This window comes from Lachnospira eligens, assembly GCF_009680455.1.
GTDB lineage: Bacteria > Bacillota > Clostridia > Lachnospirales > Lachnospiraceae > Lachnospira > Lachnospira eligens_A.
Genome location: NZ_WKRD01000007.1, coordinates 169,590 through 216,814, shown reverse-complemented (window position 1 = coordinate 216,814; position 47,225 = coordinate 169,590). Strand labels below are relative to the sequence as shown.

General features: G+C 37.2%; 45 protein-coding genes and 1 other RNA gene (1 of these 46 only partly in view). 6 read left to right on the top strand and 40 right to left on the bottom strand.

Annotation, left to right across the window (positions count from 1 at the left end):
- Positions 1-155 precede the first annotated feature (155 nt).
- From rlmD to GKE48_RS10645, 4 genes are all read right to left on the bottom strand, one after another.
- Positions 156-1,637 carry a 23S rRNA (uracil(1939)-C(5))-methyltransferase RlmD gene (gene rlmD, locus GKE48_RS10660; protein WP_154301048.1) on the bottom strand — a complete coding sequence of 494 codons (1,482 nt, stop codon included), beginning with the start codon at positions 1,635-1,637 and terminating at the stop codon, positions 156-158.
- Between the two features lie 204 nt (positions 1,638-1,841).
- Positions 1,842-2,222, bottom strand: a complete 381-nt coding sequence (rpoZ, locus tag GKE48_RS10655; RefSeq protein ID WP_055285689.1) for a DNA-directed RNA polymerase subunit omega — start codon at positions 2,220-2,222, stop codon at positions 1,842-1,844.
- Between the two features lie 4 nt (positions 2,223-2,226).
- Positions 2,227-2,856, bottom strand: a complete 630-nt coding sequence (gene gmk, locus GKE48_RS10650; protein ID WP_012739363.1) for a guanylate kinase — start codon at positions 2,854-2,856, stop codon at positions 2,227-2,229.
- A gap of 104 nt (positions 2,857-2,960) precedes the next feature.
- The gene (locus tag GKE48_RS10645; RefSeq protein ID WP_012739364.1) at positions 2,961-3,839 is read right to left on the bottom strand and encodes a YicC/YloC family endoribonuclease; all 879 of its coding nucleotides are present in this window, start codon (positions 3,837-3,839) and stop codon (positions 2,961-2,963) included.
- A 133-nt stretch (positions 3,840-3,972) separates the two neighbouring features.
- Here GKE48_RS10645 and GKE48_RS10640 point away from each other — a divergent pair, with 133 nt between their 5' ends.
- Positions 3,973-5,700, top strand: a complete 1,728-nt coding sequence (locus GKE48_RS10640; protein WP_154301047.1) for an Rqc2 family fibronectin-binding protein — start codon at positions 3,973-3,975, stop codon at positions 5,698-5,700.
- Between the two features lie 55 nt (positions 5,701-5,755).
- On the opposite strand, the gene GKE48_RS10635 is transcribed toward GKE48_RS10640, so the two are convergent.
- The 4 genes from GKE48_RS10635 to GKE48_RS10620 form a co-directional block, all read right to left on the bottom strand.
- Positions 5,756-6,946 carry a hypothetical protein gene (locus GKE48_RS10635; protein ID WP_154301046.1) on the bottom strand — a complete coding sequence of 397 codons (1,191 nt, stop codon included), beginning with the start codon at positions 6,944-6,946 and terminating at the stop codon, positions 5,756-5,758.
- A 24-nt stretch (positions 6,947-6,970) separates the two neighbouring features.
- The gene (tyrS, locus tag GKE48_RS10630) at positions 6,971-8,194 is read right to left on the bottom strand and encodes a tyrosine--tRNA ligase (protein ID WP_022097528.1); all 1,224 of its coding nucleotides are present in this window, start codon (positions 8,192-8,194) and stop codon (positions 6,971-6,973) included.
- Between the two features lie 551 nt (positions 8,195-8,745).
- Positions 8,746-10,173: a pyruvate kinase gene (gene pyk, locus GKE48_RS10625; protein ID WP_022097529.1), complete on the bottom strand. Its 1,428-nt coding sequence runs from the start codon at positions 10,171-10,173 to the stop codon at positions 8,746-8,748.
- Between the two features lie 103 nt (positions 10,174-10,276).
- Entirely contained in the window at positions 10,277-11,293 is a 1,017-nt protein-coding gene (locus tag GKE48_RS10620) for a rhomboid family intramembrane serine protease (RefSeq protein ID WP_022097530.1), read from the bottom strand.
- 315 nt (positions 11,294-11,608) lie between these two features.
- Here GKE48_RS10620 and GKE48_RS10615 point away from each other — a divergent pair, with 315 nt between their 5' ends.
- Positions 11,609-15,859, top strand: coding sequence for a 2-hydroxyacyl-CoA dehydratase (locus tag GKE48_RS10615; protein ID WP_022097531.1), 4,251 nt, complete (start codon positions 11,609-11,611; stop codon positions 15,857-15,859).
- Between the two features lie 68 nt (positions 15,860-15,927).
- Positions 15,928-16,050, top strand: coding sequence for a hypothetical protein (locus GKE48_RS14960; protein ID WP_022097532.1), 123 nt, complete (start codon positions 15,928-15,930; stop codon positions 16,048-16,050).
- Between the two features lie 55 nt (positions 16,051-16,105).
- On the opposite strand, the gene GKE48_RS10610 is transcribed toward GKE48_RS14960, so the two are convergent.
- The 19 genes from GKE48_RS10610 to GKE48_RS10520 all read right to left on the bottom strand — a co-directional run bounded on the left by GKE48_RS10610 (position 16,106) and on the right by GKE48_RS10520 (position 32,327).
- Positions 16,106-16,747: an ATP-binding cassette domain-containing protein gene (locus tag GKE48_RS10610; RefSeq protein WP_022097533.1), complete on the bottom strand. Its 642-nt coding sequence runs from the start codon at positions 16,745-16,747 to the stop codon at positions 16,106-16,108.
- A gap of 11 nt (positions 16,748-16,758) precedes the next feature.
- Positions 16,759-17,586: a hypothetical protein gene (locus GKE48_RS10605; RefSeq protein ID WP_022097534.1), complete on the bottom strand. Its 828-nt coding sequence runs from the start codon at positions 17,584-17,586 to the stop codon at positions 16,759-16,761.
- Positions 17,586-18,344, bottom strand: a complete 759-nt coding sequence (locus GKE48_RS10600; protein WP_022097535.1) for a hypothetical protein — start codon at positions 18,342-18,344, stop codon at positions 17,586-17,588. Before GKE48_RS10600 ends, GKE48_RS10605 begins: the two co-directional genes overlap by 1 nt.
- A 34-nt stretch (positions 18,345-18,378) precedes the next feature.
- Positions 18,379-18,918 carry a hypothetical protein gene (locus GKE48_RS10595; protein ID WP_022097536.1) on the bottom strand — a complete coding sequence of 180 codons (540 nt, stop codon included), beginning with the start codon at positions 18,916-18,918 and terminating at the stop codon, positions 18,379-18,381.
- The gene (locus GKE48_RS10590) at positions 18,905-19,675 is read right to left on the bottom strand and encodes a hypothetical protein (RefSeq protein WP_173016920.1); all 771 of its coding nucleotides are present in this window, start codon (positions 19,673-19,675) and stop codon (positions 18,905-18,907) included. Before GKE48_RS10590 ends, GKE48_RS10595 begins: the two co-directional genes overlap by 14 nt.
- A gap of 80 nt (positions 19,676-19,755) precedes the next feature.
- Entirely contained in the window at positions 19,756-20,532 is a 777-nt protein-coding gene (locus GKE48_RS10585; RefSeq protein ID WP_022097538.1) for a DUF4352 domain-containing protein, read from the bottom strand.
- A gap of 44 nt (positions 20,533-20,576) precedes the next feature.
- Positions 20,577-21,023: a hypothetical protein gene (locus GKE48_RS10580; protein WP_154301044.1), complete on the bottom strand. Its 447-nt coding sequence runs from the start codon at positions 21,021-21,023 to the stop codon at positions 20,577-20,579.
- A gap of 182 nt (positions 21,024-21,205) precedes the next feature.
- Positions 21,206-22,330: a sensor histidine kinase gene (locus GKE48_RS10575; RefSeq protein WP_022097411.1), complete on the bottom strand. Its 1,125-nt coding sequence runs from the start codon at positions 22,328-22,330 to the stop codon at positions 21,206-21,208.
- A complete protein-coding gene (locus GKE48_RS10570) occupies positions 22,323-23,054 on the bottom strand; it encodes a LytR/AlgR family response regulator transcription factor (RefSeq protein WP_022097412.1) in 732 nt (243 codons plus the stop codon). Before GKE48_RS10570 ends, GKE48_RS10575 begins: the two co-directional genes overlap by 8 nt.
- A gap of 22 nt (positions 23,055-23,076) precedes the next feature.
- Entirely contained in the window at positions 23,077-24,606 is a 1,530-nt protein-coding gene (locus tag GKE48_RS10565) for a sodium/proline symporter (protein WP_118370380.1), read from the bottom strand.
- A 110-nt stretch (positions 24,607-24,716) separates the two neighbouring features.
- The gene (locus tag GKE48_RS10560; protein ID WP_022097414.1) at positions 24,717-25,646 is read right to left on the bottom strand and encodes a L,D-transpeptidase; all 930 of its coding nucleotides are present in this window, start codon (positions 25,644-25,646) and stop codon (positions 24,717-24,719) included.
- A 32-nt stretch (positions 25,647-25,678) separates the two neighbouring features.
- Complete coding sequence (locus tag GKE48_RS10555; protein ID WP_012739382.1) at positions 25,679-26,317, bottom strand: cytidylate kinase-like family protein; 639 nt, start codon at positions 26,315-26,317, stop codon at positions 25,679-25,681.
- Positions 26,318-26,432: 115 nt separating this feature from the next.
- The gene (locus GKE48_RS10550) at positions 26,433-26,975 is read right to left on the bottom strand and encodes a DUF8052 family protein (protein ID WP_022097415.1); all 543 of its coding nucleotides are present in this window, start codon (positions 26,973-26,975) and stop codon (positions 26,433-26,435) included.
- Positions 26,972-27,904 (bottom strand): RluA family pseudouridine synthase, encoded by a 933-nt coding sequence (locus GKE48_RS10545; RefSeq protein WP_022097416.1) that lies wholly within the window; start codon positions 27,902-27,904, stop codon positions 26,972-26,974. The genes GKE48_RS10550 and GKE48_RS10545 overlap by 4 nt, the downstream gene beginning before the upstream one ends.
- Complete coding sequence (gene lspA, locus GKE48_RS10540) at positions 27,897-28,424, bottom strand: signal peptidase II (protein ID WP_022097417.1); 528 nt, start codon at positions 28,422-28,424, stop codon at positions 27,897-27,899. Before lspA ends, GKE48_RS10545 begins: the two co-directional genes overlap by 8 nt.
- A gap of 23 nt (positions 28,425-28,447) precedes the next feature.
- A complete protein-coding gene (aroB, locus tag GKE48_RS10535; protein ID WP_022097418.1) occupies positions 28,448-29,533 on the bottom strand; it encodes a 3-dehydroquinate synthase in 1,086 nt (361 codons plus the stop codon).
- Between the two features lie 65 nt (positions 29,534-29,598).
- Positions 29,599-30,150, bottom strand: coding sequence for a cell division protein SepF (locus GKE48_RS10530; protein WP_022097419.1), 552 nt, complete (start codon positions 30,148-30,150; stop codon positions 29,599-29,601).
- 56 nt (positions 30,151-30,206) lie between these two features.
- Positions 30,207-30,899, bottom strand: a complete 693-nt coding sequence (locus tag GKE48_RS10525; RefSeq protein ID WP_022097420.1) for a YggS family pyridoxal phosphate-dependent enzyme — start codon at positions 30,897-30,899, stop codon at positions 30,207-30,209.
- Positions 30,900-30,938: 39 nt separating this feature from the next.
- Positions 30,939-32,327: a biotin/lipoyl attachment domain-containing protein gene (locus GKE48_RS10520; RefSeq protein WP_022097421.1), complete on the bottom strand. Its 1,389-nt coding sequence runs from the start codon at positions 32,325-32,327 to the stop codon at positions 30,939-30,941.
- A gap of 201 nt (positions 32,328-32,528) precedes the next feature.
- On the opposite strand from GKE48_RS10520, the gene GKE48_RS10515 reads away from it, so the two are divergent.
- Positions 32,529-32,741 (top strand): DUF378 domain-containing protein, encoded by a 213-nt coding sequence (locus tag GKE48_RS10515; protein ID WP_022097422.1) that lies wholly within the window; start codon positions 32,529-32,531, stop codon positions 32,739-32,741.
- A 48-nt stretch (positions 32,742-32,789) separates the two neighbouring features.
- Here the strand turns inward: GKE48_RS10515 and coaBC are convergent, their stop codons facing one another.
- Genes coaBC through mtaB form a run of 3 tightly spaced genes read right to left on the bottom strand, consistent with a single transcriptional unit; the run spans position 32,790 to position 36,145 of the window.
- A complete protein-coding gene (coaBC, locus tag GKE48_RS10510) occupies positions 32,790-33,980 on the bottom strand; it encodes a bifunctional phosphopantothenoylcysteine decarboxylase/phosphopantothenate--cysteine ligase CoaBC (protein WP_154301043.1) in 1,191 nt (396 codons plus the stop codon).
- Positions 33,981-34,010: 30 nt separating this feature from the next.
- Positions 34,011-34,817, bottom strand: coding sequence for a type III pantothenate kinase (locus GKE48_RS10505; RefSeq protein ID WP_022097424.1), 807 nt, complete (start codon positions 34,815-34,817; stop codon positions 34,011-34,013).
- Complete coding sequence (gene mtaB / locus GKE48_RS10500) at positions 34,817-36,145, bottom strand: tRNA (N(6)-L-threonylcarbamoyladenosine(37)-C(2))-methylthiotransferase MtaB (protein ID WP_022097425.1); 1,329 nt, start codon at positions 36,143-36,145, stop codon at positions 34,817-34,819. The genes GKE48_RS10505 and mtaB overlap by 1 nt, the downstream gene beginning before the upstream one ends.
- Before the next feature lie 103 nt (positions 36,146-36,248).
- Between mtaB and GKE48_RS10495 the strand changes: the two genes are divergently transcribed.
- The gene (locus GKE48_RS10495; protein WP_012739394.1) at positions 36,249-36,482 is read left to right on the top strand and encodes an HPr family phosphocarrier protein; all 234 of its coding nucleotides are present in this window, start codon (positions 36,249-36,251) and stop codon (positions 36,480-36,482) included.
- 55 nt (positions 36,483-36,537) lie between these two features.
- Here the strand turns inward: GKE48_RS10495 and thiI are convergent, their stop codons facing one another.
- The 7 genes from thiI to GKE48_RS10460 form a co-directional block, all read right to left on the bottom strand.
- Positions 36,538-37,719, bottom strand: coding sequence for a tRNA uracil 4-sulfurtransferase ThiI (gene thiI, locus GKE48_RS10490; protein WP_022097426.1), 1,182 nt, complete (start codon positions 37,717-37,719; stop codon positions 36,538-36,540).
- Positions 37,720-37,796: 77 nt separating this feature from the next.
- Entirely contained in the window at positions 37,797-38,954 is a 1,158-nt protein-coding gene (locus tag GKE48_RS10485) for a cysteine desulfurase family protein (protein ID WP_012739396.1), read from the bottom strand.
- 16 nt (positions 38,955-38,970) lie between these two features.
- Entirely contained in the window at positions 38,971-39,708 is a 738-nt protein-coding gene (locus GKE48_RS10480) for a 16S rRNA (uracil(1498)-N(3))-methyltransferase (RefSeq protein WP_012739397.1), read from the bottom strand.
- Positions 39,709-39,711: 3 nt separating this feature from the next.
- On the bottom strand, positions 39,712-40,668 hold the full coding sequence (gene prmA / locus GKE48_RS10475; protein WP_154301041.1) for a 50S ribosomal protein L11 methyltransferase: 957 nt from the start codon (positions 40,666-40,668) through the stop codon (positions 39,712-39,714).
- Between the two features lie 29 nt (positions 40,669-40,697).
- Complete coding sequence (locus tag GKE48_RS10470; RefSeq protein WP_154301040.1) at positions 40,698-42,101, bottom strand: aminopeptidase; 1,404 nt, start codon at positions 42,099-42,101, stop codon at positions 40,698-40,700.
- Between the two features lie 16 nt (positions 42,102-42,117).
- Positions 42,118-42,735: an SMC-Scp complex subunit ScpB gene (scpB, locus tag GKE48_RS10465; protein ID WP_012739400.1), complete on the bottom strand. Its 618-nt coding sequence runs from the start codon at positions 42,733-42,735 to the stop codon at positions 42,118-42,120.
- Between the two features lies 1 nt (position 42,736).
- Positions 42,737-43,513: a segregation and condensation protein A gene (locus GKE48_RS10460; protein ID WP_022097431.1), complete on the bottom strand. Its 777-nt coding sequence runs from the start codon at positions 43,511-43,513 to the stop codon at positions 42,737-42,739.
- A gap of 141 nt (positions 43,514-43,654) precedes the next feature.
- Here GKE48_RS10460 and GKE48_RS10455 point away from each other — a divergent pair, with 141 nt between their 5' ends.
- A complete protein-coding gene (locus tag GKE48_RS10455; protein ID WP_154301039.1) occupies positions 43,655-44,509 on the top strand; it encodes a YihY/virulence factor BrkB family protein in 855 nt (284 codons plus the stop codon).
- Here the strand turns inward: GKE48_RS10455 and GKE48_RS10450 are convergent.
- The 3 genes from GKE48_RS10450 to pckA form a co-directional block, all read right to left on the bottom strand.
- Complete coding sequence (locus GKE48_RS10450; protein ID WP_022097433.1) at positions 44,478-46,208, bottom strand: SpoIID/LytB domain-containing protein; 1,731 nt, start codon at positions 46,206-46,208, stop codon at positions 44,478-44,480. The two genes, GKE48_RS10455 and GKE48_RS10450, sit on opposite strands and share 32 nt — an antisense overlap.
- A gap of 140 nt (positions 46,209-46,348) precedes the next feature.
- Positions 46,349-46,528, bottom strand: a non-coding RNA gene (gene ssrS / locus GKE48_RS10445) — 6S RNA.
- A gap of 156 nt (positions 46,529-46,684) precedes the next feature.
- On the bottom strand, positions 46,685-47,225 hold the 3' end of the coding sequence (pckA, locus tag GKE48_RS10440) for a phosphoenolpyruvate carboxykinase (ATP) (RefSeq protein WP_022097434.1). The gene runs 1,064 nt beyond the window's last position; only the last 541 of its 1,605 coding nucleotides appear in the window; its start codon lies off the right edge, out of view — the gene reads right to left on this strand; the stop codon is at positions 46,685-46,687.

The window sequence follows — 47,225 nt, the reverse complement described above, 5'->3', positions numbered from 1 at the left end:
ATTCTGAAATAAATCTAAAATATCTCGCTTTGTTATTTCTGTAATACGGTTCACTCCATTTTCCTCCTTTCAAGCATGTTCAACACTTATATATTGCTTCCCAAATATTTTAAAGAAAAAGCGTACCACTATTTTTAATGATACGCTCATCATTATTAAATCACTTCAAAATACTTCAATGCATCCTTTATCGCTTCCACTTTCTCCGCTGTCGGATGCTTCCTCGGCTGTTTCAATTCTTCTACCGCATTAGGAGCATCATACATTGGTAAGCCTAAATCTCTCTTTACCTCTGCGATATATGCGATATGTACCTTGAAGCCGTATTTTGCTTCTATGTACTCCTTTATCATTTTGTAGGTCACTCGTTCCCTGGGCTTGTATTCTTCGGCTCTTTTAGCGATATTATCAAGCGGTACTTTTCCCTCACCTTCGCCAAACTCAACTTTTACGTTGATATGTCCGTTTGGCTTTTTGTAGGAAAGCAGTACCACCGTCTCCACATGCTCCGTATGCGGGAACAAATCAAATGGCTGACATGCCGTAACCTTATATCCACCCTTAACCAGCACCTTAATATCCCTTGCCTGTGTATCAGGTCCGCATGAAATGTACACAATCCTGTCTGGCTTAATCTTAAGAAGAGAATTAAGAAATTCCGGTGTGCTTCCACTTCTTGGCGGATCCATGATAACAACATCTGCCTTTGCATTTTTCGCATACTCAACAAGGAAATCTCCTGCGTCAGCATTAACAAATGTGACATTCTTTATATTGTTAATTGAAGCATTTATCTTAGCATCTGATACAGCTTCTGAATTAAGCTCAACTCCTATAACTTTGCCAGCCTTTTTTGATGCGACTATTCCAATAGTACCAATTCCGCAATATGCATCAATTACAGTGTCATTTTTTGATATATCAGCAAGCTGTATTGCCTTTTTGTACAGCTTTTCAGTCTGCTGGTGGTTAATCTGATAAAATGATGTCGGGCTTATTCTGAATCTGCAGCCACACAACACATCCTCGATATAACCTTTTCCCTTAAGAACAATATTTCTCTTTCCAAGCACCATGCTTGTGCGCCTGTCATTAATATTCTGCACAATTGTAGTAATTTCCGGATGCTTCTCACATAATGCCTTAAGAAAATTGTTCTTTGATGGAAATGCGACTCCTGCTGTAACAATAACAAGCATAATCTCCTTTGTCGAAAATCCTTTTCTTAAAAGAATGTGTCGAATCATTCCCTTTCCCGCATCTTCATCATATGGCTGATATTTAAATGAAACTATTAGTTCTTTAATATCCTTAATAATGTCTGTACACTGTGAATCTTCAATCATACAGTCCGATGTATCAACTATTCTGTGGCTGTTTTCCTCGTAGGTTCCTGCTATTACATTTCTGGACTCATCAAGTCCCACAACTGCATGAACTTTATTGCGGTAATATATTGGTCTGTACATTCCAACAATATCATCAACTTTTACATATTCGCCAAAAAGTTCTTCAATGTACTTCTGCTTAACTGCAAGTTCATTGTCATATTTCATCCCGGCATAATCACAGCCACCGCATTTTTCTGAAAATGCACAGTGAATCCGTCTTTCTTTCTCATCATATCTATTCGTCATAAAATTTCAAACTCCTCATTTTTTCTCGTAGCTCATACTCCAGAACTTCGTTCTGTCGTTGTCGCGGTGCTCCTCGAATGCAAGCGATAATCACACAATACATGCAAGCATGATTGTGTGATTCCCGCTTGTATTCTCATCACTACTCGCACAAAAGGGCAACCGCCCATACAAGCAGTTGCCCTTAACATCAGTCTTTGTTAATTATAATGAAGTATTCTCGTCTGTACTTCCAAGAATCTTAACCTTACCTTCGTAGAATTCTTTAACTGCGATTGATAATGGCTTGTCTTTCTCTGAACATCTTACAAGAGGAGTTCCAACCTGAAGCTTTCTCTCATCTTCCTTAGAGATTCTCTTCTCCTCAATCTTATCCTTGTCCTTTTCTTTCTCTTTTTCCTTGTTGCTTGCTTCAATTCTTGCCTTGGCAATCTTCTCCTCAACGCTTCTTGCATCGATGATTTCCTTAGCTCTGTTAGCAGTTGCCTTAACAATTGAATATCTGCTCTGTACTAAAGGCTGCTCGCCCTCTTCAACCTCACTGTTAATTACAGCCATTAATTCAGTATACGATGGATGTATCATTATATTATTCTCCTTTCGAATAAACCTTTAATTCTTCTTTAATATTATTAATCAGTCCAAGATTATACTTAGCTTTCATCTTCTCAGATAACACAATATCATGAATACGGCCGACACATAAATCGACTTCATCATTGATAACTATGTAATCATAATCCTCAACACCTTCTGCTTCCTCTGCTGCTCTTGAAAGACGGGCTTTAATTGTCGCCTCATCTTCTGTTCCTCTGCCACGGAGTCTCTTTTCAAGTTCTGCTGCTGACGGTGGTGTTATAAACATAAGCACTGCATCCGGGAACATTCTCTTGATATTCATGGCACCCTGTATCTCAATCTCAAGAATAACATTGTTGCCCTTATCAAGCTGTTCTTCAACATATGCCTTAGGTGTTCCGTAATAATTGCCAACATACTGTGCATGCTCTATTAAAGCATCTTCAGCAATCATCTTCTCGAATTCTTCTACAGTCTTAAAGAAATATTCTCTTCCATCAGCTTCGCCTTCTCTTGGCTTTCTTGTTGTAGCTGATATAGAAAGTGAATACTCATCATGAAGCTCTAAAAGTCGCTTCATAACAGTTCCTTTTCCTGCACCAGAAAATCCTGAAATAACTAATAATAGTCCTTTGCTCATATAATTACCTCATTCTGCACATAAAGTGCACAAGTTATTATACCTAACAAGCCCGAAACAATCAAGTAAATTTAATCAAAACCAATTAAAAATATATTGAAAGCCTACTCAATGTTCTGAATCTGCTCTCTTACCTTCTCAATCTCAGTCTTTAAGTCAATAGCTGCATTAGATATCTCAATGTCATTAGCCTTAGATAGAGTTGTGTTAGCCTCTCTGTTCATCTCCTGTGCAATGAAATCCATCTTTCTTCCAATGCCGCCATCCTCGTTAAGACATTTTCTTGCATGCTCGATATGGCTTCTTAATCTTACAGTTTCTTCGTCAACACATATCTTGTCTGCGTATATAATAACCTCTGTTGCGATTCTGCTCTCATCAATAGTTGTATCGCCAAGAAGTTCTTTAACCTTACTCTCTAACTTGCTGCGGTATTCCTTCATAATTTCAGGACTTCTCTTTTCAACAAATGCAACAAGCTCCTCCATGTGGTCTAACTTTCCTAAAAGATCTTTCTTAAGATTCTCACCTTCAAGAATTCTTGTATTAACAAACTGTTCTAAGGCTGCCTTCATGGCTTCCTCTATAAAATGCCACAGCTCCTCTTCGTCTTCCTGCACTTCATCCATTGTGATAACCTCTGGAAATCTGGCAAGACCTCCAACAGTCATATCATTTTTAAGATTGTATTTTTCGGACATATTATTAAATATAGCCATATATTCATCAGCTATATTCTGGTTGAACTTAAGATTAACCTGACTTTCTGAATCATCCTCATAATTAATAAATATATCAATCTTGCCTCTTGTTGCATACTTCTTAAGTAAGTCTCTCATTCTGCTCTCGAATACATTAAGCTTCTTAGGCATCTTGATACCTGCTTCAAGATATCTGTGATTAACTGACTTAATCTCAACTGAAATTTTTCTGTTACCTTTAACTATTTCACTCCGGCCAAAGCCTGTCATACTTTTAATCATTGTTTCTATCCTTCCATTCGCATATAATGCTTAGGAAAGTATACCAATTTTTATGAAAGATAACAAGACTTACAACAATAAGTATGTTAATATAATGCAATAAGAATGAATATTATTAACTAAAGGAGACATTATGGCATTCGATGGAATTACAATATCCAGTATTGTTAATGAATTAAACAACACAATTAACGGCGGAAGACTTTACAAGATATCACAGCCTGAAGCCGATGAAATAATGCTTACAATAAAGACACAATCTGGTCAGTACAGACTTGTTTTATCTGCAAATGCATCGCTTCCTCTTGCATATCTTACAGACGATAACAAGCCATCCCCTGCTACTGCACCGAATTTCTGCATGCTTCTTAGAAAACATTTGAACAACGGAAGAATAATATCTATAACACAGCCAAAATTTGAGCGTGTAATTGATATTGAGGCAGAACATTTAAACGAACTCGGTGACCTGTGCAGAAAGCACATAATCGCAGAATTCATGGGCAAGCACAGCAATATAATATTATGTGACGACAATAATACTATATTAGACAGTATCAAGCATATATCAGCACAGACAAGCTCAGTCAGGGAAGTTTTACCTGGAAGACCTTATTTCATTCCTAATACTTCTGACAAGATTAATCCGCTTGAAGCTGACAGAAAGCATTTTGACGAAACAGTATTTACAAAGCCTGTACCTGTTGTCAAGGCACTGCTTTCAAGCTATACAGGAATAAGCACATGTATAGCAGAAGAGCTTGCATACCGTGCCGGAGTTGATGGCGGGCATCCTGCCAACTGTCTTGATGAGCCTATGAAAGATGCATTATACAACGTATTTGACGCACTTATGTCTGATGTAAGAAATGGTATCTACCACCCCGATATGGTAACCGACAACGGTGTGCCTGCAGAATTTGCCGCTGTGAAGCTTTCTATGTATGACAACCACACAGAATATGATTCGATAAGCAGACTGATTATCGATTATTACAGACAGAAAGAGATTGCAACACGAATCCACCAGAAGTCTGTTGATATAAGAAGAATTGTAACAACACATCTTGAAAGAGCATACAAGAAGCTTGACATTCAGGAAAAGCAGATAAAGGACACTGAGAAAAAAGACAAATACCGTATCTGCGGTGAACTTCTTACAACCTACGCTTACAGTATTCCTGCAGGTTCTAAGGAATATGAAGCACTTAATTACTACGATAATACTACAATTAAGATTCCGCTTGATAACACTCTCACACCAATTGAGAATGCCAACAAATATTTTGCAAGATATAACAAGCTTAAAAGAACCTATGAAGCCGGAATCCGTCTTATTCAGGAGATCACTGAAGAAATAAGTTACCTTGAATCTATTATCAATGCAATTGAGATTTCAGTAACAGAAGCTGATCTTGCTAACATTAAGGAAGAGCTTATTGAAACTGGATATATTAGAAGAACTGTTAAAGGAAAGCACAAAATCACAGCCAACAAGCCGATGCATTTTGTATCAAGTGATGGATTTGACATATATGTTGGAAAGAATAACATGCAGAATGACGAACTTACATTCAAAACAGGCAACGGTAATGACTGGTGGTTTCACGCCAAGCAGATGCCAGGTTCTCATGTACTTCTCAAAACAGATGGAAAGGAAGTTCCTGACAGGACATTTGAAGAAGCAGCAAGCCTTGCCGCCTATTACTCTAAAGGCCGTGAGCAGGAAAAAGTTGAAGTCGATTATGTATTAAAGAAAGAAGTTAAAAAGCCTGCCGGTGCCAAACCAGGATTCGTTGTGTACTACACTAACTACTCAATGATTGCAGACACCGACATCAGCAAAATAAAACAGTTATAAAAAATTGGCTGAATCAGAATCTGAGGTGTCACCTCATCTGACTCAGCCATTATTTTTATTTATTCACTGGTTTTAATGCAATACTTACAACTGCCAGTATAACTGACGCACAATCTGCCACAATCCAAGGCATATACTGGATTGCAAGCGAAGATTTACCCGAAACAATAATCATCAGAACTACGCTTATAACGACATTTATAATGAATATAAACGCCAGCTTCCTCATATCTAGAATTCCGCTTATCACAAGATATATTAATATAAATGCAGCTGTCATGCTCACGCAGAATGTTACAAGATACATGTAAAATGCGTTATCAGTCATGTCACATAATGATATATCAAGTGTAAGATATCCAAACAGTGCCGGTGGATTAAATGCATATATAACAGATGGTATTATCGTTACAAGTGCCGGAATACCTATACCTGCCAACATTCCTGCCCTGCCGCTTAATCCCTTGATAACGCCTGATTGTATAATTATACAAATAATGGTTGCTAGTAAAAGCATTATCATCCATGACCAGTTAAAGAATATTTTATTACCAATGTAATATCCGGTAAGATATTCATTAACTGTCATTCTTTGGGAATCACCATTTTTTATAATTTCAAACAATATATTTCTTCTTATAAAGCCTTCCCACACATATGTAACAAGAGCAGGCGTAAGAAAAACTGCTAAGTTAGTCTGTTTATTTTTAGAGAACATTTTTATATGTCTGATACCGGAGCTTTTCACCATCATCAGCTCAAGTATTCCCAAAATCACTAACAATATATACAACACAGGTATTTTATCCATCAGTTGTGCTGTCTCAATCTGTCCTTTTACCACACCATCAATATAGAAAGAATCTATCCATGCGTGCATTGATGATGACGACTCCAATATTCTTGCCATTAAAAGCAATATACCAGTCATCATATTAAATATAGCAGCAACAGAAGCAATTATACCCGTGTTGCCTATTCTTAAAAGAATTCCTGTAAGTGACACTGCCGAAAATAATACCGTTATCGAGAAAAATAACTGATATATAACATTAAATCCCGTATAGTAATACAGGTTGTATACTGAATTCTGATTTTCAGAAATATTGAGTGAATTATTATTCATTTTACTAATAATCTGTCCAAACTCGTTGTTTCCTACAAGAACAAGTAAAATAAACAGACTCAGAGCCATAAGAACGGCGAGGCTTAAAAGCCTCACCATTGTAATCTCATCTTTTTTCATAATCCTTCCTTCGTGGGAGAAAAATTAATTAACAGATACCTTAACGAAAGACTTCTTCCCCTTCTTTACAACTACGCCTTCACCCTCGAACATGCTCTTAGGGAACTTAGCCGCTATATCTGCTACCTTTTCTCCATCTACAGAAACGCCACCCTGCTGAATAGTTCTTCTTGCCTCTGACTTAGTTGTTGCAAGTCCCGCTCCAAACACAAGATTAATTGCATCAATTTCATCATCTGTAAAGCTGTCTGCTTCAAGCTTTGCTGTAGGCATGTTAGCTGCATCTCCGCCAGTAAAGATTGCCTTTGCTGTAGCTTCTGCTTTCTTAGCTTCTTCCTCACCATGAACAAGCTTTGTAAGCTCATAAGCAAGAATCTCCTTAGCCTTGTTAAGCTGAGCACCTTCCCAGCTATCCATCTTATCAATCTCTTCAAGTGGAAGGAATGTGAGCATACGGATACATTTAAGGACATCTGCATCATCAACATTTCTCCAGTACTGGTAGAAATCGTAAGGACTTGTCTTATTCGGATCAAGCCATACAGCACCTGAAGCTGTCTTACCCATCTTCTTACCCTCTGAGTTAAGAAGAAGTGTGATTGTCATAGCTGAAGCATCCTTATCAAGCTTTCTTCTGATAAGCTCTGTTCCACCTAACATATTGCTCCACTGGTCATTACCACCAAACTGTAAATTACAGCCGTATTTCTGGTATAACATATAGAAATCGTATGACTGCATAATCATGTAGTTAAACTCAAGGAAGCTTAATCCCTTTTCCATTCTCTGCTTGTAGCATTCAGCTCTTAACATGTTATTAACTGAGAAGCATGCTCCAACCTCTCTTAAAAGTTCTACATAGTTAAGATTAAGAAGCCAGTCAGCATTATTAACAAGTAATGCCTTGTCATCTGAAAAATCAATGAATCTTGCCATCTGCTTCTTGAAGCAGTCAACATTGTGCTGAATCTGCTCTGGTGTAAGCATTTTTCTCATATCTGTACGTCCTGATGGATCACCAATCATAGCTGTTCCACCGCCAATAAGTGCGATTGGCTTATTTCCTGCCATCTGGAGTCTCTTCATAAGGCAGAGTGCCATAAAGTGTCCTACATGAAGGCTGTCTGCTGTTGGATCAAATCCAATGTAAAATGTAGCCTTTCCATTGTTAATAAGGTCTTTGATAAGTGCTTCATCTGTTACCTGTGCAATAAGACCTCTTGCAACTAATTCGTCATAAAGTGTCATTTTTGTTTCCTCTCTTTTCATTTTTCTCATTACTGCTTGCGCAACTTTGTAAGCCAAGTCTCTCCGCAGCTTTGCTGCTCCCGAGCCTTGATAATTCACAACTTCCGCACTCCGTGCTCCGTTGTTCATTATCTGCATTCGCCATATAAGACAGAATCTGTGCAAGCACATTCTGTCTTGCATGGCTCATTGCTTACAAAAAAGGCTTCCGCCCTTCTTTAAAAGGACGAAAGCCTGAACTTACGTGTTACCACCTTTATTCATGACAGACTCGCATCTGCCACCTCATTAAGTCCACCAGCATGGACTTATGCACTATAACGTGTGCTACTCCGGCTGCCCCTACTTACAAATATGCTTTCAGTTCGCCACTCCGGAATGTATTCAGTTACCCTTACCCTTGCGCCTCTCATCAACCGGCTGCTTTCTGTAAGTTCAGTAATAACCTACTTGTTTCCATCAACGCTTTGTAATATTAATTGTGTATTACTTATAACATAATAGAATATTAAAATCAAGCCTCATTCCGAAACAAATGTATCAAATTAACACTAGATTGTAACTACTCTCATTGTGTTAGTAAGTCCTCTCTTAGATGAAGGATCAGAAGATGTAGCGATACCAGCAGAAACAATTACTGTATCTCCTTCTTCTACGAATCCAGCATGTTCAGAAACTACTAATGCATGCTCAATAATCTTATCTGTAGAAGCTTCTGTTGCTGTCTTAAGAGGTCTAACACCCCAGTAAATCTGCATCTTTCTAAGGACATTATCGTATGGAGAGCATCCGATAATCTCAGCTTCTGGCTTTAACTTAGATGTAAGTCTTGCTGTAAATCCTGAAATTGTAGGACAGATAATAGCCTTAGCTCCAAGGTTATCTGCTGTCTGAACTGCAGCATTACATACAGCGCTTGAAATGCTTCTCTTGCTGTGAAGATTAGAATATTCTACTGAATGTCCTTTAATCTCCCGCTCTGTTCTTTCTGCAATCTTAACCATCATCTTAACAGCCTCTAATGGGTACTTTCCATTAGCAGTCTCACCACTAAGCATAACAACATCTGTTCCGTCGTAGATAGCGTTAGCAACATCAGTAACCTCAGCTCTTGTAGGTCTTGGATTTCTGATCATAGAATCAAGCATCTGTGTAGCTGTGATAACTGGCTTATACTTAGCATTACACTTCTTGATGATTTCCTTCTGAACATGTGGAACTTCCTCAGCAGGAATCTCAACGCCCATATCTCCACGGGCCACCATGATACCATCAGCAACTCTGATGATATCATCTATATTAGCAATACCTTCGGCATTCTCAATCTTAGCAATAACTGGGATATCTGAACCATGCTCCCAAAGAAGGTGCTTAATTTCCTCGATACATGCTGCATTTCTTACAAATGAAGCTGCGATAAAATCAAATCCCTGCTCAACACCAAAGATGATATCTTCCTTATCTTTCTCTGTGATGCCTGGAAGTCTGATGCTTACGTTAGGAACATTAACACCCTTCTTAGAACCAAGCTCACCACCATTAATTACTGTACATTCAATCTCTGTACCTTCAACCTTATCAACCTTAAGCTCGATAAGACCATCATCGATAAGAATAATATTACCTGTAGTAACATCTTCTGGAAGACCTGCATAAGTTACCATATTAATCTTATCATCTGCTGGCACCTGTCTTGTTGTTAATGTATATTTCTGTCCCTCAACAAGTGTAACCTTCTTGTCATCCTTAACAGCACCTGTTCTAATCTCAGGTCCCTTAGTATCAAGAAGAGTTGCAATAGGGATATTAAGTTCTTCTCTTACACTTTTAATTAAGGCAAATCTTCCTGCCTGCTCCTCATGGTCACCATGAGAAAAATTAAATCTTGCAATATCCATTCCTGCTAACGCAAGATCCTTAATAAGGTTTCTGTCATTAGTATTAGGACCCATTGTGCAAATAATCTTAGTCTTTTTCATTGTTTCCTCCAAAATAATTAAAATCTTTTCAAACACATACCTACAATATAATAACATATTTGCGTGTCAAATCAACTAAGTTTTTTATTTAACAAGCTTTACCTTATTTATCACCAGTTACATGGATGTGGGTATATAAGTGGTCGGAACAGTATTCGTAGTTGCCGGCGCATTTTGAGCAGAATCTGAATGTGAGGTTTTCGTCGTCAAGTTCTGTCCTTCCGCATACTGCACATCTGTGCTTCGGCACGCCGCGCTTCACGTGTTGTGCCTGACTTTGTTGTGTTCTGTTATCTGATGATGCTGTCCCATATGTGCCACCATTGCCCTGAGTGTTACCACTATTCTGCTGCCAATAGTCTTTTCTGGCGTTCTGCTGTGCTTTCTTTGCTGTTCTCATTGCTTTGTCGAAGTTTCTCTGTGTACTGCTCTTTGCCGGGCCTTTCTTGTACAGGAAGAAGAATATTATAAAATTCAGCATTGACACAAGCGCCGCCGTTGCGTTGGCATAACACATAATTGCTGACGGTGCAAGAAAACCTGCTGCATACAGGCTGTACCATACATTTCTTGGAAGAAAAGGCACAAGATATCCGAATACTATAGTAATTCCGAATATTACAGCATCAAGTATTGCCATCCATTTAATCTTGATTGGGATAATGAAGAATAATAAAACCTCCATATCCGGCTGCTCCATAGCGAATGCCATGAACAAGGCAAGATTAATATAATTCGTACTTAATTTAAAGCTTAATCCCCATATAAGATAGATAATAAGTGATGCAAGTATATTAAGGATAACTCCTGTAAAGAAGTATACATTAAATCTGAACGAGCCCCATATTCTTTCAAGTACCGAACCAATCAGATAGTAGAAATACAGCACAAATACCACAAATATTATGCTGTTAGAAGGCGGTTGTAATATGAATGTGATGAGTCTCCATACCTGTCCTTTGAAAATCATAGCAAAATCAAGTGAAAAATATGCGTCATATAATCCATTAAAAAATGTATTCATCACAAATCCTATTGCATAAAGGACAATGATGTAAAACATAAGATTCTTAATCGCATACTTAGAGAATTTTTTCTCAAATTTAGCAAACCAGTTCATAAAATGTTCCTTTCAGTCTTACACATGTTACAGACTAATAATTCATAATCATATACAAGAAATTATAATAAACAAAACAATATGATGTCAATTAAACTTACTCTTAAGTTCTTAAATTTTAATAAAAATATCCACCATAAATAATTAAAGCTATTTTATTATTTCCTATTAATATTGAAATTTATTCCATTTTACTCTATAATGCATAGGTTGCATAGAAAATGACATATTCTGCGTTTTTTCGCCAAAGTCACTATGCAATGGGTAACTTTTGTATATTTATTTTAAGGAGGACAGCTACAGCTGTATTAGGTTATGAACAAATTCAAATTAGGTATTGATATTGGATCAACAACTGTAAAAATCGCTGTTTTAGATGATAATAATAATATTTTATTTTCTGATTATGAAAGGCATTTTGCGAATATCCAGGAAACACTCCAGTCACTTCTTGAAAAGGCAGTGGCTGAGCTTGGCGAGTTTGAAGTATATCCTGTTATCACAGGTTCAGGCGGACTTACTCTTGCCAAACATTTAGAAGTACCATTTACACAGGAGGTAGTAGCCGTGTCTACTGCCCTTCAGGATTATGCTCCACAGTGTGATGTTGCAATCGAGCTTGGTGGTGAGGATGCTAAGATTATCTACTTTACTAACGGTATTGACCAGAGAATGAACGGAATATGTGCCGGCGGTACAGGTTCTTTCATTGACCAGATGGCAACTCTGTTACAGACAGACGCAATGGGACTTAATGAATATGCCAAGAACTATAAGTCAATATACCCTATTGCCGCAAGATGTGGTGTATTTGCCAAGACTGATATCCAGCCTCTTATCAATGAAGGTGCAACTAAGGAAGACCTTTCTGCATCTATATTCCAGGCTGTTGTAAACCAGACAATCAGTGGTCTTGCATGTGGTAAACCAATCCGTGGTAATGTTGCATTCTTAGGCGGACCACTTCATTTCTTATCAGAGTTAAGACAGGCATTTATCCGTACATTAAGCTTAGGTCCGGATGAAATCATTGCTCCTGACCATTCACACTTATTTGCTGCTGTTGGTTCAGCAATGAATTACAGTGAAGATGTATGTGTTCCTGTAGAAGACATTATCGCAAGACTTAAAGGAAAGATTAAGCTTGAGTTCGAGGTTGAACGTATGGAACCTCTTTTTGAGAACCAGTTTGCATATGATGAATTCACAAAGCGTCACAGCTCTCATCATGTTAAGACTGCTGATATCGCATCTTACAAGGGCAACTGCTATCTCGGAATCGATGCGGGTTCAACAACAACCAAGGTTGCTTTAGTTGATGAAGACGGTAATCTTCTTTACTCATTCTACTCAAGCAATAACGGTTCACCACTTGCTACAACAATTAAAGCTATTAAAGAGATATATACACTGCTTCCACCAGAAGCCAAGATTGTACAGTCATGTTCAACAGGTTACGGTGAAGCACTTATCAAGTCGGCTCTTATGTTAGATGAGGGTGAAGTTGAGACAGTGTCACATTTCTACGCTGCTGCATTCTTTGACCCTGAAGTAGACTGTATCATCGATATCGGTGGACAGGATATGAAATGTATCAAGATTAAGAACCAGACTGTAGATTCAGTACAGCTTAACGAAGCATGTTCATCAGGATGTGGTTCATTCATAGAAACATTTGCAAAATCCCTCAACTTCACAGTTCAGGACTTTGCCAAGGCTGCTTTATTTGCAAACCATCCTATTGACTTAGGAACACGTTGTACAGTATTCATGAATTCCAAGGTTAAGCAGGCTCAGAAGGAAGGTGCTGAAGTTGCAGATATCTCTGCCGGACTTGCTTATTCTGTTATTAAAAATGCTTTATACAAGGTTATCAAGATTTCTGACCCTGATGATTTAGGTAAGCATATCGTTGTTCAGGGTGGTACATTCTACAACGACGCAGTTCTTAGAAGTTTTGAGAAGATTACAGGCGTTCAGGCAATCAGACCTGATATCGCTGGTATAATGGGCGCTTTTGGTGCTGCCCTTATTGCAAGAGAAAGATATGACGGTATATCAGAATCATCTATGCTTTCTATAGATAAGATTAACTCTCTTACATATGAAACAAAGCTTACAAGATGTAAGGGATGTACTAACAGCTGTCATCTTACAATCAATAAATTCTCTGGCGGCAGACAGTTTATTACAGGTAACAGATGTGAACGTGGACTTGGTAAAGAGAAGAACAAGGAAAAGCTTCCTAACCTTTTCGATTATAAGTTCCACAGACTCTTTGACTATGAGCCTCTTTCAGAAGAAAAGGCTACAAGAGGTACTGTAGGTATTCCAAGAGTTCTTAACATGTATGAGAACTATCCGTTCTGGTATACATTTTTCACAAAACTTGGATACAGGGTTGTACTCTCACCTCAGTCAAGCCACAAGCTTTACGAATTAGGTATTGAGTCAATTCCATCAGAGTCAGAGTGTTATCCTGCAAAGCTTGCACATGGTCATATCATGTGGCTTATTAAGCAGGGAGTTAAATTCATCTTCTATCCATGTGTACCTTATGAGCATAATGAATACGAAGGCACTAATAACCATTATAACTGCCCTATCGTTACTTCTTATGCCGAGAACATTAAGAATAATGTAGAAGAACTTAAAACGGAGAATATAGATTTCAGAAATCCTTTCATGTCATTTGAAAGTGAGGAGAAGATATCAAAAAGACTCGTTGAGGAATTCTCATCATACATTCCTGCCGCAGAGATTAAGTCTGCTGTCAAAGCCGGATGGGATGAAATGATGGCTTGCAGACAGGATGTCAGAAATAAAGGTGAAGAAGTAATCGCTTACCTTAACGAAACCGGAAAGCGCGGTATTGTACTTGCCGGCCGTCCTTACCATGTTGACCCTGAAGTAAACCACGGTATTCCTGAACTTATTAATTCATACGGACTTGCAGTACTTACAGAGGACAGTGTTGCACATTTAGGAACAGTTGAAAGACCTCTTATCATTCTTGACCAGTGGATGTATCATTCAAGACTTTACGCTGCTGCTAACTATGTAAAGACTGTAGATAATCTCGACCTTATCCAGCTCAATTCATTTGGATGCGGTCTTGATGCCGTTACTACTGACGCTGTCAACGATATACTTACTAAGTCTGGAAAGATATATACAGTACTTAAGATTGATGAGGTTAATAACCTTGGCGCTGCAAGAATCAGAGTACGTTCACTAATCGCTGCTTTAAGAGTCCGTGAACAGAAGAATTACCAGAGAAAGATTCAGTCATCTGCCTACCACAGAGTACAGTTTACTGAAGATATGAGAAAGAATTACACAATTCTCTGCCCTCAGATGTCACCAATACATTTTGACATATTAGGTCCTGCCCTTAATTCATGTGGCTACAATATTGAAGTCCTTGAGAACGACAACAAGTCATCAGTAGATGTAGGTCTTAAATATGTTAATAACGACGCATGCTACCCTTCACTTATGGTAGTCGGACAGATTATGAACGCCCTTCTTTCAGGCAAATACGACCTTTCAAGAACTGCTGTGATTATGTCACAGACAGGTGGTGGATGCCGTGCTTCCAACTATATCGGATTCATCAGAAGAGCACTCATAAAGGCTGGTATTCCAGATGTTCCTGTAATCTCACTGAGTGCACAGGGACTTGAATCTAATCCAGGCTTCAGCTATGACATACCAATGCTTAAGAAAGCTATGATGGCTGTTGAATATGGTGATATATTCATGAATGTTGTATACCGTACAAGACCTTACGAGGCAGTTCCTGGTTCAGTTAATGCACTTCATGAAAAATGGAAGAAGGTCTGCATTGAGCAACTTACTAAAAATAAGGTTCATATGAAAGAGTTCAATAAGAACCTCCGTGCTATTGTTAAGGATTTTGATAATATTCCGCTTAAGGATATCAAGAAGCCTAGAGTTGGTGTTGTTGGAGAGATTCTTGTTAAGTTCATGCCTGCTGCTAACAACCACATTATTGAGTTACTTGAGGCAGAAGGTGCTGAGGCTGTTATGCCTGACCTTATGGGATTCCTTCTCTACTGTATGCAGAATTCAACATATAAGCATGAATTATTAAAGACACCTAAGAAAGGGGCTATTCTTTCAAGTACACTTATAAAGATACTTGAAACCTTCAGAAAGGCTGGAACCAAAGCACTTGCAGAAAGCAAGAGATTCGATGCTCCATCTAAGATTAGTGAGACAGCCAATTACGCTAAAGACTTCGTATCACTTGGCAACCAGACTGGTGAAGGCTGGCTTCTTACCGGTGAAATGATTGAGCTTATCCATCATGGTGTAGGCAATATCGTATGCTGTCAGCCATTTGCATGTCTGCCTAACCACATTGTAGGAAAGGGAGTTATCAAAGAGCTTCGTGCAGCATATCCTGAAGCTAACATAATTGCTGTAGATTATGATCCAGGTGCTTCCGAAGTTAACCAGTTAAACAGAATCAAGCTTATGCTTTCAACTGCTAACAAAAACCTTGCTAAAGAAGAAAAAGAATCTAAAAAAGATGCTTAATTGCTTGTACATATTATAAAACCGATATATAATGGATATAATAAATATGTTCGAAGAGGTGTGATATTATGAATTTTATGTTATTCATCGGACCAATTATAGGTGTTGCAGTTGCTATTATAGCTGCTGTGGTTATCATATCAGTTGTAGCCGCTGCTGTTGCACAGAAAGATATTAACGACGAAGATTAAGAAAAAGTTCCTGCAGTCTTATATTTTTAAATATCTGCTGCAGGAACTTTTTTTCTTATTTTTTCTCTTTCTTTGGCTGTATTCTGCCCTCTGCTATCTCTATAATCTCGTCTGATAAGAATTCCAGTTCATCAGCATCATGGCAGGCAATAATAATTAACGCACCTCTCTGCTTGTGCTTTAAAAGAATCTGCCTTACCTGCTCAGTTCCTGAATCATCAAGCGCGTTAATAGGTTCATCAAGAATAATAATATCCGGATCTTCCATTATCGCAGCCGCTATACCCAGTCTTTGTTTCATACCGAGTGAATATTTCTTGAATGTTCTCTTATCATCCGGTTCAAGCCCAACCTCCGTAAGTGTCTGCCTTATCTTATCGTCATCAATCCGTTCTCTGATAGAAGCCAGCGTCTTTAAATTCTCAAATCCTGTATAATTACTGATAAATGAAGGATTCTCTATAAGAATTCCTATGCTTGGAGGAAACATTTCATCTTTTCCTAATATCTTCCCATCAATATCAACTGTTCCTGTAACCTTGATAAGACCTGCTATTGCACGCATAAGCATTGTCTTACCACTTCCATTCTTTCCCCTGAAACCATATATCTTTCCAGATTCCATTCTAAGGCTGACATCATCAAGAATATCAATGCCTTTAATTTTCTTAGATACATTTTTCAATTCAATATACATACTTACTCCTCCTACAGAAAATCTCTTTTTCTTGAATATATAATTCCAGCAGCCATAATCCCCACATCTATCCCCAGCATTAATAACGCTCCAAGATACCATCTGTCATAAACATGCGGGATTCTGTACATCATCATATAATTATAGAAGCCAAACCACTTCATATAACATATGCTGAATATGAATAACAACAGATTAATAATAAATCCAAATATAGAGTTAAACACATATGAAACCAGCAGAATTATAATACATGCAGTAATTAAGCTAAGCGTACACAGAACCATAAGTAACACAACATTGGTATTGCAGCTTATATCTTCACTTCCAAGTATGAGTTTTATGTTCTCTCTGGCGGTAAAATGCATCCTCAGACTGAACTTATTTCCTAGAACTGCAAAGCCACTGACTGCAAATGTTACAATTATCAGAACCATATATACAAGTGCAGCTAATACTGCGATAATATATTTACTGACCCACCAGTACACTGGTGAACGCGAGGCAATCATTATGCTCCTGCTTAACGCACTCCTGTCCGAATTAATATAATACGCAACAATAAAAAGCAGAAATAAAAGGACAAATATCTCAAGCACCGGAATATCCATCGCCAGATTTCTTTCGGGATAGAACTCTTTAGCTCCTTTAAAGAAATCCATAAGGCTGTCGCCTAACGACACTGCTGCTATCCTCCCCTTATTGATTGATTTGTTCATATTAGCAAAGAATATTAAAGCCTGCATTAAAGAATACACTGCAAATGCTATGTATAATTTCCATGCAATATTCCAAAACCTTTTCAGGTCTGCCTTAAATACATTAATAAAACATCTCATTAGTTCTTAAGCATGTCCTTTCTATAAAACCTGAATGTCAGATAACTTACTGCTGCACACACCGCCCAGATAATAACAGGCAGTACTATATTGTTAAATACAGATATTCCATATATGTACATGTCCGTCTGATACATCACAAATCTGTCAAACAGCCCTGTTTTACCTATACTTAAAAATAATACATTAAAATATATTATGATAAAACTCCACACAGCCGATCTTGTAATCCAGTAAAGCAGACATAAAAGCACATAAACAATCTGAAGTCTTAAGATATCCAGTAATAACATGAGGACTATTACCGCAAATGTATTCTCATATGCCAGTTCATGATAAGGTATCCATGTTTTAGCTAAACTTCCTGTAATATTCCAGTTGCATCCAAAAACTGCCCCTTCTCTTAACCCTGTCAGCATTATAATCAGACAATTAACCACTGGAATAAGCAAAGTTATTAATATGCCTCTTTTAATGCAGTCTCTCCACATTTTTCCCATTAACTGGTAAAGAACAATTCTATTCGAAGTTATATTTCTTTTAATAATTACAATAGATACAAAAGATACATATATCATCTCGAATAATCCCATGAAAGAAATCGTCTTCCAATCAAATACGGCAAGATAATAATCTGACATGCATGCGTTCACATTCCAGAACACTTTATACATTTTAGAAAGCGTACTAATGAATATAATAACCGGTATCAAATATATCAGTGCAAAACACAGCTTTTTCCACGTTCTGTTTCCCATAAATTCACCTCTTATCAAATACAAGCTTTCTCATTCATTTATTAAATACTATCCTTTGTCTGTACGGATAATAGGAATATACAAATGTAACCGTTGACGAATCTATCTTATCAAATAATTTATAATCCAACTGACTTGGTCCAATATACGCATGTAAGCCAACTTCCAGTTCCTCTCCTGGCATAACTGTTACAGTCATCTTATCTGGTTCCTGCAATGTAACACCATTTCGTGCATGAAGTTTTTCAATCACCATATTCCCTGATGGATAATATGTAATTATATCTTCTGTTGTATTTTTCAGTAAAATATTAAGTACCACAACTCTGCTTTTATCCGCTTTTTCCCCTTGAATATTCTTATATCTTGACGAAATTTCAGAATATTCTTCCATGGTATACACTTTATAATTAACCGGTTTAATTATCAATCCATCTAAATCAGCTGGATTATCGCTTGTATATGTAATAACTTTGGCATTTGGAAACAAGACATTTATTCTTATTATCATTCCAATGCATGTAATTAATATCACAAGGATAATTGTCAGAATCCCCCATTTATATCGCTTCATTGTTTCTTCCCTTCCTGAAAAAAATATACGCACTGATTAGAGTAATCACAATCGGTTCACAGATAAAAGGAATTAGTTCTATATCATACAAAAGATGCGAAGGTGCCATTAAAACATTTGGATTAAAAGTAATCAATCCAAACAATCTTCTACATAATGTTGATATCACTCCCAATCCAAAAAAAGCTACGAAAGGGCTTAACATAACAAGAAATGAATTATCAAAAAAATATGAAAATGCAAGTGCTATAACAGAAAAAGCTCCGCCATATATAAAAAACTGAACCATATATATAGCAACATATACAAATGCATTATCATAATATAATCTTGACAATATAGTCATTCCCGCCCCTATAAACATACCGTTCTCAATCGGTTTCAATGCTGGTATAAACATCATTGTCATAATCAGATTCAGAAATACCGGGATAAATACTATCATTCCACCTGTAACATATGTCGTAATAAACTTTGCCAGATGTACTTTATTTTTGTCAATTCTGCAATAATACTGCAATATGTACTGATTCTTGTTATCTTTTGAAAATGTATGACAATATGGTAACGATGCCAATAAAATACACACATATAAATATGACGTAGCAAATGGCTCATATCCCATCCAGTTTCCAATCCATGAATTAAATACAGAAAAAGGATATGATGCAGCACTTCCGTCAAACGCATATAAAATATCCATATGTGGAACAGCTTCATTTATAAAAGCCCCCGTTACCAGTATAATTCCAATCATCAAGCTTATATAAAACAATTTACTTTTAAAAACTCTCCTAAATTCTATTAAAAGTAATTTTTTTGTTACTTTCATATTCATTATTCTTTATCCTCTATATTTAATTCTATAAGATTTCCCGTATACAATCTCGGGTCATCATTATAACCAAAAGAGCCTGTCATATAATATGTGTAACCACTATTATATTTTGCCTTAAAACATATCCACATATCCATTTCTTCACCGGGATTAACTGCCACTCTTCCTGCAACCTTTTCTTCTGAATCCGGTAAAAGCCATAGCTCTTTACTTTCAATTAAATAACTTCCATAACTTACAAGTTTATCATTCTTTTTTACATATAATGATGTGCTCATATTTAATTTGGTTGATGACCTTCCATTATATTTAATATTGAGTTTTACCCAGATAAATCTATACTCTTTATCTGTTAAATAGCCATTATCATCAACATTTCTAATCTTTTTCAGATAGTCCATCATTCCTTCGGTATACTCATCATTTACAAGTTCATATGCATAGTCACGATATGTTGTGGCAATTACATCTGTAACTTTATATTCACAATCTCCATTTGTAAATGTTTCATTCATTTTCATAAACTTAAGCATGCTTGCTTTACTTTGCAGATATAAAATATTTTCTTCTGTATCTTCAACGTAATCTGTATTTGTCGGTTTTTCTTCGTGATACTGTGTTATTGCCTCTCCATTTTGTTCTGTCTCATATTCATATCTGTAAGCATATGTTTTCGTTTCAACTATATTCTTAGCGTCCTCTATGGACTGCGTTGTGCATCCGCACAACGCAGTCATTAAGAAAAAGCTAGGAATAATTTTCTTTACTTTGCTCATTATATTATTAGTCCTTCCTTTTATTAGCTGTACAACTTATAAAATTAATCTAAAATATCCGGCCACCAAAATCCGCCAAAGCATGTACCATATTCTGTATCAATATTTTCACCGGTCAGCCTTATACATGCTCTGTCATAACCATTTTCCACAACCCAGTTTGACATGTCTTTTGTTTCCCCCTCTGAAAATGAATACTGTAAGCCATGTGACGCATCTCTTGTACTTCCATCTTTTTCAGAATATACTTTTGCGTAATAATATGAATTATAACAATCTGAATATTCACAGTACATTCTAACTGAAGATGTTGTGTTTTTAGCCTCAGGATTTGTATATCTTTCCTGACCATCATAATTAAAAGCAAATCCCCATCCTTTTGCCACCTGTCCAGCATTAGAAGTAACTGGTACAATATACATTCCAACAATCATAAACATCGCAATAAAAATAAATACATTCTTTACAAGTTTTTTTCTTCTTGTTTTCATAATAATAAACCTCCATAACATTTGTTTGTACAGCTAATTATATAGTATTGCACTATCTTCCCCATTTCAACATCAATGTCGTGAACGACAGCAACTTTGTCGTGAACGACCATGGTGACTATAAGTATAGTTGCAAAAAGCCGGAACAGAAGGATTAATCCAACTGTTCCGGCTCTGTTTCATTACCATCTTATTTCACAACAGAACATATTACCTTCCTCATGGTAATCGCATGTTCCATTATTCTTCTTTACAAGCTTCTTGATAATCTGTGTTCCAAGACCATGTGATTTCTTGTCCTGCTTACTTGTATGAAGCTCTTTATTATCATTTAATACTGACTTCGATATATAATTCTCTACAGTTATAATCATATCATTGCCATTCCATACAGAACGGATTTCTATTTCCCTGTTACACGGTTCTTCTTTAAGTTCAGCCTCTATTGCGTTGTCTAACACATTTCCCATAATTGTGTACAGGTCGTTGCCATGCATAGGCTTTAATGTCTTATGAAGACCTGTCGTTATTATTATATCTTCACTCTTGGCATATTCAATCTTATTATTAATAACCGTATTGAATATCGGATTATCTGTATGAATATATTCCTTGGTTTTCTCAAGACTTATACTGTACTGCTTAAGAAAATCCTTAGCTTCCTCATATCTTTCCTGTGAAAGCAGACCATATATAACCTGAAGCTGATTATTCATATCATGCCTTACAGTTCTTACCTGCTTATCCATTGCCTGAACATTTTTAAGATAATCCTCACCTGACTCTATTACATTTCTTAAATGTTCTGCCTCTTGTCCCTTGTAATTCTCCTGATAGAGCCTTACAAGCGTTCTATAGAATATAATTGCAAGCACCAGACTTAACACTATAATGTTCATAATCAGCATGACATCGTTGCCGCCATCAGAAATTCCTAATCTGATTAACAGATATATATTAAAACATAATACCAAAACATATGCTGCTATATTAATTATATCTATCTTCGTAAAACTGCCATGTCTGATTGTTTTAAATGTATTCACAAGTGCAATCAATGTCATATATATAACTATAACAGTGAACTCATACATTCCCGTTTTATATATAATAAGATTAACATTTACAATATATATCACGCCATAAGTAATAGCTGCTATAGCAATGACAACCAGTGCCGATACCACATACGCTGCTTTAGCAATATAGCCGTTCAGTACCAGATATATCTCTCTTACAAGTATTACTCCTATACATATCATTATTGCCATTCTGATATTAACAATATTTAACAATATATCATTCATATGTCTGTCTGTTGTGCCTGTACTGCATATATCCCTTCATAAATGTATCTTTATAGCTTCTTCCAAGTTTGAGAGTTTCACCATCAATCATAATAATCTCATTAGTACTCTGGTTGATTCTTGAAATATACCTGTAATTAATCATATATTTTTTATGAGCCCTTACTATATCCGTACCTGTTATATCCTGTCCGAATTCCATCATATTCTTCCTGATTACATAGGAATTCCCATCAGCCGTATGTACTGTAAGATAATGGTCCTCACTGTGAACATAGGTTATATCACCTGAATTAATATTGATAATTCCATCTTTATCATCAAGAACAATCGTCTTTTCATAACCATCAATGGCGATTAGCTTCTTAACGACTCTCTGTACATAAGTCTCATATCTTGACTTTCTGATAAAATAGAACGGAGTATAATCAAATGTATCATATACAACATCTTCATGCGAAGTAACGAATATAATCTTAGTCCTGTATCCTGATTTTCCAATAGCCTCAGCCACAGCAAATCCATCCATCGGCTCCATGTTAATGTCCAGGAGTACTGCTTTATACATTTTATTCTTTAGAGCTTCCAGTAACTGCACGCCTGTGTCATAGTAATCTATGATTACATCATTCCTGCCTGCTTTCATGAACTCATTCTTCAATGAAACTGTCAGCTTGTCTGCCATATTCTTATCATCATCACATATTGCGATTGTATATCCCATATATAAAGCACCTTCTCTATAGTTATTTGCTCATATTCTTAACTTCTTCAAACTTGTCCATAACTTCCTGCGAAGGCTTTCCTGTAGCAAGACTTACAACAATAATAACTACTGTTGCAAATATAAATGCTGGTAAAAGCTCATATACTGCGAATATTCCACCAAGCTTAGCAATACCGAATTTCCATATAAATATCATTGCACCGCCAGCAATCATGCCCGATATAATTCCATACTTATTGGCTCTCTTCCAGAAAAGTGAGCAGAGAACCACAGGACCGAATGCCGCACCGAAACCTGCCCATGCAAATGAAACAATCTTAAATACTGAGCTTGTAGGATCAAGTGCAAAGAATATTGATATAACTGATATAACAACAACTGTAAGTCTTGCAACAAGCATTGATGTCTTCTTAGACATATTAATATGTAACACCTCAACCGCAAGGTTCTGTGATATAGCAGATGAAGCTGCAAGAAGCTGTGAATCTGCTGTTGACATGGTAGCTGCAAGAATACCTGCAAGGATAATTCCTGCTATAAATGCTGCTACAGGGTTAAATGTTGAAAGATAATGTGATATCTTAACAATAATTGTCTCTGATTCGCTTCCTGTTAAAGTATCAATAATACCAGATTTAGAAAGTGTAAGACCGATTACACCGATACCTGTTGCAACAATAAGTGATATGAATACCCATACAGTAGCAATTCTTCTTGAAATCTTTAACTTGTTCTCATCTTCAATAGCCATGAATCTTAAAAGGATATGTGGCATTCCGAAATATCCGAGTCCCCATGCAAGTGTTGAAACAATCTTAAAGAATCCATAATCACCTGATGTATTAGTCTCTGCAATATGTGTATGGAACATATCAAGATATCCTGGAAGTGCCTTGGCATTATCAAGTACAACTCCCATTCCTCCTGCCTGTACAATTCCAAATATAACTACTACAGCAAGTGCGAATGTCATAATAATACTCTGCACAAGGTCAGATGTGCTTGCTGCAAGGAATCCTCCCATAGTACAGTAAAGTACGATAACAACAGCACTGACAATCATTGCTGTATGATAATTAAAGCCTAAAAGGCTGTTAAACAGCTTTCCGCAGGCAGCAAAGCCTGATGCTGTATATGGTATAAAGAATATTACAATAAGTGCTGCAGATATTAATGTAATTACATGCTTGTCATCCCCGAATCTCTTAGAGAAATAATCAGGAAGTGTTATTGCCTGATAACCATGTGAATATAATCTTATCTTCTTGGCAACAATAAGCCAGTTAAGGTAAGTACCAAGTGCAAGACCAATTGCTGTCCATGTTGCGTCAGCAAGACCTGTAAGGTATGCCAGTCCCGGAACACCCATAAGCAGGTAACTGCTCATGTCTGACGCTTCTGCACTCATTGCAGTAACAACAGGTCCTAACTTTCTTCCACCAAGATAGAAGTCTCCTACATCACTGTTCTTCTTAGAACAGATTACACCTATCCACACTACCATTCCCAGGTAAAGTATAATTGCTGCTAAAATAATAATGTTTGACATAAAATAATCCCTTTTCCTTTCATAAATACACGAATGTACCTATTATAGCATACATTCGGCTTTATAAAAAGCGAAAAGGGATTAAATGTTATTATAAATGTGTTGTTAAATTACTCTGACACGGTCTTGTCATACGGCTTCTGTGCCTCTGATGACTGGGCAGTAGTCTCCTGCTGACTGACAGTTGTCGGCTGTGTCTCTCGAGAATCATTCTTCTGTGTCTGTGCCTCAGTCTCCTGAGGTCTGTCATCATTCGTGACAGCTTCTGTTTCAGCCTGTGTCTGATTGTATTGTGAAACGTTATTATTCTGTATATTACTGCTGCCATTCACATTATCTGTCGGGTCTCTATATGCATTATCAGCTATTCTGTTTATATCTTCAACCTTAATATCAGAACTTATATCAAAATTCTCAACTATCTCAACAGTTGTCTTCGCACCACAATTCTCATATATCCACTTGGCATTGGCACATGTCATAAGTATTGAACCTTCCGACACATTCTGACCTATGGCATTGTATGACTTTGGATTAAGATTATTATCACTCTGGCTGTAATATGTTGCGGTACTTAGATACTCAGCATTATCAAGTCTTGAAGAGTATCTGACATAATATATATCTGTAATCTTACGCCATAAAGATTTCTCTGATATAGCCGTCTTGGCAGGAGCAACTTTAGGTCCTAGAGCCACTTTAAAAGCCTTAACAGGAATAGAGAATTCTTTATTGTCATCAAGCTGATAAACAACCAGCGTATGCTTCGCTATGCTTATTCTGATATAATATGACTGGTTCTTTGCAATTGTCTGTGTCTGTGTATCCGTCTCTGATGAATCAGTTTCACCAGTGGTCTCTTCCTGTGATACATTATCAGCATTCTTATTGCTGTTATGCATACTGATAACAGTTCTTAACACAAACAGCAGTCCAAGAACCATTACAACAAGTATAACAAGGTATACGATTGAATTAGTTCCCTTAAACCATCTCTTAATATCAAACTTCTTCGTTCTCTTATAGCCATTAAAATCCATAACTTACCAACCGTGTATATATTAAAAGTGAATTAAATATCTTTGCCCATGTTCTTCTCTTTTAATTCAATAAACTTAAGTATCATATCAATTGCGCCATCTATTCCTACAAGTCCACTGTCTATACAGAGGTTGTAGCTCTTAGCTTCTCCCCACTTCTTGCTTGAGTAGTAATTGTAATAGCTTGCTCTTCTCTTATCCGTCTTCTGGATAAGATCTGCAGCCTTAGAATCATTAAGTTCATAGATTCTCTTAATTCTCTGTACTCTCTCATCAAGACTTGCCTTGATAAATACACTTACTGCATATGGATTATCTTCCAATGCATAATCAGCACATCTTCCTACAATAACACATGATTCTCTCTCTGCAAGTTTCTTGATAGCATCAAACTGTGCAAGGAAAACCTTGTGATTAATAGGCATATCCACATATGAATTAGTATATCCCAGTGAATATGTATCCATTACAAGAGAATAAAGGAAACTGTTAGTAGGCTTCTCGTCCTGAGATGCGAAAAGTTCTTCACAAAGTCCACTCTCCTTAGCTGCAAGTTCAAGCAGTTCCTTGTCGTAGCACTTTATCCCCAGCTTCTCTGCCAGTTTCATGCCTATCTCATGTCCACCGCTTCCAAATTCTCGTCCGATAGTAATAACTGTTCTCTCATCCATAGTTCCTACCTCCTGGTTTCAATTGTATACGAAATACTTTAGATATATTATACATTATTTCTGTGGTAAAATCTACATATTAAGCATAATTAAATTAATCTTTAATAATTATTAATTACTCTTCATAATGGTCTATATGCAAGAGTATCTCTGTAAGAAATTCTGCTATCTTAGTTCCAGCCTTATTAGATATCACACTGTATCTGCTCGGTGTAACACAAGCCAGTCTGATATTAGAAAAACCTCTTGCACCAAACATATAATTCTTACTATAATTCTTAGATTTAAGTGCCTTCTCAACATCAGGAAGCACCTGGTTTCTTGTGATTATTATAAATGATATATGTGTATACATATGATTCTTAGCCGGCAGCTTTCCGTCACCTCTTACAAAATGCGGTTCAATCTTATTGACAGCAAAATCATATAAATCATCAAGCTCTTTCATGCCAAGCGTATCACAATTAATGAAAAACAGATGCTCATAGCATTTTGAGTCCCATAACTTGGCATCATCTGTTGTAGAAAATCTGTCTTTCTTATTATAGCTGTAAGCATATATAACAAACTTTCTACCTTCAAACCAGTAATTATGGTATATATCAAATGTATCTGAAATACTGTTCAATATCATATCTATAAATTCCCTTCGTCTCAATTGCTACCTCCATTTCTTAAATCCTTAAGCAGCTTCTCAAAATATTCGGGCAATGGTGCTTTGAACTCCATATATTCACCTGTTGACGGGTGTATAAATCCAAGAACACCCGCATGTAGTGTCTGTCCCTGCAGCTTATATCCACTCCTGGCATGACAATACACATCATCTCCAAGTATCGGATGTCCTATACTTGCCATATGTACTCTTATCTGATGAGTTCTGCCTGTCTCTAACTGACATTCTATAAAACTGTATTTGTCAAAATTCTCAAGTACACGGTAATGTGTAACAGCACGTTTTCCATTCTTTCTGTCAACCGCCATCATCTTGCGGTCCTTTGGATTACGCCCTATAGGTGCATCCACTGTGCCTTCTTCCTCTTTAAAGCGGTTATGGACAATGCAATAATACTTTCTTGTTATTGAATGGACAGCAAGCTGTGCAGCAATATCATTATGTGCCTTGTCATTCTTACATGCAACAATAACACCCGTGGTATTCATATCTATTCTGTGTACTATTCCAGGACGCATAACGCCATTAATTCCTGACAGATTATCCCTGCAATGATACATAAGTGCATTGACAACTGTTCCTGTATAATGTCCTGCAGCCGGATGTACAACCATTCCCTTCGGTTTATCTATCAGTATCACATCATCATCTTCATATATTATATTCAGAGGTATGTTTTCCGGAAGTATCTGTGGCACAATAAGTTCAGGAATTGTTATTGTGATATGTTCCGTTCCATTAAGCTTATAGTTAGACTTGACACATTTGTCATCAACCGTAATATCTCCATCATCTAACAGCTTCTGTATGCGTGACCTTGACACATCTTCTAACTCCTGCGACAGATATTTATCTATTCTTGTCCCCTTATCCTCTGGTTCAGCAATTAAATTCTGCACTGAATCACTCATTATTATCACCCTTCTTCGATAACCTTAAGAATTCGAAATCATCTTCTTTATAGACAAAAAGAATAAGAATTATAAGCAGCGCAACTGAAACAGTAACATAGCAGTCTGCCACATTGAATACCGGAAAATTAATAAGCTTGAAATATATAAAATCCCTTACGTATCCGAATCTTACCCTGTCAATAAAGTTTCCTACTGCACCAGATACAAGTAATGTACATGTTATAAGAAGTGGCATATACTTTCTTGTTGCAGGAAGATTAATAATTACATAAGTTACTATAAGCATAACTATAACTGTAAACACAAGAAACAGATTAATCTTACCGCTTAGCATTCCCCATGCTGCACCTGAATTTCTAAGATAAGAGAATACGAAAGCATCGCCTATTATCTTAAAATCCGGTTTTCCTAAAAGCCTCGCTTCTGCAAGTGCTTTGGTAATCTGGTCTAATTCAGTCAGAACAACAATTCCTATAATATAAAATAACAAATTGAATATTTTCTTTTTATTATTCACTTTCGGCCTCCGTTATTAAACATTTATCTTATTACACCTTCAAGTGCTCTTCTCATCTGGTCATCAGTTATATCTCTGTCAATATAAGCATCTCCGACTGACTTAAGAAGAATGAACTTAACCTTGCCAGCATCCATCTTCTTGTCATTCTTGGATACCGCAACAACATCATCAATCTTAATTCCTGTGACATGGTCAGGGAATTCATATAATGCAAATGTTTTAAGAGCATCATCTCTTTCATTTGCAGTTATAGTTCCAAGCTCGACACATATATTGAGTGCTGCTATCATTCCAAGCACAACACACTCTCCATGATAAAGTGAGAAGTTCATCTCTTTCTCAATGGCATGTCCTAATGTATGTCCGAAATTAAGCAGTGCTCTTTCACCTTTCTCCTTAGGGTCATTCTCAACAACCTCTCTCTTGATATTACAGCTCACATATATCATATGTTCAAGTGCATCTGGATCTAGTGCCTTAATTCTGTCTGCATTGTCCTTAAGCCAGTTGTAATATTCCTTGTCTTTAATAAGACCATGCTTAATAATCTCACCAAATCCAGAATTAAAAAGTCTCTTACTGAGTGACTTAAGCACTGACATGTTCATATATACAAGCTTTGGCTGGTGGAATGCTCCAACCATATTCTTATATGCCCTGAAATCAACGCCTGTCTTGCCGCCAATACTTGAATCAACCTGTGCAAGAAGTGATGTAGGAACCTGTATGAATTTAATTCCTCTAAGATATGTTGCCGCAGAAAATCCGGTAAGGTCGCCAACAACTCCTCCGCCAAGTGCTACAAGGCAGTCATTCCTGTCAAAATGATTCTCTATAAGATATTCATATACATCCTGTACTGTGTCAAGAGTCTTATTCTCTTCTCCTGCTGCAAATGTATACACATATACTGTATTGCCTGTTTTTTCAAGCTCATTCTTTACCTGTTCTGCATATAAAGGACCTACATTGCTGTCTGTCACAATACATAACTTTCTCCCTGTTATTTCAAGCTTATTAAAGGCTTCTGAAAGTCCCCCGAATCCACTTTCAATCACAATATCGTATGCTGGTTTACCTTCGCACTTTACATTAATACACTTCATAACATTCTCCCTTATCCTTATACTTAAACAGCCACCCATTATATGTGGGTGGCTGTGAAGATCAATTAAAATCTGTTTTCATTCTTGTTAAATGATGAAAGATCAATTCCTCCTGTTACTATCTCAGGAATATCACCCGAAATATCTACATTAGGTGGAGTCACCAGGAAAATATAATTAGTTATCTTCTGAAGGTTACCCCTTATTGCATATGTAGAACCAGCAGAATAATCTATTATTCTCTGTGCTATCTCAACATGGATTCCTTCAAGGTTAAGCACAACTGCCTTACCTGTAAGAAGTGTATCAGTTATCTCCTTAGCATCTTCCATAGATTCTGGTCTTATTACAACAACTTCAAGTCCTCTTGGAGACTGTGTCTTCATAGGAACAACCTTAGACTTGGAAGCAAATCTTGGCTTCTCTGCTGTATATGAAACATCTTCGTCTGCTACTGTATCTTTCTTGGTATTCCTTCCAAAAAGATTCTTTCTTTCTGATGGTTTCTCATCATCGTAGTCATCACCGAAATCATCATCGTAATCTTCGTAATCGTCATCAAAATCATCATCGTCATGCATCTTAAACATATTAGTTAAACCGTCTAACATTCCCATTATAAACACTCTCCTATATCTAATAATCTGACTTTCTTTAGTATCCCCAAAACATATTAATGTGAATAGTCCCTGGCTCCAAATATCGCTGTTCCAACCCTTACATGAGTTGCCCCTTCTTCTACAGCAACAGTATAATCGTTAGTCATCCCCATGGACAAAACATTCATGTATACATTATCTATGTTTTTGTTATTGATGTCAACCAGTAATTGCTTTAATTCTCTAAAATACTTCCTGTTATCTTCAGGATTTTCAACAAATGGTGCACTTGTCATGAATCCTCTTATCTTAATTCCCGGAAGCACTCCTATTTTCTTCACAAATTCTTCCGCTTCTTCACATGTTACACCGAACTTGTTCTCTTCTCCTGCAACATTAACTTCAATAAGAATATCCTGTATAAGGCCTTTCTTTACTGCTTCATCACTTATTGCAACGGCAAGTCTTTCTGAATCAACTGAATGAATCAATGCAGCTCGTCCTACAACATATTTTACCTTGTTTCTCTGCAGATGTCCTATCATATGCCATGTTATATCCTTAGGAAGTGTATCTGCCTTGTCCACCATCTCCTGAACATAATTCTCTCCAAACTGTCTTATTCCACAGTCATATACTTCCATAAGCATATCCTTGGGCTTGGTCTTGCTTACTGCAACAAGACACACATCTTCTGGATTTCTTCCTGATTTCTCACATGCTTTCTTAATATGCTCTTCTACTTCAATAAGATTATCCTTTAACATAATGCCTCCTGAATGTCATTAATCTGATATGCATAAGCTTTAATATATCATCTCATTCTCTGAATACTTGTCTGCATCCAGAATTATTCTGTCATATATTGACACACCATGACTAAGTGACTGTTTTAATATGTAATATTCATTATTGCCATCTATTACTTCTACAAGCTTAAATACTGTATATCCTGTATTAACACAATACACACCTCTAAGCTTTTCAACCGGTCCTACAACGAACCTGTCACTTGAATCCATCCTGATTATTCCAGTGCCGGCTGCCAGTTCTGTCTTCTTAATATACACAGCCTCATCATTTGACTTATATATATCAACAGCCTTAAATACCTGATTCAGCTTACCATCTGAATCGCTCTGTTCTACAAGGAATCCATAATCACCCTTTTCACCATTAGTTATGAGGTATTCTTTAGGTATCTTATAGAATTCGTTCTCGGTTACCGCCGATACCGGAACCTTGATTCCTGACTTTCCTGACACAATTATCTCAATCTCAAGGAATCTCTCTGTAGCATATCTTATCATATATTTTGATAATGTTATCTCACCATATGAGTTCTTACCATCATTAACTATCTTGAATGGAAATGTGCCTGTAATATTATCCTTGGTAAACTTAATTGATAATGTATCCTTAGATGAAAGAGAATACTTGTCTATATCTGACTGTGTAACTGGAAACATAAGTGTCCAGTTCTCACTTGTAATAAGCTTATATGCAGGATCTGAGGCTGTAATAAGCTTTTCTGACTTAAGACTCTGCTTATCATATGATTTTTTCTTAAAGTCAACACTGCCAATTGTTTCCTCGGTAACTCCTTCATAACCATCAACCGAATAAACAACTATACCCGGTTTATCTGACTTTGCAGTCTTAAAAAGGTCCTGACTTCCTGTGCTTGCTACAATTGAATCAAGATTGGCCATAATATTCTCATTAATAGACTGTAGTACAGTTGCATTAAGATCTGACTTGAGATCATAAACTGCACTGAATCCACTGTCTGCATACTCAGTCTTGTAATTAGTAAGTGTATTCTTAATGACTGTAAGATTCTCATCTGAAAGTGCATTGCCATCTCCTGATGTATACTGTGCAAGTATATCTGAAACTCTTCCTGTCTCATCAACCGTATACACTGTATCACCGGTCATAACTCTTGTTCCCTCTCGCTGATAATAGTTAATATCACCAGAATATGAGGAATTATAGACTTCTTCCTGTCTTAAGGCAACTGCTGTAAATGAAGCATTATTCATTAGTGAACCCACTTCAACTTCATATGTCTGTACCTTTGCTTTTGAAACATATATAACTATAAAGCACACAATATATACCAGCACTATTCCAAATATAATTGCTGCTGCTTTCGGCTTTCTTCTGTATCTGACTACTTTCTTTCCCGCCATGATAAACCTCATTATTTCCGCACTTTATCTGTGCTGATTCACAAACACTGTAATTGTAGCATTTTAGACAGTATGATACAAGGTTTAAAGTCGTCAAGTTTACACTTTTTCTCAATAAAATCCATATTTTACCAGTATGATTTATCTTACATTTTCCATACTAATTTCAAAACCAAATCCGCTATTTTAAGGAGGCATTTTATGAATTCTAAACCTATAGACTACATTGCTCTTACAATTGCCATTGTAGGAACGCTTAACTGGGGACTTATCGGTTTCCTCAACTTTAATCTTGTGCATTTTATATTCAGATCAGTTATGGTTGACCGTATAATCTACGCACTTGTAGGTCTTTCTGGCTTATATCTTTTAAGTACTTACGGAAGAATCAAGGCACTTGGCGAAGATATGTAGCAAAACAGGCTGCCTGTTAACCGGCAGCCTGTTTTTATTTTTTTATTATTATCTTGCTTTCATTATTCTGTCAAGAAGTGCGTCAGCAACCTCTTCCTTACTCATCATAGGAAGCTCCTCGACTGCGTCTTTAGTAATAACAGTAACCACATTGGTATCTGTTCCAAATCCGGCTCCTGCCACTTTGACATTATTAGCCACTATCATATCAAGATTCTTCTTTGTAAGCTTCACCTTGGAATTGTCAAGCATATGCTCTGTTTCCATTGAGAATCCGCACAGAAACAATCCATCTCTTTTATTGCTTCCAAGTGTGCCTATTATGTCTTTAGTCCGCTCAAGAGGAATTGACATATCACCATCTTTTTTCTTAATCTTTTCTTCACTTACATCAGACGGTCTGTAATCTGCAACTGCTGCTGCCTTGATTATTATATCTGCGTCTTTAGCACTCTTAATTACTGCATTATACATATCCTCTGCTGAAACAATATCCACCATCTTAACAAATGGCACCGGCTCAAGGCTTACTTTTCCTGATATAAGTGTTACATCCGCTCCACGAAGCATTGCCATCTTAGCAATTGCATATCCCATTTTTCCAGTGGAATTATTAGATAAGAATCTTACAGGGTCTAACTTCTCTCTTGTAGGTCCTGCAGTAACTGTAAGCTTAATTCCGGCCATATCTTTATCTTTAGCTATTGTCCTTAAGATGTAATTAAGAAGAACCTGCTCCGATGGCATCTTTCCCGCACCTGTATCTCCACATGCAAGATAACCGCTGTCAGGCTGGATAATTTCATATCCATAATGCTCTAATTTCTTAAGATTATCCTGTACTATAGGATTAGTGAACATATTAGTGTTCATCGCAGGTGATATAAGCTTTGGACATTTGCATGCCATAATTGTTGTAGTCAGCATATCGTCTGCTATCCCATTTGCAATCTTTCCTATTACATCTGCCGAAGCAGGTGCTACAAGGAATATATCAGCCAGCTTTGCAAGGCTGACATGCTCAACATTAAACTGGAAGTTTCTGTCAAATGTATCAACTAAGCACTTGTTTCCTGTAAGTGTCTCAAATGTTATCGGATTAATAAAATTGCATGCATTCTCAGTCATTATAACATGCACATTGGCATGCTTCTTTACAAGCATACTTGCAAGATTAGCAATCTTATATGCTGCTATACTGCCTGTTACTCCAAGAACAACTGTCTTTCCCTTAAGCATATTATCTCCTCCCGCCTATTCAGCCACTTTCTAGACATTTTTATCATAAATGTATTTCAAACCTCTTATAAGAAGTGCAGGGTCTGTCTCAATTCTGTTTCTGCAGAATGGAATTATAACCTTACTAAGCCCCCCTGTTGCCACAAGCTTTGCAGCAGGCTTTCCGTTCTTTCCGAATCCACAGCAATCTATTATTCTATCTATAATTCCGTCTATACTTCCTGCATGTCCGTATATAAGACCGCTCTTCATACAGTCAACCGTATTCTTTCCAACCGGTCCTTTTGGTGCATCAAAGCTGATTCTTGGAAGCTGCGCAGTTCTTGATGAAAGTGAATTCATTGAAACACCTGCTCCCGGAAGAATTGCACCACCTATATAATTACCATTCTCATCAACTGCGCTTATAGTAGTTGCAGTACCTATATCAACTATAATAACAGGTGCGCCATAATCATGTGTCGCTGCAACTGCATCAACTATTAAATCACTTCCCACCTGCTTCGGCTGGTCCATAAGAATGTTAAGCCCCGTCTTTACTCCAGGTCCTACAACCAGAGGCTCTATATCTACAACCTTTTCAACAGCAGCTTTAATTACATTAACAAGCTGTGGAACAACTGACGATATAATTGCACCATTAATATCCTCTGATTTTATATTATAGATTTCAAGAACATTTTTAAAACTGATGGCATACTCCAGCTCTGTCTTTGAAAGGTCTGTACTCAGCCTTTCCTCAAATATTACTTTATCATCATCAACACAGCCAATAACTATATTAGTATTGCCCATATCTATAGCTAATATTGTTCCTTTAGTATTCTTTCTTGACATTAATTATACCTCGCTAATATAGTAACCCCGTCACAGATAAGCTTATCAGCCATACATTCATATATATCATTAACAGGATTATCCTTAAACTCATCAGCGGCTATTGCCACTCTTATATAGTTCTTTGTATATCCTGTATAATATGACCTGCCATCTATTTCTGTCAATTCTTCTATAAGAACTTCGAGCCTTTTTCCGATATACATCTTTCTGTATTCAAGTGACTGTGCCTTCTCTAACGCAAGCAGAACTGCACTTCTTTCTGACTTAACAGTGTCTGCTACCTGCTCCTTCATCTTGTCAGCAACAGTTCCCTTTCTTCTTGAATATTTGAATATATGCATTTCGTAAAAATGTACTTTCTCAAGGAACTTGCGTGTCTCAAGGAAATCTTCCTCTGTCTCGCCCGGAAATCCCACGATTACATCAGTAGTTATTGCCGGATTATCAAACACTTCTCTTAACTTTACGCAGCCCTCATAATACTCTTCTGTATTATATTTTCTGTTCATTGCCTTTAATGTCTTGTCGCATCCACTCTGTAATGATAAGTGAAAATGTGGACATATCTTTTCTAATCTGGCAATCCTTTTTGCAAATTCTTCTGTAATTATTCTTGGTTCAAGCGAACCTAAACGTATTCTTTTAATTCCTTCAATCTCATGGATTGCCTCTATAAGTTCTATAAGACTTATATTCTCAAGGTCTGTTCCATAAGATGATATATGAATTCCTGTAAGAACAACCTCCTTAACACCTGTAGCTGCAAGCGTCTTAACCTCATTTACTATATCTTCAGGCTTACGGCTTCTTACCCTGCCTCTTACGTATGGTATTATGCAGTAAGAACAGAACTGGTTGCATCCGTCCTGAATCTTAATATACGCTCTTGTGTGTTCCCCTGTCTGGTTAATCTTAAGCGATTCATACTCCTGATACTTGTCATTAATATCAACAAGATAGCTTGTTTTATCCGAACCGCCAAAATAATCATTTAATGCTTCAACAATACTTATCTTCATATTATTGCCAAGAATGATATCAACACATTCATCCTTTTTAACTCCGTCAGGGTCTGCCTGCACATAACAGCCAGCAGCAACAACAACCGCCTCCGGATTCATCTTCTTTGCCTTATGCAGCATCTGTCTTGATTTTCTGTCAGCAATATTAGTCACTGAACATGTATTAATTATATATATATCAGCCTGAACATCTTCACTGAAAGGCACTATCTCATACCCCTCATCCCTAAGCATTATCTCCATTGATTCTGCCTCATAGGAATTAACCTTACAGCCCAGACTGTGTATAGCAACTTTTTTCAATTTAATCCTCATTTCCTGTTAATTTTTGTTACATTTCTTTATTGACATAGGTTTAACAAATAGATATTATAGTTTATAGAAAAACATTTAAGGAGGTATTCTAATGAAAACTGTAAAGATTTCATTAAATTCAATCGACAAAGTAAAATCTTTTGTCAACGATATCACTAAATTCGATGTTGACTTTGATCTTGTTTCTGGCAGATATGTAATTGATGCCAAGTCTATAATGGGTATATTCAGTCTTGATCTTTCTAAGCCAATTGACCTGAACATTCATGCAGACAATGATATTGATACAATCCTTGCCGTATTAAAGCCATACATCGTTGAGTAATGATGTGTAAGAACATATAAACCGCTTTATCTGTTACAGATAAAGCGGTTTTATTTTATTCAATTACAATTTTTTCTGTTGTCTCAATTGCTGTCTTGTAAAGCTCCTCAATAACTCCGTCAAGGTTAGTCTCATGCTGCTTGATAACATTAAGATTAGGCTTGGTTACAGGGTGCTTTGCAACGAATATTGTACAGCAGTCCTCAAATGGCTGTATTGATGTCTCATATGAGCCAATCTTTTCTGATATATCAATAATCTCCTGCTTGTCAAAACCGATAACCGGTCTGAATACAGGCATTGTACACACTTCGTTAGTACAGTAAAGACTTGCCATTGTCTGGCTTGCAACCTGTCCGATACTCTCTCCTGTAACAAGTCCCTGACATCCGCTTGATTTTCCTAAATCTTCAGCAATCTTCATCATATATCTTCTCATAATGATTGTAAGCTCATCATGTGGACATTTCTCATATATAGCCATCTGGATATCTGTGAAATTAACAACATTAAGTGTAATAGGACCTGAATACTTAGATACAATCTTTGCAAGGTCAATTACCTTCTGCTTTGCTCTTTCACTTGTATATGGAGGAGCATGGAAGTATGTTGCTTCAATCTGTACACCTCTTTTGGCAACCATATATCCTGCAACAGGGCTGTCAATACCGCCTGATAATAAAAGCATAGCCTTTCCTGCTGTTCCGATTGGCATTCCGCCAGGACCCGGAACCTCGATAGAGTAAATATTGATTACATCTCCTCTTATCTCAACCTGTAAAAGAACCTCAGGCTTATGCACGTCAACCTTCATCTCTGGGAATGCATCAAGAATTCTTCCACCAAGTTCCATATTAATCTCCATTGAGTTCATTGGATAATTCTTTCTTGTTCTTCTTGCATTAACCTTGAATGTAAGATTCTTATTCTTATATGCCTTATCAAGATAATTGATAACCTGATTAGCAAGGTCATCAAAACCGTTATCTTCAATCTGAACTACAGGACAGATTCCAACTATACCAAATACTCTTGTAAGGCTCTCAATTACCTCATCATAATCATAGTCCGAAAGTGCATTAACATAGATTCTTCCATCTGCTCTTCTTACATCAAATTCTCCCTCAACATCTTTAAGTGAGAACTTAATCTGTCTTACAAGGGCATCCTCAAAGATGAATCTGTTCTTTCCTTTAACGCCTATTTCTCCATACTTTATCAAAAATGCTTTATACATCGTTTTCCGCCTTTCCTTTGCATATCAAGATTTGTGCAAAGCACAAATCTTGTGTGTGAAAATCTATTTTCACACAATTATCGTCTTGTGTACTTCCTAAGCATTGGAAGCAGCTGTTTAAGTGTTTCTATTGTGTATTCAAGTTCTTCCTTTGTTGTCTCATAGCAGAAGCTGAACCGAAGTGTAGAATCAAGCAGCTCCTTATCAAGTCCGATTGCAACAAGTGTATTGCTCAGTCCCGGCTTGTTAGATGAGCATGCTGAACCTGATGATACATAGATTCCTTTATCTTCAAGTGAATGAAGAAGCACTTCTGCCCTTACTCCCTTAAAGCTTGCACTTACAATCTGTGGTGCTGAATCCGTACCCTTCTTGCTGTTTACCTGCACATCAGGAAGCTTTTCAAGCTCATCTATGAAGTAATCCTTTAACTCATACAAATGTGCTATCTTGCTTTCAAAGTCATTATTATATATAAGCTTTACGGCAGTTGCAAGTCCTGCTATAGCCGGAACATTTTCAGTTCCTGAACGCATGCCCTTCTGCTGTCCTCCACCATATATAATAGGCTTGATTCTTGTCTTATCATTAATGAATAAGAATCCGCTCCCCTTAGGTCCGTGAATCTTATGTCCACTGACTGATAACAGATCAATTCCAAGCTTCTTAGGATATATCTTATATTTACCATAAGCCTGAATCGCATCAACATGATATACAATATCAGGATTATAATCTTTAATTATATGTCCGATTTCTTCAATCGGTTCAACTGCACCAATTTCATTATTAACATACATTACTGAAACAAGTATTGTCTCATCATCAAGTGCATCCTTTAGAGCCTCTATATCAACTATTCCATCTTTATCAACTGGAAGATATGTTATTCTGAAGCCTTCTTTTTCAAGGAAATTGAATGGCTCTTTAACTGATGAATGTTCCACAGATGATACTATGCAGTGCATTCCTTTTCTTTTATTAGCCATTGCTGTTCCGATTATTGCCATGTTATTAGATTCTGTTCCACCAGAAGTAAAGAGTATCTCCTTATCCTGACACTTAAGAGTCTTTGCTATTACCTCTTTAGCTTCACGGATATATTTCTCTGCATCAACGCCCTTCATATGCTTTGATGATGGATTACCATAATCTTCTGACATAACCTTTACTGCTGTTTCTACTACCTCTGCTGCACATTTCGTTGTAGCAGAATTATCAAGATATGCTTCCATATTGCCTCTTTTCCGCTTATTCTTCCATATTATACATAAGCACTGACAACAGCATCATTCCCGCTGTCTCAGTTCTTAATATTCTCTTACCTAGTGTGATTATCTCACATCCTGCATTTACAGCTTCGTCAAGCTCTGACCTGTCGAATCCACCCTCAGGGCCTATGAATATACCAACAGATTCTCCATGTCCGATTTCTTCAATCACTTTTCTGGTCTTTTCCATGCCTTCTGCACACTCATATGGCAGTAAAAGCTTATCTAGCTTTCCTGCATACTCAAGTGCCTGCTTAAATGTCATAACTTCTGTCACTTCAGGCTGGATACTTCTCTTGCTTTGCTTGGCTGCACTTAATGCAATGCCATTCCAGCGTTCGACCTTAGCTTTAGCTTTCTTCGCATCTAGTTTTACAACGCTTCTTTTCATTGCTACAGGAACAACACTGTATGCTCCGAGTTCTACAGCCTTCTGTATTATAAGTTCCATTTTGTCAGCCTTAGGCAGTCCCTGAAACAGAATTATTCTTGAAGGCAGTTCTTTTCCCTGCTCGTCCTTGCTTAGTATATCTGCCCTTATATATTCATCTGACATAGAAGCAATGCTGCATTCATAATCAACATTATCTCCGCTGCTTATAAGAAGCTTGTCGCCTTCTTTGAATCTTAATACATTCTTAATGTGATTAACATCACTTCCAACTATATCTATATATGAATCATGGATATTCTCATGCTCTGCAAAAAAATGATACATACACTACTTCCTTCTTGCTGTGATATTAACCCACTCGCCATCATGGTTAATCTCAACTATCTCTAACTCAGGATTCTTCTTAAATGCCTCTGCTACCTCTTTTTCCTTAGTATCTATAATACCAGAAGTAATAAAGTAAGCGCCGTGCTTCATATGCTCATGTATGCATGTTGAAAGTGGCTCTAATACGTCTGCAAGGATATTGGCACACACAATGTCGTAGCACTCATAGCCACAGGCATCTTTAACAGCCTTGTCATCAATGATATTACCCTCAATAACCTCAAGCTGCTTCTTATCTATATTGTTCTGCTCTGCATTTTCCTCTGATGCAATAATTGCATTAGGATCAAGGTCTGTACCAAATGCATGCTTTGCACCATATTTTAATGCAACTACTGAAAGTATACCGCTTCCACAGCCGACATCTAACACCTCATCACCATCTTTAACATACTTCTGAAGCTGCTTTATAACCATTCTTGTAGTCTCATGTGAACCTGTTCCGAAAGCTGTTCCCGGGTCAATGCTAAGTACAGCATGCCCCTTCATCTCCTCTGTCTCCGGCTCCCATGTAGGCTTAATGAATAAGTCTCCTATTGTAAATGTATGCCAGTACTGCTTCCAGTTATTAATCCAGTCCTTATCCTCTGTCTCTGATTCTGTGATTGTACCCTCACCAATATCAATAAACATTCTTAAATCTTCAAGTTCTGCCTTAACCTTTTCAAGCATTGAGCCATCATCTTCTTCACTGTCAATGTAGAAATTAACCTTAGCTCTGCCATCATCAGGTGGAAGGTCAGGAATGAAATCTACAAACATTGACTTAGCCTCTTCCTTAGTAAGCTGTACATTATCCTCAATTTCGATACCTTCAATTCCTATATCATTAAGCGCGCTGCTTATCATATCAACTGCATCTGTAGTTGTCTGGATTGAATATTTATTCCACTTCATATTATTGTCCTTTCGTTAACACAAACATTTTACATCTGTAAAAATGCTTCATATCCCTTTAATGTCTCATATAGGTCAGCCTTGCTTATTACCTCGTATGGTGCATGCATATTCTGTACAGCAATTCCACTGTCGATTACATTCATATCAAGATTAGCCAAGATATATGCAATTGTTCCGCCACCGCCTGCATCTACCTTTCCAAGCTCTGCCATCTGGAAATACACATCTGCATCATCCATAACTTTTCTTAACTTTCCAATGAACTCAGCAGAAGCATCATTAGAACCGCTCTTACCTCTTGAACCTGTATACTTGTTAAATACCATACCTTTTCCAAAGAATGCTGAATTCTTCTTTTCAAACACTGATGCATAATTAGGGTCATATGCTGCACTTACATCTGATGATAACATATAAGAATTAGCAAGTGCTCTTCTTAATTTAAGCTCTGAATAATCACCGCATCTGTCCATAACCTCTGCGACCATATTTTCAAAGAATCTTGAATGCATACCTGTTGCGCCGACGCTTCCTATCTCCTCTTTATCTACAAGAATACATACGCCAGTTCTTGTAACCTGTGGTGTATTAAGAAGTGCAATAAGCGACGGATAAGCACACACTCTGTCATCATGACCATATCCCATAATCATGCTTCTGTCCAGGCCATAATCTCTTGCAGGTCCTGCCGGAACAGCCTCAAGCTCTGCTGATAAGAAATCTTCCTCTTCAATCCCATATTTTTCTTTAAGAATTGCAAGAATATTCTTCTTAACTGCTTCCTTTTCTTCCTTATCCTCATCTGTATTATCACTGTCTGATGCTGCCGGCATGCTTCCTATAAGGATATCAAGGTCCTCGCCCTCAACCACCGAGCTTCCTTTCTTTTCCATCTGTTTAGCAGCCAGGTGTATAAGAAGGTCTGATACTCCGACAACCGCATCGTCAGCGTCTTCTCCGATTACAACTTCAACACATTCGCCATTCTTTAATGCAACAACACCATGAAGTGCAAGAGGAATTGCTACCCACTGGTATTTCTTGATTCCTCCATAATAATGTGTATCAAGAAGAACCAGGTCTGAATCTTCATACATAGGATTCTGCTTGATATCAAGTCTTGGTGAATCAATATGTGCCCCAAGTATATTCATACCGGTGCTTATCGGTTCACTTCCAATATTAAAAAGTACTATTGCCTTCTTCATATTAACGGCATATACCTTATCGCCTGCTTTAAGTGTCTCATTGGCTGCTATTATCTCCTGTAAATCTCTGTATCCGGCTTTCTTTGCCAGTTCTACAGCCTTTTTTACACATTCTCTTTCTGTCTTACACTCAGATATAAAAGTCTTATATTCATCTGCAAATGTGAATACATTGTTCTTATCTTCATCTGAATATTTCTTCCATGCATTCTTTCTTTCCATAATGTCAACTTCCTTTCTATATTCCTAATGTTATCTGACCATCAGAATCTTCCTGATTATCTGCGTCAAAGCTTTCGCTTGCAAGCTCTAACTCTGCCTCTTCCTTATATTGTTCAACCATATCTTCACTGATTGTTGGAAGCTCGTCTATCGACTGTACTCCAAATGACCTTAAGAAATCCTCTGTTGTTCCAAAAAGCATTGGTCTTCCCGGTGCATCAAGTCTTCCAACTTCCTTCACAAGACCAAGTTCAACAAGCTTGCTTACTGCTCTGTCTGAATTAACACCTCTGATATTCTCTATCTCAATCTTAGTTACAGGCTGCTTATATGCTATTATCGACAATGTCTCTAATGCCGCGTCTGTCAGTGTATATCTTCTTGGCTGGCTGCACACTCTTATTAGTGCATCATAATATTCCTGCTTGGTACACAGCTGGAAGCTGTTCTCAAGCTCAATGATTCTTATTCCCCTGTTCTCTGATTCATATTTATCCATAAGATTGTGTACTATCTTAACAGTTGTATCCACATCCTGTTCTATGGCATCTGCAAGCTTACCTGCTTCCACAGAATCACCCATAGTAAAAAGCACAGCCTCAATTATGCCTTCCATCTGTTCTAAACTCATCATTCTACTCCTCTGTTATATCTTCAATAAGCTCAGGATCCCTGACCACCCTTATGAATATATCATCCTCCGGGCATTCCTGCTTAACCTCAACAAATCCAGTCTTAATAAGCTCTAACACAACTAAAAATGTTACTATAACAGCAACCTTTGACGGATTATTCCACAAAAGCTCCCTGAAACTAAAATCTTCATGCTCCATCATAAATGCTTTAATATCCACAAGCTTTTCACTCATGGTAACTTCTTCTTTCTCAATCTTTCCAAACTTGCTTCGTACAGGATCTATCTTATCTTCCTTACGTTTACAAACATCAGCAAATATTCTGTTAAGACGCATAAGTGTTGTATCACCAATAACCTCTGTAAGATCAACCGGCGGTGTATATGCTGCAACCGCCTCCGGAATACTCTGCTTCTTATAATAGGTTCTCTCTGCATCTGTATGCTTGTCCTTTAATTCCTGTGCCATAGCCTTATACAGCTTGTACTCTAACAGCTTTTCAACAAGCTCTGCTCTTGGATCTTCCTCATTGCCTTCCTCATCCACTTCCTTAGGAAGTAACATTCTTGACTTAATATCAAGAAGAGTTGCCGCCATTACAAGGAACTCACTTACCACATTAAGATCTTCCTTCTTTAGCTGCTCAACATATTCCATATACTGTTCTGTAATCATTGCAATCGGAATATCATATATATTAACTTTATTCTTATCTATCAAATGTAAAAGAAGATCTAAAGGTCCTTCAAACACCTGAAGCTTAACACTTATTCCCATATCTGCCTCGCTATATTTACTGTGCATAATTACACGTATCACATTTTACATAAAATAACTGCTGTTTGCAAGTAATTGCTAAATTCTATAAAATAACATATAATATCTTGAAAACATTCAATTAAGGATTAAGGTATAAGAATGCTCAATTTAATATTATTAATCAAAAGAATTGTCACTAAAATATCTGAAGACCGCATCGGCGACTACGCATCCTCAGCATGTTACTATCTCATGCTGAGTTTTTTCCCGTTTTTTATTGGTCTTTTAAGTCTTATAAAGTTTTTGCCAGTTTCCAAGGCAGACCTTTTAAAAATCGTATATGGCGTTCTTCCAACTCAGCTGCAACCTATTGTCAAGGCAATGTTCACTGATATATATGACAATTCAACAACTGCATTAACCCTCATTACTGCAATTGCTATCATATGGTCTGCCGGTAAAGGTTTCATGGCTATTGTCCGTGGATTAAAACAGATATACAGAAAAGATAACCAGAAGAACTGGCTTTTCCAGAGAATAAGAGCAAGTATCTATGCCCTTATATTTATGATTCTTATTATTGCCAGCCTTATACTTATGGTATTTGGTAACAATATTATGAACTTCACTATGAAATATATACCACAGCTTACTAATGTAGTCGTGATATTCAGAGGAATATTTAACAGTAAACATTTTCTCTTTCCAAGTATATTCACACTCTTCTTTACTATAGCATTCTCACTTGTATCAAGAAGAGGAAAAAAGTTCTATAAAGAGATTCCTGGAGCTTTCTTTTCTGCTTTGGGATGGTATCTTTTTACAGCACTGTATTCTCTTTATGTTGGCCACTCACCGAACTTTTCATACATGTACGGTAGTCTTGCTACTATTATCATAGCACTTATATGGATGTATGCCTGTATGATTATAATATTCATAGGTGCAGAGATTAACTACTTCATCAATGATGAAAAAATATTCAAACATTATCTTGGGAAGAAATCAAAGTAAGCGTAGTACCTCTGTAGAAGAATTCCAGAATCTGCGCGTAAGTCATGGATTCTGCCATTTTATTGGCAGCATTCTGACTCATGCCGATTCCATGTCCGTAGCCACCTCCTGTTATCTTAAATCCTGTAAGCTTCTTTCCCTCCGTCACCTTCTCAAACACACAGAATGTACTTGGCAGATTAGCATATCTTGTCGTTCCTGACTTAGTGTTCATATCCACATTTGCATTGCCAAATGCTGCCCTAATCGCTGATTCACTGTCTATCACTGTCTCGCCTTTATCACCTGTAACCTTAACTTTTACTGCCGCTCCTCCATTAACACGCTCAAGTACTTCAATATCTTTTATGTTTCCTACATTCTTCCCTGTAGAACGTGCAAATCCTTCACTTATCTCTTTAACAGATTCCTCCATGCTCCATCTGTACAAGGTGCAGTCGTAATCATAATCAGCCTCATTTTCACCTTTTATAAATGTATTAAACTCCGATTCTACTGTCAGTGTAAGTCCTCTGTCCACTCCACCCACACACTCCGCAACAAAATACGGATAGTTTTCTGTTGTATTGCCCCAAAGTGTAACGTCTGTTGTGCTTCCACATGAGGTTGAATAGTAATATGTCTTAACAACTTCTCCGTTATATGATAGCACCTGTCCCGCTGTCTCATCTACTGCAGTATCTGTTGATTCTGCCCGCTGTGAGTTATTATATACCTGAAACTGTATTGAGTCATCAATATGTGCTCCATAAGCACTATAGTAGTTATTAGAAAGTTCCGTATAAGCATAGCTTCTTGCACATACAGCCTGACATTTCAGTGCTTCAAGATTAAACCCTGACGGCATCTCGCTAGGAACAACTTTTTTAAGATAATCTTCTATCCCCACTTCATTTACAACAACAATTCCCTCATCATACAGTGAAACTTCAATAGTTCCGCCATATGATGGTGTTCCTATGCCTCTGTTTACTGACTGGAACTGTATCTCACCTGATTTAGGAATTAGTTTTATTCTGCCCTCATTAAAGTCTTCTGTATCCGGATTAAACACAACCGTCTCCCCGGGTGCCGTCTCATAAGATTCTTCACCAGTCTCAACTATCATTCCTGAATCAGCACAAAAAACTGCTTCATTAAAAAATATATCTCTGAATCCGCTTGTCTTGATAATTACTCTTATATTGTCAGCCTGCAAAGGTTTATTCTTAATAGCACCACAGACTTCTCCATCCGCCACAATAAAATCCTGTAATGCATAACCGACAATTATACTGCTGTAATTACTTATCAATGAGTTTTCTTTTTCATACATAATAAAGTCCTCATCCAGCTTAACAGAACCATAACCTTCAATTTCAACGCTGTCTTGTGAAACTGACAGCACCTTTCCACTTACAACATCCGTCTTGGTATTAACTCCAACAATCTTTCCATCCTCAACGGTAATATCACATAAACACCCGGTTACATCTTCTGCTATCTTTCCACTATTGAATTTCTTTATATTACCATACATATTGGCAGTTATCGTGTTGTCTTCTATATTAGTTACATATACATTTTTATAAATATTTATTTCTGACGATGTGTCCTGATATCTTGATTTAATCATATGTGACATATATATACATGCTGATGACATAAAAATCACCAGTGCAGAATAGGCTAAGAATATTATTTTTGTTCTCTGTTTCATATACTATTCTCCATACTAAATTAAGTGTCCTTGTTCAGACAAGCTCTTGATAGTATATGCAGAAAATATGTGTTTTAGAACTGAAGTGTATTGCAAGGAAAGCAAACAGGCTGTCACATATGTGACAGCCTGTTAATAAATAATATCCCAAAACGCCGCTCCCCACGCTTTCGACTCCTAGCGAAGCTAGGTGGGCAACCGCATCCAGACCGCTGCCTTCCACTGACTAAGGAGGCTTGACATTGGAATGGAGATATAGGAATCCCGTCGATGAAATGTAGGATCAAAATAATGTGGTTTTGCGAACGTCCCAGGAAATATTCAATTGATACGTAATCTGTACCGATGTATTGATTATACATCTTCTTTACTGATTACACAATATTATATGTCAAAAAAATTCAAATATACCTGCGAATGAATTCAATTCAGACGCAGGTATATAATCATAATTCAAACTCTGTAATGATTGAAAATTAAAGCTGTGGACCAGCAGCAACTAAAGCCTTACCAGCTTCGTTACCTGTGTACTTAACAAAGTTCTTATTGAATCTTGCAGCAAGATCCTTAGCCTTAGTCTCCCACTCAGAAGCATCAGCATATGTATCTCTTGGATCAAGGATTGCTGGATCTACTCCTGGAAGCTCTGTAGGAACTTCAAAGTTGAACATAGGAATCTTCTTTGTTGGAGCTGTATTAATAGCACCTGAAAGGATAGCATCAATGATACCACGAGTATCCTTAATAGAGATTCTCTTACCTGTTCCATTCCATCCTGTGTTAACTAAGTAAGCCTTAGCTCCACTCTTTTCCATCTTCTTAACAAGCTCTGCTGCATACTTTGTAGGATGAAGCTCAAGGAATGCCTGTCCGAAGCAAGCTGAGAATGTAGGTGTAGGCTCTGTGATTCCTCTCTCTGTACCAGCAAGCTTAGCAGTAAATCCTGAAAGGAAGTAGTACTGTGTCTGCTCTGGTGTAAGAATAGATACTGGAGGAAGTACTCCGAAAGCATCTGCT

What these genes read in the sequence shown, in the direction of transcription:
- rlmD (WP_154301048.1), bottom strand. Translation starts at nt 1,637, where the DNA reads ATGACGAATAGATATGATGAGAAAGAAAGACGGATTCACTGTGCATTT.
- rpoZ (WP_055285689.1), bottom strand. Translation starts at nt 2,222, where the DNA reads ATGATACATCCATCGTATACTGAATTAATGGCTGTAATTAACAGTGAG.
- gmk (WP_012739363.1), bottom strand. Translation starts at nt 2,856, where the DNA reads ATGAGCAAAGGACTATTATTAGTTATTTCAGGATTTTCTGGTGCAGGA.
- GKE48_RS10645 (WP_012739364.1), bottom strand. Translation starts at nt 3,839, where the DNA reads ATGATTAAAAGTATGACAGGCTTTGGCCGGAGTGAAATAGTTAAAGGT.
- GKE48_RS10640 (WP_154301047.1), top strand. Translation starts at nt 3,973, where the DNA reads ATGGCATTCGATGGAATTACAATATCCAGTATTGTTAATGAATTAAAC.
- GKE48_RS10635 (WP_154301046.1), bottom strand. Translation starts at nt 6,946, where the DNA reads ATGAAAAAAGATGAGATTACAATGGTGAGGCTTTTAAGCCTCGCCGTT.
- tyrS (WP_022097528.1), bottom strand. Translation starts at nt 8,194, where the DNA reads ATGACACTTTATGACGAATTAGTTGCAAGAGGTCTTATTGCACAGGTA.
- pyk (WP_022097529.1), bottom strand. Translation starts at nt 10,173, where the DNA reads ATGAAAAAGACTAAGATTATTTGCACAATGGGTCCTAATACTAATGAC.
- GKE48_RS10620 (WP_022097530.1), bottom strand. Translation starts at nt 11,293, where the DNA reads ATGAACTGGTTTGCTAAATTTGAGAAAAAATTCTCTAAGTATGCGATT.
- GKE48_RS10615 (WP_022097531.1), top strand. Translation starts at nt 11,609, where the DNA reads ATGAACAAATTCAAATTAGGTATTGATATTGGATCAACAACTGTAAAA.
- GKE48_RS14960 (WP_022097532.1), top strand. Translation starts at nt 15,928, where the DNA reads ATGAATTTTATGTTATTCATCGGACCAATTATAGGTGTTGCAGTTGCT.
- GKE48_RS10610 (WP_022097533.1), bottom strand. Translation starts at nt 16,747, where the DNA reads ATGTATATTGAATTGAAAAATGTATCTAAGAAAATTAAAGGCATTGAT.
- GKE48_RS10605 (WP_022097534.1), bottom strand. Translation starts at nt 17,586, where the DNA reads ATGAGATGTTTTATTAATGTATTTAAGGCAGACCTGAAAAGGTTTTGG.
- GKE48_RS10600 (WP_022097535.1), bottom strand. Translation starts at nt 18,344, where the DNA reads ATGGGAAACAGAACGTGGAAAAAGCTGTGTTTTGCACTGATATATTTG.
- GKE48_RS10595 (WP_022097536.1), bottom strand. Translation starts at nt 18,918, where the DNA reads ATGAAGCGATATAAATGGGGGATTCTGACAATTATCCTTGTGATATTA.
- GKE48_RS10590 (WP_173016920.1), bottom strand. Translation starts at nt 19,675, where the DNA reads ATGATTGGAATTATACTGGTAACGGGGGCTTTTATAAATGAAGCTGTT.
- GKE48_RS10585 (WP_022097538.1), bottom strand. Translation starts at nt 20,532, where the DNA reads ATGAGCAAAGTAAAGAAAATTATTCCTAGCTTTTTCTTAATGACTGCG.
- GKE48_RS10580 (WP_154301044.1), bottom strand. Translation starts at nt 21,023, where the DNA reads ATGAAAACAAGAAGAAAAAAACTTGTAAAGAATGTATTTATTTTTATT.
- GKE48_RS10575 (WP_022097411.1), bottom strand. Translation starts at nt 22,330, where the DNA reads ATGAATGATATATTGTTAAATATTGTTAATATCAGAATGGCAATAATG.
- GKE48_RS10570 (WP_022097412.1), bottom strand. Translation starts at nt 23,054, where the DNA reads ATGGGATATACAATCGCAATATGTGATGATGATAAGAATATGGCAGAC.
- GKE48_RS10565 (WP_118370380.1), bottom strand. Translation starts at nt 24,606, where the DNA reads ATGTCAAACATTATTATTTTAGCAGCAATTATACTTTACCTGGGAATG.
- GKE48_RS10560 (WP_022097414.1), bottom strand. Translation starts at nt 25,646, where the DNA reads ATGGATTTTAATGGCTATAAGAGAACGAAGAAGTTTGATATTAAGAGA.
- GKE48_RS10555 (WP_012739382.1), bottom strand. Translation starts at nt 26,317, where the DNA reads ATGGATGAGAGAACAGTTATTACTATCGGACGAGAATTTGGAAGCGGT.
- GKE48_RS10545 (WP_022097416.1), bottom strand. Translation starts at nt 27,904, where the DNA reads ATGAGTGATTCAGTGCAGAATTTAATTGCTGAACCAGAGGATAAGGGG.
- aroB (WP_022097418.1), bottom strand. Translation starts at nt 29,533, where the DNA reads ATGAAGTGTATTAATGTAAAGTGCGAAGGTAAACCAGCATACGATATT.
- GKE48_RS10530 (WP_022097419.1), bottom strand. Translation starts at nt 30,150, where the DNA reads ATGGGAATGTTAGACGGTTTAACTAATATGTTTAAGATGCATGACGAT.
- GKE48_RS10525 (WP_022097420.1), bottom strand. Translation starts at nt 30,899, where the DNA reads ATGTTAAAGGATAATCTTATTGAAGTAGAAGAGCATATTAAGAAAGCA.
- GKE48_RS10520 (WP_022097421.1), bottom strand. Translation starts at nt 32,327, where the DNA reads ATGGCGGGAAAGAAAGTAGTCAGATACAGAAGAAAGCCGAAAGCAGCA.
- GKE48_RS10515 (WP_022097422.1), top strand. Translation starts at nt 32,529, where the DNA reads ATGAATTCTAAACCTATAGACTACATTGCTCTTACAATTGCCATTGTA.
- coaBC (WP_154301043.1), bottom strand. Translation starts at nt 33,980, where the DNA reads ATGCTTAAGGGAAAGACAGTTGTTCTTGGAGTAACAGGCAGTATAGCA.
- GKE48_RS10505 (WP_022097424.1), bottom strand. Translation starts at nt 34,817, where the DNA reads ATGTCAAGAAAGAATACTAAAGGAACAATATTAGCTATAGATATGGGC.
- GKE48_RS10495 (WP_012739394.1), top strand. Translation starts at nt 36,249, where the DNA reads ATGAAAACTGTAAAGATTTCATTAAATTCAATCGACAAAGTAAAATCT.
- thiI (WP_022097426.1), bottom strand. Translation starts at nt 37,719, where the DNA reads ATGTATAAAGCATTTTTGATAAAGTATGGAGAAATAGGCGTTAAAGGA.
- GKE48_RS10485 (WP_012739396.1), bottom strand. Translation starts at nt 38,954, where the DNA reads ATGGAAGCATATCTTGATAATTCTGCTACAACGAAATGTGCAGCAGAG.
- GKE48_RS10480 (WP_012739397.1), bottom strand. Translation starts at nt 39,708, where the DNA reads ATGTATCATTTTTTTGCAGAGCATGAGAATATCCATGATTCATATATA.
- prmA (WP_154301041.1), bottom strand. Translation starts at nt 40,668, where the DNA reads ATGAAGTGGAATAAATATTCAATCCAGACAACTACAGATGCAGTTGAT.
- GKE48_RS10470 (WP_154301040.1), bottom strand. Translation starts at nt 42,101, where the DNA reads ATGGAAAGAAAGAATGCATGGAAGAAATATTCAGATGAAGATAAGAAC.
- scpB (WP_012739400.1), bottom strand. Translation starts at nt 42,735, where the DNA reads ATGATGAGTTTAGAACAGATGGAAGGCATAATTGAGGCTGTGCTTTTT.
- GKE48_RS10460 (WP_022097431.1), bottom strand. Translation starts at nt 43,513, where the DNA reads ATGGGAATAAGTGTTAAGCTTCAGGTGTTTGAAGGACCTTTAGATCTT.
- GKE48_RS10455 (WP_154301039.1), top strand. Translation starts at nt 43,655, where the DNA reads ATGCTCAATTTAATATTATTAATCAAAAGAATTGTCACTAAAATATCT.
- GKE48_RS10450 (WP_022097433.1), bottom strand. Translation starts at nt 46,208, where the DNA reads ATGAAACAGAGAACAAAAATAATATTCTTAGCCTATTCTGCACTGGTG.